This is a genomic window from Taklimakanibacter albus (genome assembly GCF_016595235.1).
In the GTDB taxonomy this organism is placed as follows: Bacteria; Pseudomonadota; Alphaproteobacteria; order Rhizobiales; family Aestuariivirgaceae; genus Taklimakanibacter; species Taklimakanibacter albus.
This window is the reverse complement of sequence record NZ_JAENHL010000008.1, coordinates 2,100,961-2,157,399: the sequence shown is the minus strand read 5'-3', so window position 1 is coordinate 2,157,399 and position 56,439 is coordinate 2,100,961. Positions and strand designations below refer to the sequence as shown.

The following is a 56,439-nucleotide window of genomic DNA, read 5'->3' as shown; positions in this document are numbered from 1 at the left end:
ATCTCGAAAGCTTCTGCTCCTGCTCGCATGGGGCAGGGCGCGTGATGTCGCGGGCCGAGGCCAAGCGTCGTTTCACCGTGGCCGACCACATGGCCGACACGGCCGGCGTCGAATGCCGCAAGGACGAGGACGTCATCGACGAGACGCCCAAGGCCTATAAGGACATCGATGCCGTGATGGCGGCCCAGGCCGATCTGGTCGACATCGTCCACACCCTGCGCCAGGTCGTCTGCGTGAAGGGGTAGCCTTTACCTCACGCTGAGGTGCCCGGCGCAGCCGGGCCTCGAAGCGTCCCTCAGAACTAAAGGACAAGACTATGCTGACCATCGACGGGGCCGAGGGCGAGGGCGGGGGACAGATCCTCCGCTCCGCTCTCACCCTCTCGATGCTGACGGGAACACCCTTCCGCATCGAAAATATCCGTGCCGGACGTTCGAAGCCGGGTCTGCTGCGCCAGCATCTGGCGGCGGTACGCGCCGCCGCGCAGATCTGCGGCGGCGACGTAAAGGGCGCCGAGCTCGGCGCGACGGCGCTCGATTTCGTGCCGGGCACGATCACGCCGGGTGACTATCATTTCGCCATCGGCTCGGCCGGCGCCGCCTGCCTCGTCTTCCAGACCATCTTCCTGCCGCTGGCGCGTCAGGCAACGCCGTCGCGCGTCGTCATCGAAGGCGGCACGCATAATATCTCGGCGCCGTCCTTCGAATATCTTGACCGTGTCTTCCTGCCGGCGGTCCGGCCGACGGGTTTCGAAGCGCGCCTCACTCTGTGCCGGCATGGCTTCCATCCGGCGGGCGGCGGCAAGCTCGAAGCGGTGATCGGTCCGGTGCGCCCCGCCGCCAAGATCATGCTGGAGGATCGCGGCGCCCTGCTGTCGCGACAGGGCGAGGCCGTCTTCGCCAATCTCGCCGTCGATATCGCCCGCCGCGAGGCCGTCAAGCTCACGCGGCTTCTGTCGCTGAGCGAGGACGAGGTGAAAATCCGCGAGGTCGAATCCTCAGGCCCGGGCAACATCCTGTGGATCGAGATCCGCCATGAGCGCGCCGTCGATATCTTCAGCGCCCATGGCGCCTTCGGCGTGACGTCGGAAGAGGTCGCGGTCAAGGTGGCGCGCCAGGTTGAGAAATACATGGCGAGCGAGGCGGCCGTCGGCCCGCATATCGCCGACCAGCTGCTGATGCCCCTGGCGCTCGCCCGCGGCGGTCGTTTCACGACCTTGCGGCCGACGCCGCATACGCGCAGCAATATCGCGGTCATCGAGCAGTTCCTGCCCGTCGAGATCACCATCGGGGATACACGTCAGGGGGATCGGTTGATTGTGGTGGTGGTGTAGCTGCCGATCCTTTCCCTCCTACCCCCTTGCATCCCCGCTCACAGCCATTGGAGATTGCAAAATTGCGGCCACGGAGAAATCCGCTGTTCCGCGGCCTTCCGCGAAATCCCTGTAGATCCCTGCAGATCCGCTGCTAATCCCCTGTAGATTCCGCTGTTCTTTTACAGGGGAAGAACAGCGGATCAGCCGAGTTCGCTGACCTTGTGCTGGGCGCGGTCGAGCCATTGCGGATTGACCTCGACACCCCAGCCGGGCCGGTCGGAGATTTCGACATGGCCGTCGACGACCTTATACGGGTCCTCGACGAAGAGCCCGTCCTGCCAGGGATAATAATCGAGGCCTTCGATCGACAGCTCGAGGTATTTTCCGGGATTGTCGATGGCGGCGAGGAGATGCATCGTGCACAAGGTGACGAGCGAGAGATTGGCGCTGTGCGGCGTGCAGGGCAGCCCCGCTTGTGCGCCGAGGCGCGCGACATGCAGCGTGCGCAGCATGCCGCCCAGATACATGACGTCGGGCTGGATGATGTCGACCGCACCCATCTCGATCATCCGCTCCCAGGCGGTGAACTCGCAATCCTGCTCGCCGCCGGTGACATCGAGGCTCAGCGCGTCGCGCACCTCCTTCGTCTGGGCGAATTCCCAATAGGGGCAGGGCTCCTCGAAATGGCCGATGCCTTCATCTTCGAGAAGGCGTCCGACCTCGATGGCGCGTTTCGGCGAATAACCGGAATTGCCGTCGACCAGCTTGTCGATGCCGTCGCCCAAGGCGCGCGAGACGAGCGGCACGATCTTCTCGGTGCGGCCCGGCCATTCATCGACATCGCGGCCGCATTCGGCGCCGACGCGCCATTTGAAGGCGGTGAAGCCTTTTTCATCGCGCAGTTTGAGGAAGCGCCGCGCCTCGTCCTCCGGCGTGATGTCGCGTTTCATCGAGGAGGCATAGGCACGGATCTTTTTAGGCCTGCCGCCGAGCAGCGACACGACCGGCTTGCCTTCGAGCTTGCCGCGCAGGTCGAGCAGCGCCGTATCGAGCCCGGTCGTGGCGCGCCGCAAATAGGAGCCCGGAAATTTATGCTCCTTTTCATTGATGCGCTCGAGCGTCGGGCCGAAGTCGATGGCATCGGTGCCGAGCGCATGGCGCGCCACCTGGCGGTGGAAGATCTCGGCGGTGATGTCGGCATTATAGGTCGAGAGCTGGCCCCAGCCCTGATCGCCGGTATCGGCGGTCACGCGGACGAAGCCGACGAACTCATTGGCGAATGTCTCGAGTTTTCTGATGATCATGCCGTTGCACTTCCCTGAGGCCCGATCTTGGCATAGGCTCCTGTCATCTAAAACTCAATTCCATCAGCATCATGTGGGACTACATCATCATAGGCGCGGGCTCGGCCGGCTCGGCGGTGGCGGGGCGCTTGAGCGAAAGCGGCCGTCATCGCGTGCTGCTGCTCGAAGCGGGTCCGTCCGACCGCAATGTCTGGATCAGGATGCCCATTGGTTACGGCCGCACCTTCTATGACAGCCGTGTCAATTGGATGTATCAGACGGAGCCGGTGCCGGGCTTCAACAACCGCATCAGCTATTGGCCGCGCGGCAAAGTTCTGGGCGGCTCGAGCTCGATCAACGCCATGGTCTATTCCAGGGGACAGGAGCAGGACTTCGCCGAATGGGAGGCGCTGGGCAATGAAGGCTGGGGCTGGAACGATGTGCTCGCAACCTATCGCAAGCTTGAGGACCATGATCTGGGCGCCGGTCCCCATCACGGCGCCGGCGGGCCGCTCCATGTGACGACGATCGACAAGGAAGCCCATCCGCTGAGCCGCATCTTCATCAAGGCGGCTGAGGAAGTGGGCGTTCCCTACAGCCCCGATCTCAATGGCGCGACCATCGAAGGCGCCGGTCTCTATCAGATCACCACCCGCAAGGGCTTTCGCGAATCATCCGCCTCCGCCTATTTGCGCAAGCGGCCCAATCTCGACATCGTCACCGGGGCGCAGGCGACGAAGATCATCTTCGAGGGCAAACGCGCGGTCGGTGTCACCTATCGGCAAGGCGACATGTTGCGTGAGGCCCGCGCCACAAGGGAGATCATCCTGAGCTCCGGCTCGATCGGCTCGCCGCAGCTGCTGCAGCTCTCCGGTATCGGCCCGGCTGCGGTGCTGAAGGCGCAAGGCATCGATGTGCTCCTCGACAATGCGGCTGTTGGGCGCAATCTGCAGGACCATCTCTGTTATGATTTCACCTACAGAACGTCGGCGCCGAGCCTCAACACGGTGCTTTATCCCTGGCACGGCAAGCTCAGAGTGGGCCTGCAATATATACTGACGCGTAAGGGCCCGTTGTCGCTGAGCCTCAACCAGGCCGGCGGCTATTACCGCTCGAAGCCCGGTCTCGCCGCACCCGACATCCAGCTTTATTTTTCGCCGCTCACTTATGAAAAGGCGCCGCCCAAGACCAGGCCTTTGATGAATCCCGATCCCTTTCCGGGCTTCTACACCAGCATCTCGCCCTGTAAGCCGAAGAGCTCAGGCCACCTCGAGATCCGCTCATCCGATGCGCGCGAGGCGCCGGCGATCTATCCGAATTATCTGTCGGCGCCTGAGGATCTCGCGGTGATGGTGGAAGCGGCGCGTTTCCTGCGCAGACTCGGCGAGGCGCCGAGCTTGGCCGCGGTAATCGAGACCGAGCTCAAGCCCGGTCCTCAGGTCGCAAGCGATGAGGCCTTCGCCGATGACATCCGCAACCGGTCCTATTCCGTCTTCCATCCCGTCGGCACCTGCCGCATGGGGCCTGACCCGCGGAGCAGCGTCGTCGACCCGCAATTGCGTGTCCATGGCGTCAGCGGGCTTCGCGTCATCGACGCCGCGATCTTCCCGACCATCACGTCGGGCAACACCAATGCGCCGTCGATCATGGTGGGTGAGAAGGGCGCCGCCCTGATATTACGCGACACTAACTGACGGGCGTCACGATATCGGTCAGCATGATCGCGGCGAGCACGGCCTGCAGGCTGATCGAGGCGGTGCGTGGCCAGTTGTAGCGGATGAGCTCGCCGATCACCTGGAAGTCCTTGCCGTGTTTCTCGAGCAGCGCATGGCGCGGGATTTCGAGGAACAAGGTCACCGCGAGACCGACGAGGCCCGCCGCGACATTGAGCCAATAGAGCCAGGCCGGAACGGAGCCGGGTCCCCAGAAGATCAAGGCCAGCGGAAACAGGAAGCAGGTGAAGCCCGGCAGGATCACCGGCAGTGGAATGTGACTCGCATAGAAATGGTGATAGGTCACATAGTCCCGCTCACCCACCATCTTGAACAGCGGATAGATGACGATCTGCACGAACCAGATCTGGCCGAAGCAATAGAGGACGAGGGCGGTCCACAGCACGAGAACGATGTTTGCGATATCCATGGGGACACATACGGCCCAGGCTAAGTTCTATTCCTCTTCACCTTAACTCCCCCTTCTCCCGCAGGCGGGAGAAGGGAAGCTTCATACAAACGGAAAATGACAGGCCACACCGCCGCGGCCGTCGCCGAGTGGCGTGAAGGCCGGCTCATCTGTCCGGCACAGATCCTGCGCCTTGGGGCAGCGTGAGGCGAAGGAGCAGCCTGTCGGCACATTGATCGGGCTCGGCGGCTCGCCTTCGACCAGGCATTCGGCCGGGTTGAACGGACCCTTGTCGAGCACCGGCACGGCGGAGAGCAGAGCGCGTGTATAGGGATTGCTGGGCTGATCGAAGATCTGCGCATTACCGGCATTCTCGACGATCTTGCCGAGATACATCACCGCCACCCGGTTGCAGACTTTGCGCACCAGCGCCAGGTCGTGCGAGATCACCAGATAGGTGAGGCCGTGTTTCACCTGCAGACGCTCGAACAGGTCGATGAGTCGGCTCTGCTCGGCGGGGTCGAGCGAGGAAAGCGTTTCATCGAGGATAAGCAATGTCGGCTCGAGCACAAGGGCGCGGGCGATATTGACGCGCTGACGCTGCCCGGCGCTCATGCCGATCGGCAGCCTTTCGGCATCCTCGTCCTTGAGCCCGACTTCGTGCATCACCGCGCGTACTTTGTCGCGCGCTTCCGCACCCTTGACGCCGTGAATGTCGAGCGAAGTGCGGATCGTGCGCGCCACCGACAGATGCGGCGGCAGGCAGTTGTAAGGATCCTGTAGCAGCAGCTGGAAACGCCGGCGCATGGCGAGGCGCTCCTTGCCCCTGAGGCTCGCCATGTCCTTGCCCTGGAATACGATGCGCCCGGCATCGGGCTCCTCGATCCAGCTCAGCAAGCGCGACAGAGTGGACTTGCCGCAGCCCGATTCACCGACGAGCCCGACATTTTCGCCGGGCCGGATCTCCAGCGTCACGCCGCGGACCGCTTTGACGTCGAGCGTGCCGGTGAAGCGGGTGCGGTCGGGCACACGATAGGTCTTGACGACATCCGCGACCAGCAGCAGCGGTTCGCTCTTGGCCTCCTTGGCTGGGGCGGGCCGTGGGACATCGACATTCTGCCCCCAGATGCGCGGCGAGCTGTCGATCAATCGTTTTGTATGGGGCGAGACCGGTTTCGCGATGACGGCGCCGATGCCGCCGCGTTCGATGATGCGCCCCTTTTCGAGAACGAGCAGATCGTCGATCAGCTCCTTGGCGACCGGGATCGAGGCGGTGAAGAACACGATGGCCGTGGCGAGATCGCGTTCGAGGCCGCGCAGCAGGCGCACGATCTGCGCCGCGATGGTCACATCGAGCGGCTGGGTGATGTTGTCGCAAATGAGGATCTTCGGCTTGGCGACGAGCGCGTCGACGATGGCCGCGCGCTGCAGCATGCCGCCCGAGAACTGATAGGGATATTCATCGAAGCGGCGCGCCGCGGAAGGAATGCGCACCTGGTCGAGAAGATCGAGCACCCGCTTCTTTGCCGCATCGCGGCTCGTCCCGGGCACGACGGCGCGCAGCTTCTGGGCGATCTGCACGCCGATAGGAATGGTGGGGTCGAAGGACGTGCCCGGATCGGAGCCGATATAACCGATGGTGCGGCCGCGGATCTGGCGCAGCTCTTCCGGTTTGAGCGTCGTCAGCACGCGCCCGTCGATCGACACCGATCCGGCGGTCTGGCGCAGCGGCTCCGGCACCCAGCCGGTGAGGGCGCGCCCGAGCACCGTCTTGCCGGCTCCACTTTCGCCGACAATGCCGATGAGGCCGCGCTCCGGCACGCTGAAGCTGACCTCGTCCAGAATGACGCGGCTCTCCGTTTCGCGCGCCAGCTCGACCGAAAGGCCTGCGACGTCGAGCACCGGCGTGCGCTCAGATCTGGCCGGAGAAAAGTTTGTTGCGGGCGCGTTCAAGCGAGGCTCCCATGAGGTTGATGGACAGCAGAGCGAGCAGCAGGAAGGCGCCCGGCATGGTGGCGATCCACCAGGCATTGATGAGATATTTGCGGCCGTCGGCGATGATATTGCCGAAGGTCGGTGTCGGCGGTTGGACGCCGATGCTCATGAAGCCGAGGATCGCCTCGAAGATCATCATGCGGGCGAGATCGAGCACGGCGACGAAAGCGATGGGCGGCAGGATATTGGGCGCGATCATGGTGAGGATGATGCGCCAGTGCGAGGCACCGAGAATATGGGCGGCGCGCACATATTCCTTGTTGCGCTCGCTCAAAGTCACGCCACGCGCCACCCGCGCATAGACGGGCCAACCCGAGACCGCCAGTACGAAGATGATGAGCGGCACCGTCGGGCGCGACACGGTGAGGAGCGTAATGGCGAGGATGATGAGCGGGATCGAGAGCTGCGCATCGGTGAGGCGCATCAGCAGCGCATCGACCACCTTGCCGAAATAGCCGGAGATGAGGCCTACCGCCGAGCCGAAGAAGAACATCAGGAGCACGGTGGTGAAGGAGATGCCGAGCGCATATTGCAGCCCGATCAGCGAGCGTACGAAGAGGTCGCGGCCCAGATGATCGGTGCCGAGGATATGCGTCCAGTCGCCGCCCGGCAGGAAGATCGGTGGCAAATATTTGTTCTTGATCTGCATCTTGCCGGGATCGATGCCGGTGAGCAGCGGCACCAGGATCGATGCGGCGACGAGCAGCAGGATGACGATGAGTCCGAAGCGGAACTCGCGCTGCCGCCAGGTCTCGCGCCAGAGCCTGGCGCCGGGACTGGCGCCGCGCGCGGCCGCGCCGGCGGCGGCGAGTGAGGTTGCGGTCGTGTCGGTCACCCTGGTCACAGCTCCACGCGCGGGTCGATCTTGGCGCTCACCAGGTCGACGAGGATATTGGCGATGACGAAGATCGCCGAGGAAATGATCGAGATGCCCTGGATCACCGGATAGTCGCGCTGGCTCACCGCCTGCACGGTGAGAAGGCCGAAGCCCGGATAGTTGAAGATATACTCGACGATGAGCACGCCGCCGAGCAGGGCGCCGATCTGCACCCCGAAGAGATTGAGATTGGGTACCGCGATATTGCGCAGCACATTGCGCAGGAAGATGGTGTGGGACGGGATGCCGCGCACATGGGCAAGGGCGATGAAATTCTGCCGCACCGCCGCCGCGATCGACACCGACAGCGAGCGGATGAACAGCGGCGCCATCTCGATGGCGATCACCGTCGCCGGCAGGATCGTATAGGCGAAGCCCTTGTAGCCGATAGAGGGCAGCCAGCCGAGCTGGGCGGTGAGCAGGAAGGCGAGCACGATGCCGAGCCAGAAATTCGGCAGCGAGACGAAGATGGAGGAGAGATAGACCGCGAGCCGGTCGGGCCAGTGGCCCTGATTGAGGCCGGCGGCGACGCCGATCGGCACCGCGATCAGCATGGCGATGAACAAAGCCACCGCGGCGAGCTGCAGGGTCATCGGCAAGGAGCCGGTCATCAGCCGCATGACGCTGGCGCGCTGGGTCTGGATGTCGTCCTGGGTGGCGCCGAGCGACATGCCGCTTTCGGCGCGGATATAGGAGGTCCCGAGATCGCCGCGGAACACATTGGCGATATAGGCCAGATACTGCACCGGGATCGGATCGTTGAAGCCGAGCTCCTCGGTCTTGCGGTCAATGGAATCCTGGGTCGCCATCGGACCCAGGATCAGCCGTGCGGGTGTGTCTTTCTTGCTGTCGTCCCAGCGCAGGATGGTGAAGATGGCCATCGAGACGAGGAGCATGATCACCACGCCCTGTAAGGCCCGTCTCAGCAGAAACCGGAATACGAATCCCAATGGCCGATCTCCCTTAGGGGTACGACGATATCAGGTCGCGCTGTACTGCGCCTTGGTCACGTCGAGCGGGCCGTTCGGGTAGAAATAGGCGCCGTCGAGGCTCGCCCGCATCGCATGCAGGTTGACCGAGGTGAAGAGCGAGAAGGACGGCAGCTTTTCCATGATCTTCGGCGTCGTCACCGTCTGGATGATCTTCTTGCGCTCTTCGGGATCGGCGGTGCCGCGCTCGAGATCGAGCGCTGCGTCGATTTCCTTGTCGCGGATGCCGTTGACGAGGCCGCCTTGCGGGCCGGCCGAGCCGTGGAACATCGAACGCAGAACGAGATCGGGCTCGGGCGAGCCGGTCGACCAGCCGACATCGACCATGTTGTCATGCGGCACGCCTTCCTTGGCCTGGTAGATCTTCTCGACCCACGCCGCCACTTCGAGCACCGTGAGCTTCACCGGAATGCCCTGCTCCTGCAGCATCGCGGTGATGACCTCGCCATATTCCTTGGTCTTGGGATAGAAGCCGGTGCCGGTCAGATATTCGATCTCGGGCAGGCCCTGGCCTTTGGGATACCCCGCCTGGTTGAGCAGCTCCTGGCATTTCGCCGGGTCGTAGCTCGGATAATCGGGCAGGTCGACATAGCCGAATTTGAGCGGCGAGATGTAGTTGGACGAGGCATGGCCGGCGACGCCCATGACACCCATGATCTGCTCGCGGTCGATGGCATGCGCCACCGCGCGCCGCATCAGCGGATTGTCGAAGGGCGGCTTGTTGCAGCGGAAATGCAGATATTTGTTCTCGGTCGAGATGGTGCGCTGCGTCTTGACCCGATTGTCGGAGACGAGCGTCTCATATTGCTCGGGCTCGAGGCGCTCGATGATGTCGATCTCGCCGCCGAGCAGGCCGAGGACGCGGGTGGTCGCATCGCCGATATAGCTGAAGCGCAGTTCATCGAGCAGCGGCCGGCCGTTCTGGAAGCCGTCATAGGCCTTGAGAACGGTGGAGTTGCCGTCCTGCTTGACGAACTGGAAGGGGCCGGTGCCGTTGGGATGCGCCTGCAGCCGCTTCGGATCCGCCACATCCGCTTTGGACATGATCGGCAGGAAGCCCATGAGGAAATAGAGCGCGCTCGCCGGATAGCCGCCGGCCTTGGTCGAAACACGCGCGGTGAGCCGGTCGACGACCTGCACCTCGACCGGGCCCGGATACCAGGCGGCCGGACGTGTCGCCTGCGAGGCATATTCGAGCGAGGCTTTCACGTCCTCGGCCGAAAAGGCGGCGCCGTCGTGGAATTTGACGCCGTCGCGCAGCGAATATTCGATCGTATAGGGGTCGATGATCTTCTGCCCGGTCGCCAGCTCCCACACGATCTCGTCCGGCTTTTCGGGGCGCATCGGCGTGCGGAACAGCTGGCCGAAGATGAAGCCCTCGAGATTGATCTGGGCGAGCGAGGTGTGGGATGTCGGATCGAAGCTCGCCGTCACCGGCTCGCCCGATCCGAAAATGAGGGTCTTACGGGTGTCGGCATAGGCCCGGCGGATGAAGGGTGTGGCGAGTGTCGAGGCCGCCGCCCCTCCCAGCGCCAATGTGTTGAACGACCGCCGGCTCAGACTCCGTCCCTTGGAAAGGGTCATCGTTTCTCTCCCTATGTGGTTATAAACACACATTTTCCAACATGAGGCCGTGGCGCGAGGCATGCGAACTCAGGCGGAAAACGCGTTTACCCTTTAATTATTGGAGATTTTTATAAGGCAGTTGCACAAGCGGTCAAGAGGGATTATGCCTGTTTCGAAGAAATCTCACATTATCGGGCATTCCGTGAATATCACTCCGACCTCCGGGCCTCACGCCTCGTTCCATGCTTTGCTCAGCGGCTTCTCGCGTTTCGGCGCGACGGCGGCGGGCGGCATCCACCGTCCCGAAGGCACGCCGGCCAATGGCGAGGCGCGCCAGTTCATGGCCGACTGGCTGAAGCAGCGCGGCTACCGGCTGGTGGTCGATCGCATCGGCAACATGTTCGGCATCGTCGATTTCGCCGGGCCCGACGCGCCGATGATCATGACCGGCTCCCATATCGACAGCCAGCCCAATGGTGGCTGCCTCGATGGCACTTATGGTGTCGTCGCCGGCTGCGTCGCCGCCGAAACTATCGCTGCCGATATCCGCGCCGGGCGTCTCGCACCGAAGGCCAATCTCTGCATCGCCGCCTGGACCAATGAGGAGGGCGCCCGCTGGCAGCCTTCGACGCTTGGCTCCGGCACTTATGTCGGCGACTTCAAGCTCGATTACGCATTGGCGCGCCGTGACGGTGACGGTGTCAGTGTACGTGACGCGCTCAGCGAAATCGGCTGGCTCGGCGAAGACGAAGCACCGGCGCTGCCCTCCGCCTATGTCGAGTTGCATGTCGAATGTGGTCCGGTGCTGGAGCGGCGCAATCTGCGCTTCGGCATCTTCAAGCGCTGGTGGGGTTGCCGCAAGATCGAATTGCGCGTCGATGGCGCGCCGTCCCATACCGGTCCGACCTTGATGAGCGAAAGGCGCGACGCGCTCCTTGCGGCGGCGCAGATCATCACCGCGGTCCGGAGTTTCGTCGACCTGGTGCCGAAGGATGTGATGCATTCATCCGTCGGCCGCATCGAGGTCTCGCCGAATTCGCCCAACGTGGTGCCGAGCCGCGTCCGCCTCTTCATCGAATTGCGCTCGGCCGATGAGAAGGTGATCGACGACGCTTATGCGCGCCTCGAAGCGAAGATCGCCGAGACCGCCGCGGCGACCCAGACGCAGATGGAGATCGAACGCGACGAATATCGGCGGCCCGGCCGCTTCTCGGACTCACTTGCCGCGCTTGCCGAGGACGCCGCCCGGGACATGGCGATCGATGTTCTGGCGCTCGATACGATTCCCGCCCATGACGCGGTGCGTCTGGCGCCGTTTACGCCCTCGATCGTCATCGCCGTGCCGAGCATCGGCGGACTGTGTCATACGCCTCTGGAGCGCACCGATCCCGCCGATCTCGCTTTAGGGCTTGATGTTCTCACCAATATGCTCAGGACTCTGGTCACAAAGGGTGGTGTCTAGGATAGATACCGCGCAACAGGGAGGATCGATGTTCACATCGGTTGCGCAAGACAAAGAGAAGCTCGCTGAACGAGCTCGACGATTAGCACAGATCTCTGACCCGTCGCCCGCCTGGCGCGACGGTTGCGCGGCGCATGCCTCGCCGAGCTGGCGCGGCGTCGATGCCACCGGCATCCTTCTTGATGGTGCGCGTCCGGTTTTCGCCAAGGCCTATCATGGCGAGATATCACTCTATGGTCATTGGCCCTCGATCGTCGCTGCCGCGCGGCATGCCGGCGAGATCGGCGTCGGCCCCCGCGTCATTGCCGCCGATATCGAGCATGGGCTTCTGGTCATGGAAGCGCTGGATGATGGCTGGCGCGCCGCGACGCTCGCTGATATGGCGCCCGGCGGTAAATATGGTGTGGCCGCGCTGAAGCTACGCAAGGCGCTGCATGCGGGGCCGAAACTGCCACGCACGCTGACTGTTGGTGCTCATATCGAGGAATTGCATGACGCGCTGGCAGGCGCCGAGGCCTACCGTCCTGCTGATTTCCCTGAGCTGATCGGCAAGGCGCGCCGGATCTCCGCGGGCCTTCGCGCCGCCGGCTATGACCTCTTGCCCTCTCATGGCGACGGCAACGCCTCCAATGTGATGATCCATGAAGATCAGCCGCCGCGCCTCGTCGATTACGATCTCGCCGCCAATCGCGATCCTTATGAGGATCTCGCCTCGCATCTGGTTGAAGCTTTCTGGTTCACGTCCGATATGGCGGCCGTCTTCGAGGAGTTTCATGGCCGCGCCGATGAGAAGCTCTTCGCGCGCGTCCGGCTCTATGGCGTCGCCGATGATCTGCGCTGGGCCATGATCGGGCTTCTGACCTCGCATCTGTCGCCGCGCCGGTCGGTCGAATATCTCAAATTCGCCGAATGGCGGTTGTTGCGCGCCCGCATGGCGATGCGGCATCCCGATTTCGAAACCTGCTTGGGGCGTCTATGAGCGAGAAACTCAAATTTGGCCAGGCGCGGACCGCCGCCGAAAAAGAGGCGGAGGCGATGATCGCCACCATTCCGCTTTTCGCCGGCCGCCCTGTCTCTTATTCGATGGTGAGCGGTGGGCTTTCCAATTCGAACTGGCGTTTCGAGGTCGATGGCGACACGCGTCCTTATTTCCTGAAAATCCCGGGCAAGGGCAGCGAGCTCTTCATCAACCGCAAGGCCTCGAACCAGGCGGCGCGGCTGGCTTTCGAGCGCGGCGTCGGCGCCGAGGTCGTTTATTTCGATCCGGTCTCCGGATTGGAGGTTACTGAATTCCTCGACGGTTACCGCACCTCGACCAATGTCGACTTTCTCGATTCCGAAATCTGGGGAAGGGTGACCGATCTCTATCGCGAGTTTCACGCCTGCCCGCCTTTGATGATCACCCGCACCATCTTCGACATGACTGAGGAGCATATCGAGCAGGCCGCCGAGCTCAAATCGAGCCTGCCGGCCGACTTCGCCGTCCTCAAAGCCAAATATGACGCCGCCAAACGCGCCTTCACCGCCTCGGGCCTCGACATCACGTCCTGCTTCAATGATCCGATGCCGGGCAATTTCCTGCTGTCGCCCGACAATCAGGTGAAGCTCATCGATTTCGAATGGGCCTCGAATAATGAGCGTTATTATGATCTGGGCGTGTGGATCGGCGAGATGTTCTACAGCGAGGCGGTGGTGGAGGAGATCGCCCGGCGCTATTTCCGCTCCTCGTCGCCCCAGCATCCGGCCCGGCTCACCGTGATGCGCGCCGTCGCGGATTTCAAATGGGCGCTCTGGGCCATGGTCCAGGAGCGCATCTCGTCGCTCGATTTCGACTACCATAAATATGGCGCCTGGAAATTCATGCGCGCCCGGCTTTTCATGGATGATCAGCGATGGACGAACTGGCTTCATCTCGTATAATCGAGAAGCGGGGTGAAGGCTGAGATGATCGACCAGGACCTGCCAGCGCTGAGCGTTATCCGGCATCAATCGATCCTGCGTGAGCTGGAGGCGACCGGCCGGGTCAGGGTCAGGTCCCTGGCGCCCGCTTTCGGGGTAAGCGAAGAGACCATCCGCCGCGATCTGAGCGAGCTCGAGGCGAGGGGCCAGCTGCGCCGCGTCCATGGCGGCGCGGTGCGCCACGAGATCGATCGCGAGCAGCCCATTCTCGAACGCTCCCGCGTCAAGGCGCGCGAGAAGATCCATATCGGCCAGATCGCCGCCGGCCTGGTTCAGGACGGCATGTCGGTCTTCATGGATACCGGCTCGACGCCGGTCGCCGTCGCCCAGGCGATGGCCAAGCACAGCTTCGCCAATGTCACGGTGACCACCAATTCGCTCGATATCGGCAAGATCCTCGCCCATGCCGAGGGCTTACGCGTGCGCATGACGCCCGGCATGCTGCGCGAGAACGACAATGCCATCGTCGGCCACGAGACCTGCGATTATGTGCGCCGCTTCGCCTTCGACCTGTCGATCGTCGGCATCGCCGCCTGCGATCTCGAATTCGGCTGGATGGATTACGGCCAGGATGAAAGCGACCTGCGCCGCATCGTGGCGGGCAATGCCCAGCCGGTGGTGATCGTCACTGACGATTCGAAATTCGGCCGCCGCGCCTCGATCACGACCTATGCGCTCGACCATGCGCTTACAGTCGTTACCAACAAGCCGCCGCCGCCCGAATTCGGCGAGCGTTTCGCGGCTTCGGGCGTAAAAGTGATGGTTTGAGCCACGACAAATCAAAGGCTTAGCGTGGAAAGATAGATTGTATAAAATATTCAATAGACAATTTGTGCTCTTTCCGGTAGAAGCAGCGCCATAAACGCCGCTGTATGAGGTTAGCCATGACATCGAGCCGCTGTTCCTGGACGGGCGTGTTCCCGGCCGTCACCACCCAGTTCAAGGATGATGGGCATTTCACCCTCGATCTCGACGCCACCGCCCGCGTCATCGAAGGCCTGATCCGCGACGGCGTGTCGGGCCTCATCATCTGCGGCACGGTCGGCGAGGGCTGCTCGCTCACCGCAGCTGAGAAACGCTCGGTCTATGAGATGGCCAAGTCGGTCGCCAAAAAGCGGGTGCCGGTGATCGGCGGCGTCGCCGAATATACGACGCCGTTCGCCATCGAGACGGCGCGCGCCGCCGAAAAGATCGGCCTCGACGGGGTGATGGTCATGCCGGCGCTCGTCTATTCCGCCAAGCCCTTCGAGACGGTGGCGCATTACCGCGCCGTCGGCCAGGCGGTGAGCCTGCCGATCATGGTCTACAACAACCCGCCGATCTACAAGATCGACGTCACGCCGCAGATGCTCGCCGACCTCGCCGATGTCGAGACCATCGTCTGCTTCAAGGAATCCTCCGGCGACACGCGCCGCTTCATCGACCTGCAGGCGCTCACTGGCGACCGTTTCACCCTGTTCGCCGGCCTCGACGATGTCGTGCTCGAAAGCATCGCGGTCGGCGCGCAAGGCTGGGTGTCAGGCCTGTCGAATGTCTTCCCGCGCGAGGGTGAGACCTTGTTCCGCCTCGCGATGCAGGGACGTTTCGCCGAGGCGATGGCGATCTATCGCTGGTTCATGCCGCTGCTGCATCTCGATGCCCGCCCCGATCTCGTCCAATGCATCAAGCTCTGTGAAGCGATCGCCGGCCGGGGCTCTGCCCTGACGCGTCCGCCGCGCCTGGCGCTGCCTCAGGCCGAAGCGGCCGAGATCCGCGTCATGATGGAAAAGGCGATGGCCACCCGGCCGTCCCTGCCGGAAGTCGGCCTGGCGCGCGCTGCCTGACGCAACTCGCATTTTCTATGCCTCTCCTGTCACGCTGATGGGAGAGGCTTGACATTGGGCGGCCAATTTATCTTATAATATTATATATAATCATGGGAAGGAAGCCTTCATGCCCGACGCGCAGCAGCCGGATTTCAGCCTTGCCGGCAAGACCGTTCTCATCACCGGCGCCTCGCGCGGCATCGGCCGCGCCATTGCCGAGGGCTGCTGGCGCTCGGGCGCCGATCTCCTGCTCGGCGTGCGCGACAAGGAGAGCGTCGCCGACATCGTGCGTGCGGCGCAAGCGGCCGGCCGGCGGGCGCTGGCGCTACGCATGGATGTCTCCAACCTCGGCGAGATCCGCGCCGCCGTCGCCGACGGTCACCAGGCGATGGGCCGCATCGATGTGCTGGTCAACAATGTCGGCATAGGCCCCGAGGCGCCGGCAGAGGATGTCACCGAAGAGGGCTTCGACGAGACCGTCAATGTCAATCTGAAGGGCACCTTCTTCACCACGCAGGCGGTCGGCCGGCTGATGATCGCGCAAGGCGGCGGCCGCATCGTCAATATCAGCTCGCAGGCCGGTACCGTCGCTCTGCGCAACGAAGCGATCTATTGCATGACCAAGGCGGCGATCAATCACCTGACCCGCTGCCTCGCTTTCGAATGGGCAAGCCACAGGATCAATGTGAACAGCGTCGGCCCGACCTTCATCTGGACCGACGGCACGCGGCCCTTTCTGAGCGATGCCAAGTCTCACGACGCGACGCTGAACCACATTCCTCTGGGCCGCATCGGCGAGCCGATCGATGTGGTGGGCGCGGTGATTTTTCTCGCCTCGCCGGCCGCCTCCCTGATCACCGGCGCCAATCTGTTGATCGATGGCGGCTGGTCCTTAGGCTAGCTATTTCGCGCGTCTCCGGCCGTTCTTCAGGTGGCCGGTGATGAATTCGCGCGTCTCGTTCAGGAGTTTTTCCATCGTGCGCCGGGCCGCCTGCGGGTCGCGGGCGCGGATGGCGTCGAGCACCTTGCCATGCTGGGGCAGGAACACCGTGAAGGAGTCACTCGACGTCTGGTGGCTGATATAGAGACCGACGGCGATCAGATGGCCCATCTGGTGGAGGAGGGCATTTTTGCCGGCGGCGAGGATGGCGCGGTGAAAGCGCAGATCGGCGTCGATCGCCGCCGTGCTGTTGGGACTCACCTTCGTCATCTCGGCGAAGGCCTCGGCGATCTCGGCGATGTCGCTGGCGTGAGCGCGTTCGGCGGCGAGCGCCGCCGCCTGCGGCTCGATCATCAGGCGGATCTCGAACAGCTCGCCATAGAACTGCACCGGCGGCATGGCCCCGTAGCGCCAGCTCAGGACTTCGGGGTCGAGCAGATTCCAGTGCGTGGGCGGCATCACCCTGATGCCGGTGCGGGTCTTCGATTCGATGAGGCCGCGCGCCGCCAGCGACTTGACCGCCTCACGGATCACCGACCGGCTGGCGCCGAACTCCCGGCCGAGATCGGCCTCGATCGGGAAGGGATCGTCGGGCGTGAGGTCGCCCTTGATGATGCGGGTGCCGAGGTCCTCGACGACATGCGCGAAGAGGTTGCGCTTCTGTGCCCGCCCCAGCGCGAGCCTTGGCTGCTTGGTCATCGTCTTGCAGTTATGGAGATTCCGCCCTTTTGGCAAGCATGTCTAATTATATGATAATTGGGTAATGTGACTCATGGATTGAATTCCGGTTGCCGCCAGCTCCAAGGACTACAATCATAAATTGGCCCTGGAATTATTACCCAGCGGAGTCTATAAAACACGCCGGGTGCATATTCGGGGATTTCCATGAAGAAGCTGATTAAGCTGTCGGCTACGCCGGCCATCATTGCCGGCATGACGGCTCTCTCGTCCACCGCCTCCCTCGCGGCCGACGCTGACGTTCAATCGTCTTTCGACGATGTGAACTTCTATATCGGCGCCACCGGCGGCTATTTGACGGGCACCGCGAAACACGAGGTCGAATATTCGGGCGGCGGGAGCGATAGCGACACCACCAAAGCTGACTTGGGAATCCTGAGCGCAATTGTCGGTGTCGATGTGCGCAGCAATGGCTGGCTCTTTGGTATCGAAGGTGACATCGGCATACCGCTTGGCGATTTTCCGGACGATAATGATGTCTCCGAGGAAATGCAGTGGTCGGACATGAAGTACAACGCGCATCTTCGTGCCCGCGTTGGTCGCAGTGTCGATAATATCGATCTCTTCATCGCCGGCGGTCTGGCCATCGCCAAGTTCGAGTCGATCGATTGGGACGACGAGAATCGCAATACCACCCTGACCGGCTTCACCATTGGTGGCGGCGTCGATTGGGCTTTCAATGATCTCTTGAAGGCTCGTGTCGAGGTTCTCTATGACGACTACGGTGACGAAGATACGTTTGGTGATAACACTCAGTATTCCGGCGACTGGTCGGACGTGACGGTCCGCGGCGGCCTGCTCTTCACCTTCTGATCAGACACACAGATGCACAGATTTTGCCGGCACAAGGCTCTTGCATGGGCCTTGTGTCTCTTTGCTTTCATCATCGTCGGTGGACGTGCCGCCTCCGCAGCCGAACCTATCGGCATCGGCTCTACGCCGGCCGGCACGCCGTCCTACGCGATGGCACTCGCCGTCGCCAAAGCGGTGAAGGAGGAAGCAGGGCTCGATTTCCTGCCCAAGCCATTCAAGAGCACTGGCCAGGCTCTGCCGCTGGTCGATCGCGGGGAATTGCCCTTCGGCCTCTCCAACGGCGCCGAGCTCGCCGCCGCCTGGAACGGCACTGGTGCGTTCAAGGACCGCAACGCCAAGTCGCTGCGCCTCGTGGCACGACTCTTCCCTTTCCGCCTCGCTCTTGCGGTGCGCAAGGATGATCCGGCCCAAAGCCTCGCCGATCTCCGCGGCCGCACGATCCCGTCGGGCTTCACCGCCACGACGACCGGCGAGCAGCTCATCGCCGCCATGCTGTCGACAGCGGGCCTCACCTATCAGGATGTGAAGTCGGTCAAGATCGCCGACTTCCAGTCGATGCGCGACGCTTTCATCGACGGCCGCACCGATGTGACGATCTTCATCATCGGCTCGGGCGTCGATCAGGAACTGGCGCGCAAGGTCGGCGGTGTCAGATTGCTTGAGCTGCCGGCGGGCGATGAGGTCGATGCGAAGATCAAGGCGGTGCTGCCGGTGGCGCGCACCGAATTGCTCGATCCCAAGGATGGCGGTGAGATCATCGCCAAGCCGACGCGCATCATGTCTTATGATTTCTATCTCTATGCGCATGAGGCGGCACCTGCCGAAGCAGTGACGCCGCTCATTGCCGCTCTGCTCAATCGGCACGACACGCTGGTCGCCGCCTATCCATCCTTCTCTTGGCTTGGACGCGAGACGATTGTCGGCGAGATCGGCATTCCCTATCACCCCGCCGCCGAGCAGTCCTATCGCAGCCTGGGTCTATGGCCGGCGAGCCCGTAACGGGCGGAGCTGTCGCGCGCGCCGACAGGGGGCGTTCGTTTTTCTCGGATGTCCTGGCGGCCTGCCTCATTCTCTGGCCGCCGCTCTGGGTGTTCGATCCTTTCCATCTCATCCAGCCGCACCTCATGGTGGAGCAGTTCGCGGTGCTGGAGCTGGCCTTCTGCCTGGCCTGGGCGGTCTTCATGCGGCTGCCGGCCGGCCGGACCATCGCGGCGCTTGCCGTCATGGCCGTGCTTGTTCTGTGCGGATGGCTCTTCCTTCGTTTTCCCGACCTCACTCTGTCGATCTATGACGGCCGCAGCGAGACGCTCGTTCTTTCCGTTCTGTTGATGTCGGTCTGTTTCATCGCCGGCTGGTTTCTCGCCGGCCGCGGCCTCACGGTGCTGGTAGCTCTCTTCCTTCTCTACGGAATCCTGACCCTGCATTTCCCCAGCACCTTCTCGGCGCTGGGCGGCGGCACCCGCACCTTTCTCACCTACATGACCTTCGGCAGCGATGCGATCATCGGCCAGACATTGATCGTCGTGACGGTGACGGTCTCCTGCTTCGTCTTATTCGGTCGCGCCTTTCTTCTCGCCGGCGGCGCCAAGGCGATCAACGATCTCGCTCTGTGGCTCGGTGGTCGCGATGCCGGCGCACCAGTCAAGACGGCGGTGCTCGCGTCGGGCATGTTCGGCACCATCAGCGGCAATGCCACCTCCAATGTGCTGACCGTCGGCAGCGTCACCATCCCGCTGATGATGCGCTACGGCGTCAGACCCGCCACGGCTGGCGGCATCGAAGCGGTCGCTTCGACCGGCGGCCAGTTGATGCCGCCGGTGATGGGCACCGCCGCCTTCATGATGGCCGAGCTCACCGGTATCCCTTATGCCGAGATCGCGCTTGCAGCCCTTCTCCCGGCGCTGCTGTTCTATTTCGTTCTGCTCGTCGAGGCGCATCGCATCGGCAAAGCCACGGCCAAGCCGGCGGAGGCGGATGCGCCGCATGTCGATCGCGCCGCCGCGCTGCGGTCGCTGGCGATCTTCGCCTTCATCCTCATCGGTGTGAGCGTCCTGTTGTTCTGGTATGGCCGGTCGCCGGAATGGGCGGCGGTCCTCGGCATCCTGCTCTGCGGCCTCGTCGCAATATCGCGTGGCCGTCGCGCGCTTGCCTGGACAGCGGTGCGCCGTGAGCTGCGCGAGGTGGCGGCGATATTGGTGCCGCTGGTGGTGACGGCGGCGATCGTCGGCATCATGCTGGCGGTGATCAACACGACCGGCCTCGGCGTGATGCTGGCCTTTCTCCTCGAGCAGATCGGCGGCAAGGGTCTGTTCCTGTCGCTCCTCGTCGCCGCCGCGGCGAGCTATCTTCTGGGCCTCAGCCTGTCGACGGCGGCGGTCTATGTCATCAGCGCCACCTTGGTGGCGCCGGGTCTGGTGGCGCTGGGCGTACCGGTGATGGCCGCCCATCTCTTCGTGCTGTACATGGCGATGTTATCGATGATCTCGCCGCCCGTTGCCTTCGCCTGCCTCGCGACCTGCGGCCTGACCGGCGCCAGCTTCTCGGCCACCTGCCGCGAAGCCTTGCGGTTTTCGGTTCTGATCTTCTGGATCCCCTTCGTTTTCATCTACAATCCGGGTTTGTTGCTCATCGGTTCGGCCTGGCAGATCTTCGTGGCGTTGGCGACGGCGTCGGCCGCCGCTCTGGCCGCCTCGGCGGCGCTGGCGAGGACGCGCGATCGACTCGTGGAAGCGGTCCTCTATGCAGGACTGGCGATCCTTGTCGTCTGGCCGATGCTGCCGGACTGGTTGCGCCTTGTGGCGGCGGCGCTGGTCGCTCTGTGGTTCAGCCCGATAGCGCGCGGCTTCCGTGATCGGCAACCGTCGCAAAAAGCGCCTTGAGCTTCTGCTTGTCGACTTTTCCCGAAGCGAGCAGCGGGAAGGTCTTGAGGACCAGATAGCGCCGCGGCGTGATCTTGCCGATGCGCCGTGAGAATTTCTCATCGAAAGACGCAAGAACGAAGTCGGGCCCCGTGATGAGCGCCACGCAGACCGTCTCGAAGCCGGCGTCATTGCGCTGGCCGGTGACGGCGGCTTGGACTACGCCGGGTGCCTTGGCGGCGAAATCCTCGAGTGCTGGCCCGGACAGCTTGTTGCCGCCGACATTGATGACATCGGTGGAGCGTCCATCGAGGAACAGGACACCATTCTCGATCCGTCCGAGATCGCCCGGTTCGAACCAACCGTCGGCGTCATAGGGCGATGTCACACCGCTTTGCGCAATCAGCGCATAGGGGCGATGTTTTGCGGCGACGCGGATCTGCACGCGCCCGTTTTCTCCCTCGGGCAGGGCCTCGCCTGTGGGTGACAGGATACGCATCTCGGCCCAGGGCGCGATCCGGCCGATCGCTCCCGCCTGATCGGTAACCAGACCGGCATCGCCGAGCACGGTCGGGCCGGTTTCGGTCGAGCCATAGGCGACCACGATCTCCGGGCACAATGTCAGGCGGGCGCGCTCGAGGAGCGTCGCCGAAACCTGCGACCCGCCGACAATGATCTTCCTGAGAGCCGGCCGCGCCTTTGTCGCCTCGCGGGCATTGACGAGATCGACCAGGAGATTGGGCGTCGTCATGATCTCTTCGATGCCAAGCCGTTCGATCTCCGCCATCGTGTGGACGGCGTTGCGGCCCGGGAAGATGAGAAGTCCGCCGGAACGCAAGGTGCGGAAGCCGTTCTGGAAACCCCAGAGGGCCGCCATGCCGGGCGTGATCAGGCGTCTTGCGTGATCGGCGCCATGCATCTCGTCCTGCAAGGTGAGGCGGGCGATCTGGGTCGCGAAATTGAGGGCGAAAAACTTGCGCTCGCCGGTGCTCCCTGAGGAGGCGCAGATCAGCGCCAGCTCGGCCGGCACGCGGGTAACTTCGTCGTCGAGTTCGATCTCCTCGCCAGGCTGGGCCGCCCAGCTCTGATCGAAGCGGATCGGTTCGGGACCCGAATCGAAATCGAGGCTGTCGCTGATGATGGCGTCGAGCTTGACCCCGGCCTGGATCATATTGCGGGCGCGGTCACCGATGGCGGCGATGGCGCCGATCCGTGACAGGGCCGTCACCATCGAGATGATGGCGGCGGGATGCGTCAGGCTGACGGCGATGCATTGTCCGCGTGTGACACCACGGGCGCGCGCCTCACGCGCGAAGCGCGCAATGGTCTCACCCAGGCGCTGATAGGTGATGTCCTGGCCGTCCGGCGCGACGATGGCGACGGCGTCCGGCTTGGCCTCGATCGCGGGACGCAGGAGGTCGAAGAGATTTCTGGCCGTCATGAAAATCCGGTTGGGCGGGAGGTCTATGCCGCCTGTCCTTCAAGCAAGTCACGGCGTCGCGCAACAGGAATTTTGGGCTTGAGAAGGGCGCGGATCTTGTCGCGGCCGCGTGCGAGCCGCGACATGACCGTGCCGACCGGAATGCCGAGCATGTCGGCGGCCTCCTGATAGCTCAGTTCCTGGAGAGTGACGAGCGTCACGACTTCGCGCTGCTCCTTGGGCAGGAGGGCGACGACGCGAATGGCGCGGTTCAGGTCCGTCACATGTTCCTGCGTCGCCTCGCGTCCCTCGGTGGCGACCTTCATCTGCGCCACGGCATAGGTGGTGCGTACCGCCATCTGGCGGCAATGGCTGACATGAAGATTGTGCATCACGGTGAAAAGCCACGGTCTCAGATTGGCCTCGCTATGGAAGAGATGCCGTCGGCTCAGGGCGCGCGCGACGCAGTCCTGCACCAGATCGTCGGCGAGATGCGCGCTTCTGGTGAGCCGCAATGCATATTTTCTGAGCATCGGCAGTTCCGCGACGATCCTCTGATCGGCATAGCCGCGCGGCAGAGTTTCGGCGTTGGTCCAGTCGGTGCGATAGGCGACATTCATAGGGGGTATCCGTCCATGGCTGACGCAGGAGGGGCCGGAAAGCCGGTTGCCTGTGCGTGGAAGGGGGGAGCAGGGGCCCAGCCGCATGCGGTTCGCCGCGATGCCGGGCTTCGACATATTTCTGTCTGTCAGGACATTTCGACGTGTCTCATGGGACTTTCAGCCGTCTTGCTCACTATGGGGGCTTGGTGCCGGGTTTGCTTGAAGACGACCTTGATTTCTTCTTGAGTTATTCTTGACCTTGGGGCCGAATTCACTGCGCGGCGATCAGTAGAGCCGCGCCGGCCAGAGCCAGGGCGCTGCATTTGTTGAGGATTCTCGTATGCCCGAGCGACCCCAGGCGGCGCCGGGCAATCTCTGCCAGGGCAATGTAGCCGAGGTCGATGGCGGCCAGCACACTGACCAGGACGAGAGTGAGCTCGAGCCAGCTGGCGAATGAGATCTGGCCAAAGTCCACCACCGCCGGCAGCAGCGCAAGATAGAAGGCGATCACCTTGGCATTGGTGAAGGTGACCGCCAGTCCGGCGAGGAAGAGCTTCACGGGTGAGGTGCGTTCGGCCGGCTGTGGTCCCTTCGCGGCCGTCAAATCGAACCACAATCGATAGGCCAGAAAGGCGAGATAGAAGACGCCTGCCCATTTGATGAGTGTCAGCGCCCAGGCGAACTGGCTGAGCAAAGCCGAAAGGCCGAGCACCGCCACCGTGAAGAAGAAAACTTCGCCGATCCACAAGGCCGCGGTGAAGGGCAGACAACTGAAGCCGCCATGACTGATCACCCGCGCAACGAGCGCCACCGCGGTGGGGCCGGGCGAGATGGCGAGAATGAAGATCGCGGCGGCGAATAATCCGAGGGCTGACAATGTCATGGTGACATTTCCGTTGCTGATTGGGCTCGGGCCCTTCACATACGGGTCATCCTGAGGGATATTCCGCCATCGAAGAATCATGTCGCCGTGAAGGAAAAATCCAACAACTATCAAAGCCGGATCAGACTCTCGTCTCTAACCTGCGCCTTGCGTCGTCACTCTTCTCGGGAATTTCCAGAACATGCGGACCTTTTTCAAAGCCTTTGCCTTCGGCTTCGTGCTTCTTTGTCTCCTCGCTCCGGCCGTGATGGCCGAAGAGCGTCCGACATTGCTCTTCTCCTATGAGGTGTTGAATTTCGACATTCACAAGATCGATCCGGCGACAATGCCCTATGAACGGCGCGTCGAGTTGACCGAGGTGGCGCGCAAGAGCGAGCTTCCGGAAATTCTCGGCCTGTTGCAGATCGCTCCGGAGAAGATCTCCACCTTGCTGATGCCGGGCGGCTATAAGCTCGAGACCAATGCCTCGCTGCAATCCGCCATGGACGTGGACAACAAGACGGCCGATCGCTTTGCGGCGTCTTTGGGTTATGTCTTCCGGCAATGGAGTGTATTGATCACCGACTTTGCACCGGAAGGCGCGGGTGATACGGCCTATGGCGTCGTCACTTTCGATCATCCGATCGGCGCCGCCGAGGCGGCCTCCTTCTTCCGTCATGCGGCAAGCGTCAATCCCGCACTCGGCGAAGGCTTCACCGCTTTCGATGAGGAGATGTTTTTCCTCAATGTGACTGATGCGCAGGGCAAGCCTTACAGTGGTGTCAGCGACGAGACTTTCCTCGTCGATCTCAGCAAGGCGGCCGCGAGCTTCAAGGACGCAAAGGTCGAAGTGACCGGCACCGGTCGCGCCGATGCGCGCTTTGTCGAGAACGACTGGAAGGCGTCGCCTGACGGCGACGACTACGCCAAGGTCCTGGGAATGGACCTGGTGAGCCGGCTCGCGCCCCTGCGGGCCCGTTACGACGCAGCCTTGGCCCAGGCGCTCAAATAGCTCACCTCCCAGCGCCGGAATAAAGCACCATTCTGCCGCATATGTGGGTGCCGGGGGCTGTTTCACCGGCATTATTGTCAGGATACAATCCGGTTATCCGGACGCTGGACCGTGATTTGAACCAAGCGCGGTTTTGGACTATCACAACTCCTCGTCTTGGCTGGGAAATTGCTGGGGGCCGTATTGATCTATCGGTTTGGCGAACACCAGATTGATACCGATTTGTTCGAAGTGAAACGCGGCAGCGACGTGGTGAAGGTCGAGCCGCAGGTCTTCGATCTGCTGGTCTATCTCATCAGCCATCGTAACCGCGTGGTGAGCCAGAGCGAGCTTCTCGACGAGATCTGGTCGGGCAAGATCGTTTCGCTCTCGACGGTGGCGAGCCGCATCAATGCAGCGCGCTCGGCGATCGGTGACAGCGGCGCCGAGCAGAAGCTCATCCGCACCATCCAGCGCAAGGGCTTCCGTTTCGTCGGCGAGGTGAGTGAGGCGGCGGTCCCGCTGATGGAGATGCGGCGGCCATTCGAGACGGCCGACGCCCAGGACATTCGTTTCTGCACCACGTCCGACAATGTGCGCATCGCGTATGCGCTCGCCGGCAAAGGGCGGCCCATCCTCAAGGCGGGAAACTGGCTCAACCATCTCGAATATGACTGGAAGAGTCCGATCTGGAGTCATCTGCTCAGATGGATGGCATCCGACAATCAGCTCGTTCGTTATGATGCGCGCGGCAACGGCCTGTCCGACTGGGATGTCGCCGAGATCTCCTTCGCCTCCTATCTGCGCGATCTCGAAAGCGTCGCCGATGCCTCGGGCCTCGAACGCTTCACCTTGTTCGGCATATCGCAAGGCTGTGCCGTCTCCATCGCTTATGCGGCGAAGCACCCCGATCGTGTCGAGAAGCTCGTCCTCTATGGCGGCTTCGCGCGCGGCCGCCGCATCCGCGGCACGATCGAGGAGATCGAGCAGGCGGAAGCGATGCTCACCTTGATGCGCACCGGCTGGGGCCAGGAGAATCCGGCCTTCCGGCAGATGTTCACCTCGCTGCTCCTGCCCGGCGGGACGCCGGAGCAAATGCAATGGTTCAACGATCTCCAGAAGGCAACGGCGTCACCGCAGAATGCGGTCAGGATGCGTTTCGTGTCCGACACGCTCGATGTCAGCGGCCTTCTGGCGCAAGTGAAGGCGCCGACCCTCGTCCTCCACTGCAAGGATGACGCGGTCCAACCCTTCAGCGAAGGCATGTATATCGCGGCCGGCATTCCGGGCGCCCGTTTCGCCGGCCTCGAAGGCCGCAATCATCTCATTCTGGAGGGCGACCCCGGCTGGTCGAAATTCCAGGAAGAGGTCAGCCGCTTCCTGAATGACGGTAATGTTTAGGCAGGTTGGGCCACCGCCGCCGCGATGATGTCGAGTGTTTCGGCGATGCGGTCGGCATGGACGCGGTGCATGACGATGCAGACCCTGATGGTGAAGCGGCCGTCGATTTCGGTGCTCGACAGCAGGATACGCCCGCTCGCATTGATGCGGCCGAGCAAATCCTGGGTGGCCTGGTTTGCGGCACGGATATCATCGGCGCTGCTGCTTCGTGCCTTCATGCGGAAGGCGACGGTGCTGAGCTGCGGCTTCCACGGCACTTCAATCCGGGGGGCCGCGGCGAGCCTTTCATAGACATAGGCCGCGAGATCGAGCTTCTCGTCGAGCGCCGAGCGGAAGGCCGCCACGCCGTGAAGATGGAGCGGCAGCCAGATGCGCATGCCGCGCACGTCGCGGGTGAGCTCCGGCCCCATATGGGCGAAGTCGGGCAGATGCTCACCGCCATAGGTCTGCTTGTGGGACATGTCGCGCAGATAGGCGCCGTCGACCTCATGCGCCGTGGCCAGGAGCTTCGGATCGCGGGCTACGAGGGCCCCGACGCCGAAAGGCTGGAACAGCGTCTTATGCGGATCGAGCGCGATCGTGTCGGCACGCTCGATGCCGGAGAGACGTTCGTGTCCGCGTAGGGTGAGGCGGAAGAAGCCACCATAGGCTGCATCGACATGAAACCAGAGATCTTCGTCGCGGGCGATATCGGCGAGCCTGGGCAAGGGATCGATCGCGCCGGTATTGGTGGTGCCGGCCGACCCGACGATGAGGAAGGGCCGTTTGCCATGTGCCCTGTCGCCGGCGATCATGCGCCTGAGTGCGTCGTCATCCATGGTGAGGTCGCTGCGATGCGGAACGATGCGCAGGGCGGCGGCAGGGAAGCCCGCGAGGCGCGCCGCCTTCGCCACCGAATGATGGGTCTGTGCGCTGATATAGAGCGTGCCGTCGAAGAAATTCTCGCCGAGCCGTGTGTGGCGCGCCGTGATGATGGCGGAGAAATTGGCCAGCGAGCCGCCGCTGGTGAAGACGCCGCCGCTCCCCTCCGGCAGGCCACAGAGTCCGGCGAACCAACGCAGCACGCCGGTCTCGAGCGCCACGAGCGCCGGGGCGACGCGCGCCATGCTGGCAAAACGGTTGGTGATGCGGGCATAAAAGTCCGCCACCGCCGAGACCGAGAGCCCACCACCCGGCACGTAGGCGAGCATGCCGGGGCTGCCCGGCTCATAGGCATATTTCACCGCCTCATCGAGCTGGTCGAGCAAGGGGATGATCTCGCCTTGCGTCTCGGCCGGGGCCGCGAGCATGGCCTGGATGAGCGCGGCGGGCGGCGCCTCGCTCGGCACGGCCGGGCTCGCCGGAAGACTTTCGGTGAAGGCCATGGCGCGGGCCCAGACTTCATGGCCGAGTTCGGCCAGCTGGGCGCGCGTCGGTTCGAGGGGGTGAAAGCTTTGCGGATTGTGGAGCATGGCCCTTTGTGCCGGAAGGGTCGGCCCCGGGTCATGACGGCCATCTGGATTTTTTGTCCAATTTCCGTTGAGGGCGCCACTCAATGTCCTGAAATGCCCCGTCACTCCCAGGGGTCCGCCACGATCCGGCCTTTCTTGCGACCGGGGCTTTGGATAGTTTTGGACCATCTCGGCAGGCATATCGTGACGGCGTTCAAGCACTGGCTGATTTTTATCCTGATCTGTGTCTCGGGCAGCTTCCATGCTTCGGCCGAGGAGGTGAAGCCTTTGCGCGGCGTCGCCCTCATCATCGGCCAGTCGGCCTATGCCCATATCCAGCCTCTGCCCAATGCCGGCCAGGATGCCCGTGCCATCGGCAAGCTTCTGACCGATCTCGGCTTCGAGACCCGTAATGCCCCCGACCGCAATGCCAAGGCGTTGAAGCGTGAGATCGAGCGTTTCATCGAGGACGCCGAAGGGGCCGATGTTGCTTTCGTCTATTACGCCGGACACGGCATCGAGGCGGCGGGTGAGAACTGGCTCGTGCCCGTCGATGCGGATCTGTCTTCGCTCGATGACGCGGCCACGCGCCTGGTGGCGGCCTCGCCGATGGTCGATCGCCTCAAAGAGACCGTGCCGGTGGTGATCTTTCTCCTCGATGCCTGCCGCAACTCGCCTTTTCCGGCGAACGCGCTGCTGAAGCCCGATGCGCAATCGGCGGCCGCCCCTATTGTCCAGACCGGCCTCATGCCGTCGCGGGGCGTGGCGCTCATCGAGGACCAGCCGGCGCCGGTCGAGAATGTCGGCGTAGTGATGGGTTTCGCCGCCGAGCCTGGCAAGGCGGCGCTCGATGGACCCAAGGACGGCAACTCGCCCTATGCGGCGGCCCTGCTGCGCCATCTCTCCGCATCGAATGGCACCGCCTTCGGCGATGTCATGACCATGGTGACCGAAGAGGTCTATCTCGACACCGGAACGCGCCAGCGTCCGTGGATCAATGCCAGCATGCGGCGGCTCCTCTATTTCGGCATGACGCCGGAAGCGGGCGACAAGGATGAGGCGCAAATCACCGGCGAACGGCGCCAGCTGCTCCTGACGATCGCCAGCCTGCCGCAGATGGGCCGCCGCCAGGTCGAGGCGATCGCCAAGTCGGATCAGGTCCCGCTCGATTCGCTTTACGGCATGCTGCGCGCCATGGGCGCCGCGACGCCGAAGGATCCGGCCGAGCTCGACCGCGTTCTGCGCGCCCAGGCGGAAAGGCTCAAGACGATCCTGGCCGAGACAGCCGTGCTGAAACGCGCCGATCCGGAGATCATGCATCTTTCATCACTCGCCGATCGCGCTCTGGCCGAAGGCGCGGTCGCAACGGCCGTCTCATTCCGTGAGCAGGCGAAGCAACGCGCCACGACAGTGAGCGATGCTCTCGCGGATACCGAAGCGTCCTTGAAGGAACGGCGGCTCGAGATTGCCAATGTCTTCGCCAAGAGCGGCGAAACTTATGTGTTGGCCTTCAATTTCGCTGCCGCGGCCACGGATTTCGCCAAGGCCTTCGAGCAGGCTGAACGCTGGGACATCGAACGTGCCGCGCGATACAAGATTCTCGAAGGCGAATCTCTGACCAATCAAGGACTTTACCGAGCGGATTCCGAAGCCCTCAAGGAAGCGATCGAAGCCTATCGGCAGGCTGACCGGATAATTTCGGAGGCGGACGATCCGGCAAACTGGGCGAAAGTCCAGACCGGCCTCGCTTCGGCGATGAAGACGCTCGGCGAACGCGACTCGAATACCGAGACGCTGAAGGAAGCTATCGCCTTCATGGAGACGACGCTTTCCAAGAGGACATTCGAGAATGCCTCTCTTGATCGGGCCGGGCTTCGCAATCAACTGGCGATCGCGCTGTGGAAACTCGGCGAGCGTGAGGCGGGGACGCTGTCGTTGCAGCGCGCCGTCGGCGTTTATGAGTCGGCCTTGACGGATCTTCCCGCCGGCTACGCGCCTCCAGCTCGGGCTCTGATCGAGAACAATCGTGGCGTTGTGTTGATGGCGATTGGTCAGCGTGAGCGTGGAACGCAGAATCTCGAGCAGGCGATTGACGCTTTCGAGCTGGCTCTCACGACATTCAACAAGACCGAGACCCCCTACAACTGGATCATGTCGCAGAATAATCTCGGCCAGGCTCTCCGCTACAAGGGTGAAAGAGAGAGCGGAGTCGAGACGCTGCAAAAGTCCATCACGGCCTTTCGCACCGCCTTGGCCATGCTTCCGCGCCGGGAAATGCCTGTCCAATGGGCGAGCACGACCAGCAATCTCGGCATGGCGCTCTGGCGTCTGGGTGAAAGGGAGGTGGGTAATCAATCGCTCAACGAAGCTGCTGTGGCCTTCTCGGCAGCGCTCGAGGAGCTGGATCGCAAGGAAGTGCCTCTCGACTGGGCCGCGCTTCAGAACAATCGCGGTTTGGTTCTCCTGCGTTTGGGCCAGCGTGAGCTTTTGCCGGCAAGCCTCATGCAGGCCGTATCAGCCTTCGAGCTGGCTTTGCAGGAGCGTCGCCGCGAGGTCGTGCCCCTCCAGTGGGCGGAAAGTCAGAACAATCTCGGCACCACTCTGCTTTCGCTCGGCCAACGTGAGCCGGGAACGGTGTCTCTGCGCCGGGCTGCCCAGGCCTTTGAGGCGGCATTGGCTGAGGCGACGCGGGAGCGCCTGCCGATCGACTGGGCGACGACCTCGACCAATCTTGGGGCCACCCTCGCGGAGATTGGCAAGCGCGATAGAGATACCCTGTCTTTGGATCGCGCGGTCGCCATGTTGCGAGATGCCCTGACCGAGAACACACGTGAGCGCGTGCCGCTCGGCTGGGTTGAGACTCAATATTATCTGGGCAATGCGTTGCTGGAGCGCGGCCGGCTCATTGGCAGCAAACTGGATCTCGAGCAGGCGAGAACAGCAATGATGTCAGTTCTCGACTTCGTGAAGCCAATGGGCGATGCAGCCCAGAATGCACATCTGGAGGCGCGTATCGACGAGATTGATGCCGCTCTAGACGCGCTCCAATAGCTCACGCCGGATTGTGGCAGGCGAAGCGGTGGTCGGCCGACGGCATCTGTTCTTCCGGCATGGCGGTGCGGCAGACTTCGCGTTTGAACAGGCAGCGCGGGTGGAACTCGCAGCCTTTCGGCCGGTTGAGCAGGCTCGGTGTTTCGCCTTCCGCCTCGATGACATAGGAGGCCGCTTCAGGCTCGGCCTTGAGATTGGCGGACAGCAGCGCCGTCGTATAACGGTGGCGTGGCGCCTTGAAGATATCATCGGTCAGGCCTTCCTCAACGATGCGGCCCAGATACATGACCGCCATGCGGTCGGCGACGTGGCGCACCACGTTGAGATTATGGGTGATCATCAGGAAGGTGGTGCCGAATTTGCGCTGCAGATCGCGCATCAGGTTGAGCATCTCACCTTGGATCGAGACATCGAGGCCGGCGGTCGGCTCATCGGCGATGACGAGCTTGGGCCGGAGCGCCAAAGCCCGGGCGATCGAGACGCGCCGCGCCTGGCCGCCCGACAATTGATGCGGATAACGCTGGGCGAAATGAGGTGAGAGGCCCACATCGTCGAGAAGCCGTGCGATCTTGCCGTCGAGATCCGCCGTCTCGCCATGCACCTTGAAGGGCTCGGCGAGGATGGCGCGCACGCTGAGTCGCGGGCTGAGCGACCCGATCGGGTCCTGGAAGATCATTGCGATCTCGCGCCGCACCCCGCGCAAGGCGGCTTCGCTCAGGCCCGAGATCGTCCGGCCGGCGAAATCGACCTGGCCGCCTTCGATCGGCACGAGCCCGGTGATGGCGCGCGCCAGTGTGGTCTTGCCGGAACCTGATTCACCCACCAGCGCATAGGTGCTGCCGGCCTCCAGTGTGAAGGAGACGCCGGCCACCGCCTCGATGGAAGAGGGTTGGCCGGTGAGCCTGGCGGCAATCCGGCTATGTATCGGAAAGCGGATGACGACGTCGCTGACTTCGAGAAGCGGCGTCATGAGGCGACGAGCTCGCGGGCTTTGTGGCAAGCCGCCTGATGGCCAGGCCGAACCGTCACTTCGGGCGGCCGCTCGCCGCATAGCGCGAAACGTTCGGGGCAACGGTCGCGAAAGATGCAGCCCTGTGGCACATGGACGAGATCGGGCAGTTCACCCGGAATGGTCGGCAGGATCTCCTGCCGCTCGGTGATGCGGCCGGGATCGCATTCGAGCAGCTTGCGTGTATAGGGGTGGCGCGGATCGCGAAAGATGTCGCCCGCCGTTCCCTGCTCGACGACTTCGCCCGCATACATGATGGCGACGCGTCCACACAATTCCGCCACCGCGCCCAGATGATGTGAGATGAACAGCACCGAGCATCCGATGTCGCGCTGAAGCTCCCTCAGCAGGTGAATGACCTGCACCTCGAGCGTGGCGTCGAGTGCCGTCGTCGGCTCATCGGCGATGAGCAGATCGGGCTCGGTCAGGAGCGCCATGGCGATGCAGATACGCTGGCGCATGCCGCCGGAAAATTGATGCGGATACTGGTCGAGGCGGCGCGCCGCATCGGGCATGCGCACTTTCTCGAGGAACTCAATGGCGCGCCGCCGCTTTTCGGATGTACTCGCCCGCCGCCGATATTGGATGGCGGTCATTTGCGCGCCGATGGTTAGCACCGGATTGAGCGCCGTCATCGGGTCCTGGAAAATGGTGGTGATACGTTCGCCGCGCAGTTTGCGCATCGCATTTATGGGCAGGCCGACCAGTTCCTGGCCATCGAAGCCGATATGACCCTTCACCGCGCCGGTATTGGCCGGCAGGAGGCCGATGATCGCGTTGATGAGCGTCGACTTCCCGCAGCCCGATTCACCGATGATGCCGACGATCTCGCCGCGTCCCACCTGGAGCGCCACGTCGCGCAGCGCCTTGAGATCGCCGCGCGGCGTGCGGAAGGAGACCGACAGGCCTTTGATGTCGAGGAGCGGGCTCATCCGTCCTGCCTCAGTCGCGGATCGAGATGATCGCGCAAGGTTTCGCCCAGAAAGGTGAAGCCGAGTGTGGCGATGATGATCGGGAGGCCGCCGGCGATGGCGGGCCACGCGCTTTCGCGAATGAAGGCATAGCCGTCATTGAGGATGGCACCCCAGGAGGGTGTCGGCGGCCTCACCCCAAGTCCCAGAAAGCTCATGCCGGCCTCGATGGTGATGACGACCGGAATATCCATCGAGACGAGGATGACCAGGGGGCCGATAAGATTGGGCATGATATGGACGGCGAGGATGCGCCAGGACGGGGCGCCGAGGCTTCTGGCCGACAGCACGAATTCGGTGGTCTTGAGCGACATGGTCTGCGCCCGGACCACCCGCGCATAGCCGGGCAGTGTGGCGAGCACTACCACCAGCACGACGGCGGCGAGGCTCGGGCCGGTCAGCGTGACGAGCGCCAGCGCCAGCATCACGGTCGGGAACGCGCGGAGAGAATCGAAGAGCAACAACAGCAGCGAATCGAGCCAGCGCGGCCCGTAGCCGGCGATCATGCCCAGGATGAGGCCGCCGATGAAGGAGATGCCGGTCGCGACGAAGGCGACGCCGAGCGCGATGCGGGCGCCATGGAGCACGCGGGTGAAGAGATCGCGGCCGAGATGATCGGTGCCGAGGAGATGAGCGAAGCTCGGATCGTGGAAGCGGTCGCGCATCGCGAGCTTCGAGGGACTGTAGCCGGTGAAGCCGGCGAACAGCGCGCCGAGCACGATGAGGAGGACGAGGCCGATGCCGAGCAGTCCCATCGGCTCGCGCAGTATGCGCCCGAGCCGGCTGTCCCGGAAGCTTAACGTATCAAAGGGTTGATCGGACACGGGGATCCAGTCCCGCCGCGACGAGGTCGGCGATCAGGGTGCACAGAACATAGAAGCCGGTGGTGATCATCACCGCGCCCATCACCACCGGATAGTTGCGGGTGCTGATCGCATCGAAGATCAGCTTGCCGACACCTGGTCGCGCAAAGACAATTTCGGCGAAGACGGCGCTCGAGATCATGTTGCCCACCCCCATGCCGAGCAGCACGACGGTCGGGATGATGGCAATCTTCAGCGCATATCGATAGGTGATGGTGCGTTCCTCGAGGCCGAAGGCACGCGCCATGCGCACATGATTCTCGCTCAAGACCTCGAGCATCGAGGCGCGCACCATGCGGGCGAGATAGCCGACCCAGCCGAGCCCGACGGCGAGCGACGGCAGGACCAGATGATAGAGCTGGTCGAGCGGTGCGCCGCGGTCGCCGGCGCCGATGGTCGGGAACCAGCCGAGCTTCACCGAGAAGAGCAGCAGGCCATAGATGGCGATCACAAAGGAGGGAAGCGCGATCGAGCTCACCGACAGGATGCCGACGATGCGGTCGGCGAGCGAGCCGCGATAAAGGGCGGCGAAGCAGCCGAGCGGAATGCCGATGAGCGCCGACCAGGTGATGCTGGCGAAGATCAGCGCCAGCGTGAAGGGCACTTGCTCCATGACCGTGACCAGCACCGAACGGTTGGTCAGCACGTCGGTGCCGAGATCGCCGGTGAGCACGCGGCCGAAGAACCGGGCGATCTGCACCAGCGCCGGCTGGTCGAGCCCCATCTGCTGGCGAAACATCTCGCGCATCTCGGGCGAGGCGAGGGGGCCCAGAAGCACCGCCGCCGGATCGCCCGGAATGAGCTGGATCATGCTGATCAGCAGGATCAGCGCCACCGCCGTGATGATGAGGGCTAAGCCTAAGCGCTTCAGGGCGTAGAGGAGCATTCTGTCGCCGCGCCTTTTACCCTCGCCCCCAACGGGGGAGAGGGAGGGACCCATTGCGCAGCAATGGGAGGGTGAGGGGGAACTGACAGCGACGTCTTCTCAATCTCGCAAATCCCTTCTGCCGGTTCCCCCTCACCCTAACCCTCTCCCCCGCAGGGGGAGAGGGGATTTCTGGTCTAAGCGGTAGCCTTGAACCCATGGAAGATCGGATTGCCATTGGGCATCAGCGCCGGATCGATCTTGTCGCTGTAACAGACACCCACGGCGCCATGGGTGAGGAACACATAGGCGCCCGATTCATCCATCAGGTCCTGCATGCGCACATACATGTCGTTGCGCTTCTGGGTATCGAGCTCGATCTTCGCCTTCTTGTTCAGCTCACCGAATTCCGGGCTGTTCCAGCGTTCCCAGTTCCACACGCCGATCTGCTCGGGCGTGAACCAGTCGGTGGCGAAGGACGGGTCGGGCTGCATCGAGAAGCGGTTGATGATGAGCTGCACCTTCTTCCAGCTGTCGCCGGATTTCTGGTCGCCGAGGCTCCAGAAGGTGCCGGAGTCATATTGCTGGATCGTCACCGTGATGCCGATCTCGGCGAGATTGGCCTGCACCGCCTGCGCCGCGCTGGTGAATTCCGTGGTGTTCAGGATCGACAATGTGCATTCGAAGCCGGATTCCAGGCCGGCCTTCTTCAAAAGTTCGCGCGCTGCATCCAGATCGTAGCTGTAGAGCGTCTTCTCGCGATGGCCGATGAGACCCGGCGCGATGATGCCGGTCGCCGGTTCCGCCGCGCCGAAATAGGCGGCTTCCAGCACGCTCGGCACGTCGATCGCCTTCTGCACGGCCTGGCGCACTTCGAGCTTGTCGAAGGGCGCCGCCTCGACATTCATGCCGAGCCACACATAAGCGAGCGACGGCTTGACGGCGAGCTTGCCGCCTTTGGGCGGCGTCTTCTTGAAGCGCGGGATGGAGCTCGCCTCGACCCAGGTGTAATCGATATCACCCGCTTCGAGCCCGAGCTCGGCGGTTTTCGCATCCTCGATCGGAATGACGTGGATTTCGTCGAAATAGGGCGCCTCGCCCTTCCAGTCGGGATTGCGCGCCAGCACGACGCGCTGCTTCGGCTGCCATTCCTTCAGGAGGTAGCGCCCGCTCTGCGCCGGCGGCTTGGTGTCGAAACGTCCGCCCATGGCCTCGACCGCCTTGCGCGACACGATCTTTCCCGAGCCGAAGACGAGACCGACATTCCACAGGGGCGGGAAGGGTGCCTTGAGCACGATGGTGCCGGACTTGTCGTCCTTCACCTCGACATGGTCGAGAACTTCCCAGTCGCCCTTGTAAGGTGAATCGAGCTTGGGATCGGCCATGCGCTCGAAGGAGAATTTGACGTCGTCGGCCGTCACCGGCCCATGGCCGTCGCTCCAGACGAGCCCGTCCATGAGCGTGAAATCGATATGAGTCGCATCGGTCTGCTCGAGCTTGGTCGCGGCATCGAGGCGCCATTTCCAGGTGTCGCCGGGCGTCATGTCGGCGAGGCCGACGAAGATGTTGCGCATCACATCGTCTTCCGGCGCCCCTTTGCGGAAGGCGGGGTCGAGATTCTGGATATCGGCATAGGATCTGACTTTGAGAACCTTGCCGCCTTGCGCCAAGGCGGCGCTGCGATAGAAGGCCGGCGAGAGACCCGCGGCGGCAAGCGCGGCAAGCATCTGACGGCGTGATAGGCTAATCCCACTCATGGTCCGCTCCCTGTGCTTTTGATTATTAGGCCTACAGGATGCGCTCAGTCGTGCGGGCTTGGCAACCCTGGAGTATGGCTTACGGTTCTGGTTGCGCCATCCGGATGAAGGCTGCGAAACCGGCCATGAAGGTCTTGAGCTGTTCCTCCGTCGCCGGATTGGCGAGCGTGCCGCTTTCGCCGAAGGCGCCCTGCGCTCGGGAGACAAGCAACCTTCCGCCACTCCAGAAATTGACTTTCAGGGTACGGAAGACCGGAAGCCAGGCATTCTGACTCAATATCGTACCGAAGCCGCCAGGCGACGCGCCCGTCAGCGCCACCGGTCTGCCGCCGAACACCCGCTTGATATCGGCATCGGGCCGCGACAGCCAGTCGATGGCATTCTTGAACACGCCCGGGATGGAGTTGTTGTATTCCGGGGTCACGAGCAGAAGCCCGTCCGCCGCCATGATTGCATTCTTGAGCGCCGTCACGCGCTCGGGCAATCCCTCTTGCACTTCAGCATCTGCATCATAGAGCGGAATGCCATGAATTGTCTCGACCGTGACATGTACATCCTCGGGCGCGAGCCGCGCCGCTTCATGCGCCAGCTTCGTATTGAAAGACCCGTGCCGCAGGCTGCCCGAAAGCGCGATCAGCTTCATGTGTCGGCCTCCTCAAAGATGATCGCGCGGGATCCGGTAGGACCATTCACGCGCAAATGCGCTTGTCTCGCCTTCGCGCGCCGTGAGCTTTCCGGTCAGCAAGAGATCGGTTTCGGTCACGCTCATTGTCGTATGCGTCTCGATGGCGATATGGAAGTCGCCGCGCTGATATTCCTTGCGCCAGCTGGTTTCCGCCCTGGCCGAGAGCGGATCGTCCGGGTGAATGCGGTAACGCCGTTCCGCGCGGATCCCATAAGTCCAGTTGAAGTCGTCGATCTGGTTGAGCCCGTCATCCTGCAGCCGATACATCTCGACCTCGCCGGCCTTGAGATCGCGGGTGACGGTGAAAGCGCTGGCGCCCTGGCGCAGCGCCGTCTTGCGCAAGGACGGCGCATTCTCGGCCGGCTCGAAATCACGCAATCGATCGTCTTCCGGGCGTGCCTGGCGCACCGGTAGATCGAGCCGGCTTATCGTCGTGGCGACCGACAGCGTCGTCTTCTCGGGCGACGGCCAGACGATCGGCCAATAAGCGGTCGACAGCGCCAGCCTCAGGCGATTGCCGGCGCCGATGCGTTGGCCCAGATCATTGAGACGTATCGTCACCTGATAACGTGTACCGGGCTCGAGCGGCTTCAAATCCACATGCCCATCACGATGGGTGAGATTGAGCAGGCCATAGGAAAGTCTGGTGGCTGAACCGTCGGGCAAGACTTCCGAAAGTGTCGCGGCGACGAAGGCATTCGCCCGGTCGGCGGCGACATCGAGATGGAGGACCGGCGCGCCCAGGAGATCGAGCGGCTCGGTCATCGGTACGCTGTCGAAGACGAGCGAGCCGCCTGCTTCCTCACGCTGATCGCCCGGCTCATCTGCTTCGAGCCCATAGGGACACCATTTGCCGGCAGCGAGGCCGATGGTCTCGGGCGAAGAAATGGTGAGATGATGCTCGGGCGCCGTCGCTTGCGCGGTGAGCACATGCTCGCCGAGCCGCAAGGTGAGGGGTTGCGCACCGGCGATCGGCCAGGCTTCCTCGGCGACCCAGCGGCCCGGGCGTTCCTTGTAATGCGTTTGGGGCGGTACCGGATCCTGGATCCAGGCGCGCAAAGCGGGCTCGTCCATGATGCCGGTTTCGATGCCCTTCAGCCACTTGTCCCACCAGCGCAAGCTTTCCTGCAGGAAGCCGATGCGCGGGCCGGGCTCGGCGAAGTTCGGGTATTTATGCGCCCACGGGCCGATCAACGCTTTCTTGGGGCAGGTGAGGTGCTCCATCATGCGGAAGATCGGATTGGTGTAGCCGTCCATCCAGCCGCCGACCAGATAGACCGGGCATTCTATGGCGCCATAGTCCTCGCAGACTGAACCGTGCTTGTAGAGATCGTCGCGGCGCTGATGACGGTGCCATTCCTCCAGCCAGAAACCCGATTCATTGAGCCGGCTCATCCACAGATCGCGCCATTTGTCGCCGACGAGCAGCGGATCGGGCGGCGTCGCATTGATGCTGAACATCGTCGAGCCCCAGGCGAATTTGTCGACGAGCAGGCAGCCGCCCATGAAATGCACATCATCGGCATAGCGGTCATCGGTCGAGCACAGCGAGATCACCGCCTTGAGCTCGGGTGGCCGGCGCGCCGCGATCTGCAGGCCGTTGAACCCACCCCAGGAGATGCCGATCATGCCGATCGAGCCGGTGCACCAGGACTGGCCTGCGATCCATTTCAGCACTTCGAGCGCGTCATCCTGCTCCTGCTTGAGATATTCACCCTTGAGCACGCCTTCGGAATCACCAGCGCCGCGCATATCGACACGGATCGCCGCATAGCCGTGGCCGGCGAAATAGGGGTGGTTCAGCGCATCGCGCTCGGTGGTGCCGTCGCGCTTGCGATAGGGGAGATATTCGAGAATGGCCGGAACCGGTTTCTGTTCCGAGTCTCTCGGCAGCCAGATCATCGCCGACAATCTGACCCCGTCGGAAAGCGGAATCTCGGCATGCTCGATGAGATGGATGGCGCTCGGAAACTCGGTTCGTGTCTTCATTCCTCGACGATAGCCTCCGCGTCGATCTCGACATCATAATTGCCGATCAGCGCGCCGATTTCGAGCAGCGTGTTTGCCGGCCTGATATGACCGAAGACGCGGCCATGCGCTTTGGACACTTCCTCGCAGGCGGACTGGTCGCGCAGATAGACGCGGGTGCGTACCACATCCTCGAGCGTGCCGCCCAAGGCTTCGATACTGGCGCGGATCTTGTCGAGAATATAGACGGTCTGGCTCGCCGGGCTGCCGAGCGCGATCACTTCGCCCTGGCCATGTGTCGCGGTGGTGCCGCTCACCAGGATGCGGTCCTTGATGCGCACCGCGCGGCTGTAGCCCGCGAGTGGTTCCCAGATGCTGCCCGTGTCGATGCGCAGGCGCGACGGGCGGTCCGGCATCGGCTGTGCCGCATAGACTTTCGGGAAGCTCGCCAGATGATGGCTGAGATCGCCCGAGGCGGTGAGAAAGGGAGGCTTGCGATATTCATCGCCGCAATCGCCGCCGATCGGTTTTGAATGTGCCAGCGCGGCGTCGAGCAATTGTTGATCTTCGGCATCGAGCGCGAAATCGAAGATCTTCAGATTGTCGGCGCGGTGTTCCCGCTCGCCGAGCCTCGCGCCAATGATGATGCCGGCGACCGCCTTCTGCTCCAGCACCCAGCGTGTCGCCACATTGCCGATCGAGACCTTGTGCTTGCGGGCGATCTTTTCGGCGGCGGCGAGAATGCCTTGCAGGACATCCCAGCCGCCGATCGCCTCGACGAAGCGCAGATATTTCATCAGGCTCCAATTCTGCGTGTCTCTGGGCATTGTCTTGCCGAGCCATTTCTCGGTGAGAAGCCCGCCCGCCAATGTGCCATAGGCGAGAAGCCGGACGCCTGACGTGGCGCAGAAGTCGCTCATCCGTCCCGCCGCGCGGCGGTCGAGCAACGAGAAGCACACCTGGTTGGTGACCAGCGGAATGCCGTGATCATGCAGGAGGCGCAAATGATCGGTGTCGAAATTGGTGGTGCCGAGATGGCCGATGAGCCCTTGGCTCTTCAGATGCGCGAGCTCCTTCATCGCATCGATCCAGCCGGGATGCTGGAACATCCACCAATGGAATTGCAGGAGATCGATCCTGTCGACCTTGAGGCGCTCACGCGCGCGGTCCACCGCGGCCCGCACCACCTCCGGTGTCATGGCGCCAGGCGTCGGGCACCATTTGGTAGCGACCACGCCCGAGCGGTCGAGATCGCGGTAATGGCCGGCAATGACCTCGGCGCTGCCATAGTGATCGGCCATGTCGAATGTATCGAAGCCCGCTTCCGCATAGGCCTTCATCTCGCGCGCCAGCGCCGGATGGTCGAGCACCCTCCCGTCCTTCTCCATATCGGCGATCTGCCACAGGCCGACCAGCAATCGGCTGATCTCGAGATCGGGAGCAAGAGTAAAGCGGTCGGGACGACGGGTCATGCGGAACTCAATTCTGTGTGATTTAAGATTATTACTCCCTCCCCGCTTGCGGGGAGGGTACGCCCGAAGGGCGGGGGTGGGGTGTCAGACGATTAGGCGACCCCCACCCGGTCTACGCTGCGCTCCGACCACCCTCCCCCACGCCGCAAGCGGCGCGTGGGAGGGAGAAGGGGCGCCGCGTGATCGCGCGTGAACGTCATCAATTCCCGATCTTTGCTTTGATCGCGTCGACATCGGCGGTGGTCATCTCGCCGACCGTCGTGACCTCGCCCTTCTGGATGCGCCACAGGCGGAAGGGGCCGGTGATGTCGCCATATTGATCGAAGCTCACCGGGCCGATCACGCCTTCATATTTGATCGGCTTGCCGTCCTTGATGAGCTTGAGCGCCTTGGCGAACTCGTCCTTGCCGGCATGGATGACCTCGCCCTTGGGATCGAGCACCTTGTTGATCGCGTCCTTGATTGCCGCCGAGTCGGCCTTGCCGGCCTGTGCGATGGCGAGACCGACAATCGCGCCCGCGTCATAGGAGCGGTCGGCCGCCGGATTGGACGGCTCGATGCCGGAGAACTCCTTGTAGTTCTTCATGAAGTAGTCGGTCGACGGCGTCGGGTTGGTGCCGGACGAGGTGCCATAGGCGTCGTCCAGATATTTGGCGCCGACATTGGTGATGAATTCCGGGCTGTTCATGCCGTCATTGAGCAGGAACTTGGGCGTGCCGCCCTGCGAGATCCATTGCCGCGCGATGGTGGCGCCGTCGACCGGGTAGGAGATGAGATAGAGTCCGTCGGGGGAGCCCGACATCGCGGCGGTGACTTCCGCCTGATAGCTCGGCTGCTTTTCGTTATAGGGCGTGACCGACACGATCTCGCCACCCAGCGCTTTGTAGGCTTTCGAGAACTCGTTCACCATGTTGACGCCGAAGTCGTTGTTCACATGGATGACGCTGAGCTTCTTGAAGCCCTGGTCGAGCGCATATTTGGCCGCCGCCACACCTTGCAGCGCGTCCGACGTGATGGTGCGGAAGAACACGCCATTGGTCTTGCCTTCGCGCCCGAGCGCCGTCAGCGTCGGCGAGGACGAGGCGGGCGACACTTGCACGACCTTCGCCGGGCCCGTCACCGAAGTGAGGATCGGGATCGATACCGAGGAGATGATGCCGCCGATCAGCGCCGGCACCTTCTTCACCTGCACGAGCTGGGCCGCGACGTCGACCGCCACATTGCCTTGGCTCTGGCTGTCGCGCGTGTCGGTCAGAAGCTTGCAGCCGTCGATCACGCCACCGGCGTCATTGATGTCGCGGAAGGCCATTTCGACCGATTTAGCACCGGCCTGGCCATATTGGCCGGCCGGCCCGGTCAGTTCCATCACCAGCCCGACGGTGATGTCGCAATCGGCGGCCTTGCCGGCGGCCGAGGTGAAAGCCAGACCCGCCAGAGCGGTCATGGCCAGTAGAGCGTATCTCATCTTTTCCTCCCTATAGGGCAGGCCATCCTGCCTCTTGTCAGACTGCAATCCAGGTTTCCTGCAAATAGCGCCAGACGACGCCGCAGGGCGCGTCGGGGGCGGCTTCGAACAGGGCCACCGACACGCGTTTCGACGTCTCGCCGTCACGATACTGTTCCTCGATATAGTGGAGCAAGACGCTGTGTTGGGTCTCGCTGATCGGCCATATGTCGTGGATCGAAATGCGGAAATCGGGCCGAGCCCGGGCTTTCGCCAGGGCGTCCAGGATCTGGAGCCGATTGGCGCGCCGGCCTTCCGGGCTCACCATCACGAGATCCGGTGAAAAGGCCTGCTCGGCGCGGCGGAACTCCCGCTTGCGGCCGGTAAAAGCCTCGACGAAGAAGGCATGGAGCTCGATCACCTCGCGGGCGGCGGCTTCGGCGAGCGGTGTCATGAGGCCTCCCGGTTGAGATTGTATTTCATGATCGAACCATGCCGGCCATGCCGGTCGCGCTCGAGGGTGAAGGTATCGCCGTCCGGTCCTTGCCGTCGCGCGAGCACGCCTGCGATGGCCGCGTGATCTTGCGGCGACAATTTCAGATCGAAGATGGCGCGGTTGGCGGCGAGGTGATGGCGGTTGCGCGCGCCGACGATGACGGCGCCGACTTGCGGGCGCTCCAGCATGGCGCGGCTCGCCACCGTCGCGATGTCGCTCGCATGCGCGTCGGCGATGCGGCGCAGCGTCGCGAGCAATTCCTGGAACAGCGCCCAGCCGCCGAAATCATCGATGATCAGTTTGTATTTTGTAAGCGACCGGTTCTCGAAGGGCGGTGTGGGCTCGGGCTTGCCGAGCCATTGGTCGCTCAGGAAGCCGCCGGCGACCGAGCCGTAGCAGAGAAGATACACGTCATGTTTCTTGCACAGCGCGACGAGGCTGTTCTCCGCCCGCGCATCGAGCAGTGAATATTGCACCTGCATGCTGGCGAGCGGAAAACCCGCCGCGATCAGTTCCGCCGACCGCGGTGTATCGAAATTAGTGCCGCCGAGAAGATCGATTTTACCGTCCCGTTGCAGCTCCTTGAGCCACAAAGCGGTCTCGATATAACCCGGGACTGCGTAGTCCCACCAATGGAACTGCACGAGGTCGAGCCGTTCCATGCGCAAGCGCCGCAGCGATTGGTCGATGATCGTCTGCACATGGGCTTTGCTGATCTTCGGCAAGAGCTCAAGATCGGGCACGCATTTGGTATGGATCTTGACGCGCTTCAGCGCTTCCGCCCCGTGCTTGTCCCTATACTGCGATCTGAATTCGCCGATCAGTTCCTCGACGCCGGTATAGATGTCGGCGCAGTCGAAGGTGGTGATGCCGGCGTCGCAGAAGAGGGCGAGATCGGCCGCCGCTTCTCGGGGCTCGACGGCGCCATGGCCGCCGGCAAGCTGCCAGCCGCCGCGGATGACCCGCGAGATCTGGTAGCCGGGGCGGAGGTCGAAGAATTCAGTCTTGGTCAATCGTCTCAGTCCTTATCGAGCTTGACCGCCGTGGTTTCGGAATGGCGGAAGCGCCGCTTGGGCCCTCTTATGATGCGCAGGCGGCTCGGGCAATTGGGATCGGGGCAGGCGATCTCGGCATCGGTCGACATCCAGTCATTGGGATGCGTCTCGCGCTGCTTGGCGGCGAGCAGCGGCAGCACCGCGGCGAGCGAATAGATGGAGATGCCTTGGCCCGGCGGCAGATAGAGCATCTCGCCTTTGAGCTCGAAATAATCGCCCACCTTGGCGCCGCAATAGATCTTGGCGCCTTCCGGGGCGGTGACCTCGACGCGCAGGTCGTAAAGCTCGAAACTGTCGTCTGCGACAGCGGCCATGGCAAAAAGCTTCCTGTGGGCTGGTGATGGAGCAGGAGGAATGATAACAGCTGAGGGTCTTGTAAAGGAAGGGGTATGCTGGAAGTACGGTCCGTCTCGAAGCATTTCGGCGGTGCTGAGGTGGTGTCGAATGTGTCGCTGGGGGTCGGGCAGGGCGCCATCGCCGGGCTCATCGGGCCTAACGGCGCCGGCAAGACCACGCTCTTCAATCTCATCGCCGGCAGCTTCGCACCTTCGTCCGGCGACATCCTGCTCGAAGGTGCCGCCATCACCCGGGAAGCGGCGCATCGCCGCCTGAAGCGCGGCCTCGGCCGCACCTTCCAGATCCCCAAGCCCTTCGCCGAAATGACGCTCATCGAGAACATGCTGGCGGCGGCACAAGGCCAGCGCGGCGAGAGCCTTTTCGCCAACTGGCTGACGCCGCGCCGCGTGGCGGCGGAGGAACGCGCCAATGCCGAGAAGGCGATGGCGCATCTCGAGTTTCTAGGGCTGGCGCGTCTCGCGCGTGAGCCGGCGCGCGTCCTGTCGGGCGGCCAGCGCAAGCTGCTCGAGCTCGGCCGCGTGTTGATGGCCGATCCGCGCATCATTCTGCTCGACGAGCCGGGAGCGGGCGTCAATCCCGCCCTTCTCGACACGATCATCGACCGCGTCATCGAGATCAACCGGCGCGGCATCACCTTCCTGATCATCGAGCACAATATGGATCTGGTGGCCAGGCTTTGCGGCCATGTCTTCGTGTTGGCGGCGGGTTGCATGTTGTTCGAAGGCACGCCGTCGGAGGTCGTCCGGAATCCGGAGGTCATCGACGCCTATCTGGGCACCGGCAGCACATGACGAAGACGATCCTCGCCATTAGTGATCTCGAAGCCGGTTATGAACCGGGCGCGCCGATCGTGCGCGGCGTGAGCCTCGCCGTCGCCGAAGGCGAGATCGTCACCATTCTCGGGCCCAATGGCGCCGGCAAATCGACCTTCATCAAGGCGATCGCCGGTCTGGTGCCGAAATTTGCCGGCAGCGTGACGCTCGACGGCCGCGACATCACCAAGAGTCCGGTGCATCTCCTGGCGCGCCAGGGCCTGGGCTTCGTGCCGCAGACCGAGAATGTCTTCACGCTGATGTCGATCACCGACAATCTGCGCCTCGCCGCCGATATCCTGCCCAGGCCTGAGCGCGCGGAAAAGATCGACGCGATGCTGACGCTGTTCCCTGATCTGGCGCGCCAGCATCAACTGGCGGCAGGCCGCCTGTCGGGCGGTCAGCGCCAGATGCTCGCCGTGGCGCGTGCCTTGATTTCAGGTCCTCGCATCCTGATGCTCGATGAAGCGTCCGCCGGCCTTTCGCCCAAGCTCGTCGGCCAGGTCTTCGCCAAGCTCGCCGAGATCCGCCATACCGGCATCACCATCGTGATGGTCGAGCAGAATGCCAAGGCGGCGCTGGCGCTCGCCGACCGCGCCATCATCCTGGTCGAAGGGCGCACCGCGCATGCAGGCAAGTCTGCCGACATCGCTTCCGATCCGGTGATCCGCGAGCTTTATCTGGGCGTCGCCCCGGTCAAGGGGGCGGCATGAATCTGCAATTCATCGCCGACGGCCTCATCATGGGCGCGCTCATCGGCCTCGGCGCCATCGGCGTAACGCTGACCTATTCGATATTGCGCTTCGCCAATTTTGCCCATGGTGAGTTCCTCGCCTGGGGCACGTATTTCACTTTGGCGCTGGCCTCGGGCTTCGGCGCCATGTTCGGCGGGTCGGGAACGATCGGCGCCTTGTCCTTCGGATGGCCGGTGCTCCTGGCGGGCCTTCTCGCCGCTGTGCTCACCGGTCTTCTGGCTCTCGTCCTCGATCGCATCCTCTTCGCCAAATTGCGCGAGCGCGGCAATGCCATCGTCATGGTGATGGCGAGCTTCGGCGCCTCGATGGCGCTCCGCAGCCTGCTCGAATTCCTCTTCACCTCCGAACCGGCTTATTTTTCGCGTGACATCCAGATCGCCTCGCCCTTGGGCCTCGGCATCCGGCTGACGCCCGACCAGGTCTTTCTTTTAGGTTTCACTCTGGTGATCGTCATCGTCATGGAGCGCTTCATGGCGCTGAGCCCGACCGGCCGCGCCATGCGCGCCGTGTCGGAGAATCCGGTCTTGGCGCGCGTCTCGGGCGTCGATGTCGACCATGTCATCCGCGCCACCTGGATGATCGGCGGCGCACTCGCTTGTGCCGCGGGCGTCATGCTCGGCATCACCGTGCAGATCCGGCCCTTCATGGGTTTCGACCTGCTGCTGCCGCTTTTCGCCGCGGCGATACTGGGCGGCATCGGCAGCGTGCCGGGCGCCGTGATCGGCGGGCTGATCGTCGGCGTCGCCGAAGCCTCTGCGGTGCAAATCGTCGGCGCCGATTATCGCGCGGCAATCGCCTTTCTCATTCTGATCGCGGTGCTGCTGGTCAAGCCCTCCGGTCTTTTCGGAGGGCGCAGCTGATGCTCGATATCCTTGCCTATGCCGCCTTCTTCCTGGTGACGGCACTCACTTACGGGATCATCTGTCTCGGCCTCAATGTGCAATGGGGCCAGACCGGCCTCTTCAATGTCGGAGTCGCCGGCTTCGTCGCCATTGGCGCTTATGTGTCGGCGCTGCTCACCACACCGGAGACCGCTGGCCGCTTCGGCGGCCTCGGCCTGCCGGTCTGGTTCGGCTGGATTGCCGCCATGGTCGTCTCGGGGGCCGCTGCGGCGCTCATCGGCGCCATCACCTTGCGTTTGCGCGCCGATTATCTCGCCATCACCACCTTCGGCATCGCCATCGCTATCCAGCTCGTCGCGCTCAATGCCGAGACGGTGACCGGCGGGCCCTTCGGCATCGGTTTCATCCCGCGCGCCTTTGGCGGGCTCGAGGACCGGCCGATCATTTTCAATCTCGCCAATCTCGCTTTGGTCGGCGCGGTTACGGCGCTTCTCTATTATGCGTTGGAGCGGCTGGTGCGCAGCCCGTGGGGACGCGTGCTGCGTGCCATCCGCGAGGATGAAGCCGCCGCTTTGTCGCTCGGCAAGAACGCCAATCTCTTCCGCATCCAGGCCTTCGCGCTGGGCAGTGCCATCATGGGGCTGGCGGGAGCGGTGCAGGCGCATTTCATCGGTTTCATCGCGCCCGAGAATTACATCTCGACTCTGACCTTCCAGGTCTGGGCCATGCTGATCATCGGCGGCTCCGGCAATAATCGCGGTGCGCTTCTGGGCGCCGTGCTGGTCTGGGGCCTGTGGAGTGTCACCGGCGCCATGCTCGCCGCCTTCGTGCCCGGAGAATATCAGGCGCGCGCCGCCGCCTTGCAGATCGTGCTCATCGGCGTCGCGCTTGCCGCTCTGTTGGTGCTGAGACCGCGCGGCCTTCTTGGCGAGGAGAAGATGATTTCGCGCTTCCTGAAGGGCTGAGGTGTGGCGCTTGCCGGTCGTCTTCGTTCTTTGTATGGGGAGACACGGATCAGTGGGCAAGCGAGGGTTAATGTTACCGAAGATTGTGGCCGTCCTCGGCCTGGTGCTGTTGGCGGCTTTGGGCATTTCGAGCCCGGTTCGCGCTCAGGCAACCGACGAGATCAGCGCGGCCATCACCGAATATTCCGCGATGTACAATGTGCCGGAAACGCTGGTGCACCGGGTGGTCAAGCGCGAGAGCAAATACAATCCACGCGCCTATCATCGCGGCAATTGGGGCCTCATGCAGATCAAATACGCGACCGCCCGCACCATGGGCTATCGCGGTCCTGCCAAGGGCCTGCTCGATGCCGACACCAATCTGAGATATGGCGTGAAATATCTTGCGGGCGCCTATCTCGTGGCCGGCGGCAACGAGAAAAAGGCGCTGCGCTACTATACGAGCGGCTATTATTACATCGCCAAGCGCAAGGGACTGCTCGTCGAAACCGGGCTGAAGTCGAAGCGCTAAACCAACAAGGGCCCCGCAGGGGCCCTTGCGGCGTTACAGGGGCCGGCCGTTGATCTCATAGGTCCGGTCGACATCGAGTCTCGCCCGATACTGGGGCGGCAGATTCAGGTCGGCCAGATCGTGATTGCTCAGCCTCAGCGAGTCGAGCCGGGGGACGGCGCGGCCCGAGGCGGAACCGGTCTGAACCAGCGAAAACAAGCGGGAAAAGCGGGTCGCGAGTGTCATTTTGGGCCTCGTGGATTGCTGTAAGCCATCGAACTGATGCTGAATATGAGCCGCATTTCCCTTCATTTCCAACGCGAAATCTGGTATGAGGCATCAACTGTATTGATGGCTCGACAATGGCTGAAACCCCTCCCTTACAGGCCGTGAAGGTCTTTGACGCCGTGGCCCGGCACCTGAATTTCACCAAGGCTGCCAATGAATTGAACATGACCCAGTCGGCGGTCAGCTATCAGGTCAAGCTGCTCGAGGATTTCGTCGGCACTGCTCTGTTCCGGCGCGAGGCGCGGGGTGTCGCTTTGAGCGAGCATGGCCGCACCGTGGCGCCCCTGGTGCGCCAGGCGCTGGGTGATCTGAACCAGGCCTTTCGTTCGGCCAGAGCCGAGACCGCCAATCTCCTGGTGATCTCGACGCTCCATACTTTCGCGACCAACTGGCTGGCCCCGCGCCTCGGCTCTTTCCAGATGGAGAACCCGGAGATCGCGGTGCGCCTCGATATCTCGCAGCATCTCGTCAATTTCCATGATGATGGCGTCGATATCGCCATCCGCACCGGCAAGGGGGACTGGCCGGGTCTCGAGAGCCATTGCATCGGCGGCGGCAACTTCACCGTCGTCTGCCATCCGGCCTATTATGAGCGCATCGGCAGACCGAAGATGCCCGCCGATTTGACCGACTGCATATTCATCGGGCCGACCGACGACTGGTGGCCGGTCTGGTTCACCGCCGCCGGCATCGAACCGCCGGCCGCCTTCAAGCGGCCCGGCATCGATGTCGAGACACAGCAAATGGCGGCGGTCCTGGCGAGCGCCGGCCATGGCCTGGCGCTGGTGCATCTGAGCTTCGTCGCCGAGGAGTTCAAGGCCGGCAAATTGATCCAGCCTTTCGACGTCATGGCGAATTCGGGAACGAATTTTTATCTGGTCTATCCCGAGGGAAAGCGCCTGCCCACCAAGACGCAGCTGTTCCGCGACTGGATCCTCAAGGAAGTTGGGCAGAAGCTCTGAGGCCTATTCGCCGGCGACGAGCTTCTTGTCCTGGGGCGCCGCGTCTCCACCGCCGCGCGTCTCGGCGGTCGGCAGGTTCTGCAGCTTCGACCAGGAGACGAGCCGCTCGGCCACCGCCTGTTTGAGCTTCGGGTCGTAGCGCATGAGGTTGAAGCTCTCGGCGAACCACAGACCGTCATTGGCCATGCGGATGATGGTGGCGAAGACCGGGTCGAGCCCATCGGCCTCGATCGCCGCCTGATGGCGCTGGCCCTGCTGGCGCACCGGCTCGACGCGGTCGGGGAAATTCGTCAAGGCCGCGGTGATCGCACCATTGACCTTGTCGAAGGTTTTCCCGGTGATCGCCTCGCCATTGAAGGTCGCCGTCACATAGGCGCGTACCTTGCGCCCGAGTGTTTCCTTGTCCTCATGGATGGCATCGGCCCAGGCGGTGTCGAAGCGGGCGACGAAACGTTCGATCATTGCGGAGGTCAGGGCCTCCTTGCAGTCGAAATGATAGAGCGTCGTGCCTTTGCTGACACCTGCCTCGGCGGCGAGCGCATCGAAGGTGAGTGAGTTCACGCCATCCCGATCGACGATAATCTCGGCCGCATCGAGAATGAGATCGCGAGTATTCCGCTTGGTCTTGCCTTTCCCCATTTTTTTATTGTACTGTCCGGTCAGTTCAAAATCAAGAGCCTTCATTCAAGCGGGAGACCCATGGCCTATAAATCCTCGCCGCGCCCTACTTTCAGCGGCGCCACCCACATTCCCTATGCCGGGGTGACGCGCTTCCTCTGGGGCGATGAGCAGGCGGGGTTCGTCGATGACTGGATCTATGCCTCGACCGACAAGATCCATCAGCTCGTTTTCGGCCTGCCGCCGCGCGGCGCCTTCCGTCATTCGAAGGACCGTCCCACCGTCTTCGGCGCCGATGAGGTTCTTTATGTATTGGAAGGCACTCTGGGGTCAGCCAATCCCGAGACCGGCGAAGTGCATGTGGCGAAAGCGGGCGAGGCGATCTTCTTCCGCAAGAACACCTGGCATCATGGCTTCAGCCTTTCAGATGAGCCTTTGCGGGTGCTCGAATATTTCGCACCACCGCCCTCGACCGGCACATCGGGTCCCTATGCCCGCACGAGGCCTTATGTAGAGCAGTCGAAATACCAGCAGATCGAATTCATCGGCCGCTGGCCGATGGCCGCCGATGAGCGGCGCCAGTCGGGCACCATGCGGGTGATGGGCGATGCTGATCTCCTGTGGGAACTCGACGGCAAGGACCAGGGCATGCTGACGGGTCTCTATGCCGCGACCGAGCATCTGACCGCTGGTCGCAGCAGCGTCGCGCCGGGCCGCGCTTCTTCGCTCCAAGTCCACGATGGTGACGAATGTCTCTATCTGCTCTCCGGTACGCTCAATGTGCTGGTGCCTGAGCAGGACGGCCAGACCTGGTTCGAGATCCATCCCAAGGATGGGTTCTTCATTCCGGCCGGCGTGAAGCATCAATATTGGAATATGGGCAAGGAACCGGCCGAATTCGTTTTCGGCGTCGCTCCCCACTATCAGGTAAAACCATGACACGCGCGATCGGCATCGACATCGGCGGCAGCAAGACGGCGATCGGTCTCATCGACCTCGCCAAGGGCGAGGTGATCGCCGAGGAGATCCTCGATACGCCTGTGCTTGCCGAAACGGGTTCCGCCTATCTGGCGCAGCTGAAAGACAGCGTTGCGAAACTGCGCGCCGGTTTGGAAGTCTCGAAGATCGGTATCGGCATATGCGAGCTTGTGGACAATGATGGGCGGATCGTCAGCGCTCATCGCGTGCATGTATGCGAGAAGGAGCTGCGCCAGGCCTTCAGCGACTTCGAGACGATCGTGATCGAATCCGATGTTCACGCCGCGGCTCTGGCCGAGGCCCGCTTCGGCGCCGGCCGCGATGCGGCGCAATGGGTCTATGTCAATGCCGGCACCGGCATATCGAGCGTCCTGATGAAGGGCGAGGATTGCTATAATGGCGCTCATGGCTGGGCCATCTGTCTCGGCATGAGCCCGGTCGACCTGGCCAATGGCCATGACGGCACCGATGTCATAGAAGACAGCGCCGGCGGCGCCGGTCTTCTACGCCGGGCGCGCGAGTCGGGGCTTGCGGTCGAAACCGCCCGTGACCTGCTGAGCGCCGCCGAGAGAGGTGAGCCGGGTGCCGTCAATCTTCTCCATCGCGGTGGCCATATTCTGGGCAATGCCATTGCGCTTCTGGTGAACATGCTCGATCCGCAGCGTGTGGTCGTCGGTGGCGGGCTGGCGAGCCTCGACGGGCCTTATTGGCGCGCTCTTGGCGAGGCGGCGCGCCTCGGTATCTGGCACCAGCCGGCCAAGGACGTGCAGATCCACCAGTCATTTCTCAAGGGCAGGGCCGGCATGATCGGCGCGGCGCTGGCCAATGGCCGTCTCTAGGTTTATAGCCGGGCGAGCTGAATTGAGAGAGTGGCAAGACGATGAAGGCGCGCGTTCAATGGCTGGAAGGCCGGACTTTCGTAGGTGAATCAGGCAGTGGCCATGCCGTGGTGATGGATGGCGCGCCGGAAGCCGGCGGCCGCAATCTCGGCATCCGGCCGATGGAGATGCTGCTCGTCGGCCTTGCCGGCTGCACCGCCTTCGATGTCGTGCATATTCTGGAGAAGGGCCGCGAGGCGGTGACGAGTTGTGATGTCGAGGCGACCGCCGAGCGCGCGCCGACCGACCCCAAGATCTTCACCGCCATTCATCTCACCTACAAGCTGAAGGGCCGCAACCTCAAGGAAGCCGCGGTGAAGCGCGCAATTGATCTGTCGGCCGAGAAATATTGTTCGGCTTCGATCATGCTCGCCAAAACGGCGACGATCACTCACACTTGGACGGTTGAGGAAGAGGCCTGAACCTCTTCTCCAGTCTCTTCACCCCATATAGACGCCGCCGGTGACATTGATGCCTTGCCCGGTCATGAAGCGGGCGGCATCCGAGCACAGGAAGGTCGCCAATCCCGCGATATCTTCCGGCGTTTCGAGCCGGCCGAGCGGTGTCTGCCCCACATATTCCTTGATCACCTGCTCCGGTGTGATGCCGCGTAGTTGCGCTTCCCAGGCGACCTCACGGTCCTGCATCGAGGTCTTGACGAAGCCCGGGCATACCGCATTGACGCGGATGCCTTGCGGAGCGACCTCGCGGGCGAGCGACTGTGTCCAGCCCAGCACCGCGAATTTGCTCGCCGAATAATGCGCGAGCAGTGGAGCGCCGACCTTGGCGGCGAGCGAGGCGGTGTTGACGATCACGCCCTTGCGCTCGGTCTTGAGGAAATAGCGAACTGCCGCCTGGTTGGTCAGGAAGACGCCTTTGATGTTCACCGCGAAATTGAAATCCCATTCCTCATCGGTGATGTCGATGGCGCGGTTCATCGTCGACACGCCGGCATTGGCGATCAGGATGTCATAATTGCTGACCGTCTTTTCGATGAGCGCGAAGCTCCGCTCCACCTCGGCGCGTTTGCTGACATCGAGGCCGAAGGCGAGGGCGTCGGGGCTGAGCTCCGCTGCCGCCTTCTTGGCCGCGTCCAGATTGAGGTCGGCCAGCACGATCCGCACCCCATGCGCCGCGAGCGAGCCGGCGATCGCCCGGCCGATGCCGGTGGCGCCGCCGGTGACGATGGCGGTCTTGCCTTTGAGATCGGATGCGAGAAGGGCGGTTGGATTTGGCATCTCAGTCTTAATTCCCACAATTTGTTCGGAAATACACATAGCGTGACAGAATTATGGTGTAAACTATGTTCGAATATGTTTGATATCTCTCTCATTTGTGTTATCTCACACGTGAACTCACGCAAACCGGGGGATTCGGATGGTGTCACCATCGGAAACGCCTGACTCCAACGTCACAGAATCGCGAAGCGAGACCGGCCGGCGCCTGCCGGTCGAATTGCGCCAGGCTCATATCATCGAGCAGCTGCGCAAGACCGGCTTCGTTTCCGTCGCTGAAGTTGCGGCGGCGCTCGCTGTTTCGGAAATGACCATCCGCCGCGACCTCATCGATCTCGAGACCGAGGGCCGGCTGGTGCGCACCCATGGTGGCGCCATCGCGCCCGAAGGCACGGCCGCACTCGCTTTCGATCGCGAGGAGCCCGCTTTCGAGCAGCGCCTGCGTCAGAACAATGCCGCCAAGGAAGCGATGGCCACGGTTGCGGTGAGCCTTCTCGGCACCCGCCAGTCGGTGGCGATCGATGTCGGCTCGAGCGCTTTCGTGCTGGCGGCGCGCCTGCGCGCGCTTCCTTCCATCAAGATCTTCACCAATTCGCTGCGCGTCGCGAGCTTGTTGGGGCGCGAAAGACGCGATGTCTATTTGCCGGGCGGCGAGGTGCGCGGCGATGAGATGTCGATGTGCGGACCGACCGCCGTCGCCCAGTTCGAGCAGCTCTGGTTCGATATCGCCTTCATCGGCGCCGCCGGACTGACCGAGGCCGGCTTCTTCGACTACTCGCTGGAAGACAGCGAGCTGAAGCGCGTCTATTTGCGTCGCTCCAGCCGCAAGGTGCTGCTCTGCGACTCTGCGAAATTCAATCGCCTGTCGCTCGTCCAGGTCGCCGGCCTCGACAGCATCGACATGCTGATCACCGATGCCGCGCCCTCGGGCGAGCTTGCCGAGGCGCTTGCCAAGGCCAATGTCGAGATCCGTCTCGCCAATCCCGCCACCATCACATCTTGAACGATCACTACACGACCAGGAGACAGACTATCATGCCGTTCGAATTCTTTGGCGCCAAGAAGAAGCCCGTTATCGCCATGGCTCATATCGGGGCCTTGCCGGGCGCGCCGCTCTATGATGCGGCAGGCGGCGTCGAGAAGCTCATCGCCGATGTACTGAAGGATGTGGAGAAGCTGCAGGCCGGTGGCGTCGACGCCATCATGTTCGGCAATGAGAATGATCGTCCTTATGTTTTTGCCGCACCACATGAAGGCATTGCCGCCATGACGGCGGTCGTGCAGGCGGTGAAGCCGGCGCTCAAAGTGCCTTTCGGCGTCAATTATCTCTGGGATCCCAAGGCCAGCGTCGCGATCGGCGCCGTCACGGGTGCGGCTTTCGTGCGCGAGATCTTCACCGGCGTCTTCGCCTCCGATATGGGCATCTGGGAGCCCGATTGCGCCGGCGCCGCGCGCTTGCGCAAGAATCTCGGCCGCTCGGACATGAAGCTTTTGTTCAACATCAATGCTGAATTCGCCCATTCGCTCGACCAGCGTTCGATCGAGCTGCGCGCCAAGAGTGCCGTCTTCTCCTCGCTCGCCGATGCCATTCTGGTGTCGGGCCCCTTGACCGGCGAGCCCGCGGTGCAGTCCGATCTGCGCAAGGTGAAGGACACGCTGAAGAATGTGCCGGTCTTCGCCAATACCGGCGTCAATATCGACAATGTCACCGACGTGCTGTCGGTCGCCGACGGTGTCATCATCGGCACCCACTTCAAGGTCGACGGCAACACCTGGAACGCCGTCGACGCTGCCCGCGTCAAGCGCTTCATGGACAAGGTCGCGACCCTGCGTTAACGGATCACGCCCCCATGTCTTACGTCATCGGCCTCGATATCGGCACGACCTCGACGATCGGCATCCTGATCGAATTGCCGGACCGCATCGTTCATATCGCTTCGCGGCCGGTGACGCTGACCGCGCCGCATCCGGCCGGGGCCGAGGAAAATCCCGAGCAGTGGTGGGCGAATGTCTGCGAGATCACCCGCGAATTGCTGGAGGTCGGCGGGCTCAAGCCTCAGGACATCAAGGCGATCGGCACCGCCGGCATGCTGCCGGCGGTCGTGCTGCTCGATGCCGAGGGCCACTTGCTGCGCCCCAGCATCCAGCAGAGCGATGCGCGCTGCGCCGCGGAAGTGGCCGAGCTGCGCCAGCAGGTCGACGAGCAGGCCTTCACGCGCAAGACCGGCAATGGCGTCAATCAGCAGCTCGTCATCGCCAAGCTTCTGTGGATCAAGAAGCATGAGCCCGAGATATTCGCCCGCATCGGCACGGTCTTCGGCTCTTATGACTATATCAACTGGCGGCTCACCGGTGAGCGCGCCGTCGAGCAGAACTGGGCGCTGGAAGGCGGCTTCGTCAATCTCGCGACCCATGAGATCGACGACGAGCTGGTGAAGCTGGCCGGCATCCCGCGCCAGGCGCTGCCGCGCAAGACGCTCTCGCATGAGCGGTTGGGGAGCCTCACCGCCAAGGCGGCCAAGGAAACCGGACTTCTCGAAGGAACGCCGGTGACCGCCGGCGCTGCCGATCACATTGCCTCGGCGCTTGCCGCCGGCATTGCGAAATCCGGCGATGTGCTCCTAAAATTCGGCGGCTCGGTCGATGTGCTGATCGCCACCGATCGCGTGGCGCCCGATCCGCGCATGTATCTCGACTATCATCTGGTGCCCGGCCTCTATGTGCCCAATGGCTGCATGGCGACCGGCGGCTCCGGCCTCAACTGGTTCGTCGCCAATTTCGCCGGCGGCGAGCGCGACAGGGCGGAACGCGCCGGCCTCACTTTGCATCAATGGCTCGACCGTCTGGCGGAAACAGTGCCGCCGGGCGCCCAGGGTGTGCAGATATTGCCCTACTTCCTCGGTGAGAAGACACCGGTCCATGATGCCGATGTCCGCGGCGCCGTGGTGGGACTGAGTCTCGCCCATGAGCCGAAACATCTCTGGCGCGCCTTGCTCGAGGCCTATGCCTATGGCATCGCGCATCATATCGAGGTGTTGAACGACATGGGCCATGCCACCGAGATCTATCTCGCCTCCGACGGCGGCTCGAAGAGCACCGTGTGGATGCAGATCGTCGCCGATGTGTTGCAGAAGCCGGTGCAACGCCTCGCCGGCCATCCAGGCTCCTGTCTCGGCGCCGCTTACACGGCGGCGATGGGCATGGGCCTCGCCACCGATTGGTCGGCCATCTCGCGTTTCGTGAGCCATGCCGACCGGCTTGAGCCCGATCCCGCCAAGGCCGGCGCCTATGCGCAAGGCTACGCCTCTTTCCGCAAGCTTTATCCGCCGATCGCGGCGCTCGATATCAAGGAGACCTGATGACTATTCGCGCTGTAGCCTGGGATGTGGACGGTACGCTGGTTGACAGCGAGCCTTTGCATCACGATGCCTTGCTGGCCGCCTGCGCCAACTGGAATGTCGATATTTCCGATATCCAGGGCGATGAGTTCCGCGGTGTGCATATGGGCGATGTGTGGAAGGCGATTGCGGCGCGCATGCCGGCCACGGCCAGCGAGGCCGAGTGGAACCGCGCCAATGACGATTATTATGTGCGCCACCGCAAGGTCCTGAAGCCGATGCCACTGGCGCTCGAGACGGTCAAGGCGCTCGATGAGGCCGGCATCACCCAGATCTGCGTGTCGAATGCCGGCCGCGTGATTCTCGATGCCAATATCGATGCGCTGGGCCTCGCCGATGTGATGCAGTTCACGCTGAGCCTCGATGACGTGGCGAAGGGCAAGCCCGATCCCGAACCCTATATGGCAGGCGCCGCACGTCTCAAGCTGAGGCCCGATCAGGTGGCGGCGGTCGAGGACAGCGCCACCGGTCGCCGTGCCGCGCGCGCCGCCGGTCTCGTGGTGATCGCCTATGATCTGGGATGCACGAAGCTTCCCGATGCGGACTATGTGACAAACGATCTGTCGCGGATATTATCCGTGCTCGCGGCCCACCGGCCGGAAAAGAAGCGCGGAGCAGTCGGGGTCTGACCATGGTGTACAAGATCGATGCGGAACGTGACCGGCAATTCATTGAAGAGTTCCGTTCGCAACCGATCGGCCATCACAGTCCCGGCCTGCAGCGCGTCCTCAACATCCTTCGTCACGACCCGACCGGCTATCAGGTCATCCTGATCTGCAAGGTCCCCTTCGCCGAATG

General features: G+C 63.0%; 54 protein-coding genes and 1 pseudogene (1 of these 55 only partly in view). 29 read left to right on the top strand and 26 right to left on the bottom strand.

Annotated features, from left to right (window positions below):
- Together JHL16_RS33280 and rtcA are read left to right on the top strand one after the other, a co-directional pair.
- A protein-coding gene (locus tag JHL16_RS33280) for an RtcB family protein (protein ID WP_200189128.1) crosses the window boundary here: on the top strand, positions 1-245 show its 3' end. The gene continues 991 nt to the left of window position 1, outside the view; 245 of the gene's 1,236 nt are visible here — the last part of the coding sequence; its start codon lies off the left edge, out of view; its stop codon occupies positions 243-245.
- Between the two features lie 71 nt (positions 246-316).
- The gene (rtcA, locus tag JHL16_RS33275; protein WP_200189127.1) at positions 317-1,333 is read left to right on the top strand and encodes an RNA 3'-terminal phosphate cyclase; all 1,017 of its coding nucleotides are present in this window, start codon (positions 317-319) and stop codon (positions 1,331-1,333) included.
- 182 nt (positions 1,334-1,515) lie between these two features.
- Here the strand turns inward: rtcA and JHL16_RS33270 are convergent, their stop codons facing one another.
- Positions 1,516-2,619 carry a mandelate racemase/muconate lactonizing enzyme family protein gene (locus tag JHL16_RS33270; protein WP_200189126.1) on the bottom strand — a complete coding sequence of 368 codons (1,104 nt, stop codon included), beginning with the start codon at positions 2,617-2,619 and terminating at the stop codon, positions 1,516-1,518.
- A 71-nt stretch (positions 2,620-2,690) separates the two neighbouring features.
- On the opposite strand from JHL16_RS33270, the gene JHL16_RS33265 reads away from it, so the two are divergent.
- A complete protein-coding gene (locus JHL16_RS33265; RefSeq protein WP_200189125.1) occupies positions 2,691-4,292 on the top strand; it encodes a GMC family oxidoreductase in 1,602 nt (533 codons plus the stop codon).
- Here JHL16_RS33265 and JHL16_RS33260 read toward each other — a convergent pair.
- The 5 genes from JHL16_RS33260 to JHL16_RS33240 form a co-directional block, all read right to left on the bottom strand.
- A complete protein-coding gene (locus JHL16_RS33260) occupies positions 4,285-4,740 on the bottom strand; it encodes a hypothetical protein (protein ID WP_200189124.1) in 456 nt (151 codons plus the stop codon). The genes JHL16_RS33265 and JHL16_RS33260 overlap by 8 nt on opposite strands.
- 81 nt (positions 4,741-4,821) lie before the next feature.
- The gene (locus tag JHL16_RS33255; RefSeq protein ID WP_348647315.1) at positions 4,822-6,621 is read right to left on the bottom strand and encodes an ABC transporter ATP-binding protein; all 1,800 of its coding nucleotides are present in this window, start codon (positions 6,619-6,621) and stop codon (positions 4,822-4,824) included.
- 10 nt (positions 6,622-6,631) lie between these two features.
- On the bottom strand, positions 6,632-7,549 hold the full coding sequence (locus JHL16_RS33250) for an ABC transporter permease (RefSeq protein WP_420884581.1): 918 nt from the start codon (positions 7,547-7,549) through the stop codon (positions 6,632-6,634).
- A 5-nt stretch (positions 7,550-7,554) separates the two neighbouring features.
- Positions 7,555-8,541 carry an ABC transporter permease gene (locus JHL16_RS33245; RefSeq protein WP_246771244.1) on the bottom strand — a complete coding sequence of 329 codons (987 nt, stop codon included), beginning with the start codon at positions 8,539-8,541 and terminating at the stop codon, positions 7,555-7,557.
- 30 nt (positions 8,542-8,571) lie between these two features.
- Positions 8,572-10,164, bottom strand: coding sequence for an ABC transporter substrate-binding protein (locus tag JHL16_RS33240; protein ID WP_200189122.1), 1,593 nt, complete (start codon positions 10,162-10,164; stop codon positions 8,572-8,574).
- 184 nt (positions 10,165-10,348) lie between these two features.
- Here JHL16_RS33240 and JHL16_RS33235 point away from each other — a divergent pair, with 184 nt between their 5' ends.
- The 6 genes from JHL16_RS33235 (at position 10,349) to JHL16_RS33210 (ending at position 16,273) form a co-directional block, all read left to right on the top strand.
- Positions 10,349-11,608 (top strand): allantoate amidohydrolase, encoded by a 1,260-nt coding sequence (locus JHL16_RS33235; protein WP_200189121.1) that lies wholly within the window; start codon positions 10,349-10,351, stop codon positions 11,606-11,608.
- 28 nt (positions 11,609-11,636) lie between these two features.
- A complete protein-coding gene (locus tag JHL16_RS33230) occupies positions 11,637-12,587 on the top strand; it encodes a phosphotransferase (protein ID WP_200189120.1) in 951 nt (316 codons plus the stop codon).
- Positions 12,584-13,528, top strand: coding sequence for a choline/ethanolamine kinase family protein (locus JHL16_RS33225; protein ID WP_200189119.1), 945 nt, complete (start codon positions 12,584-12,586; stop codon positions 13,526-13,528). Before JHL16_RS33230 ends, JHL16_RS33225 begins: the two co-directional genes overlap by 4 nt.
- A gap of 24 nt (positions 13,529-13,552) precedes the next feature.
- A complete protein-coding gene (locus tag JHL16_RS33220; protein ID WP_200189118.1) occupies positions 13,553-14,335 on the top strand; it encodes a DeoR/GlpR family DNA-binding transcription regulator in 783 nt (260 codons plus the stop codon).
- A 116-nt stretch (positions 14,336-14,451) separates the two neighbouring features.
- Positions 14,452-15,390, top strand: a complete 939-nt coding sequence (locus JHL16_RS33215) for a dihydrodipicolinate synthase family protein (protein ID WP_200189117.1) — start codon at positions 14,452-14,454, stop codon at positions 15,388-15,390.
- 109 nt (positions 15,391-15,499) lie between these two features.
- Positions 15,500-16,273: an SDR family NAD(P)-dependent oxidoreductase gene (locus JHL16_RS33210; protein WP_200189116.1), complete on the top strand. Its 774-nt coding sequence runs from the start codon at positions 15,500-15,502 to the stop codon at positions 16,271-16,273.
- On the opposite strand, the gene JHL16_RS33205 is transcribed toward JHL16_RS33210, so the two are convergent.
- Entirely contained in the window at positions 16,274-17,011 is a 738-nt protein-coding gene (locus tag JHL16_RS33205; RefSeq protein ID WP_200189115.1) for a FadR/GntR family transcriptional regulator, read from the bottom strand.
- A gap of 186 nt (positions 17,012-17,197) precedes the next feature.
- Here JHL16_RS33205 and JHL16_RS33200 point away from each other — a divergent pair, with 186 nt between their 5' ends.
- Genes JHL16_RS33200 through JHL16_RS33190 form a run of 3 tightly spaced genes read left to right on the top strand, consistent with a single transcriptional unit; the run spans position 17,198 to position 20,742 of the window.
- Positions 17,198-17,863, top strand: a complete 666-nt coding sequence (locus JHL16_RS33200) for an outer membrane protein (RefSeq protein WP_200189114.1) — start codon at positions 17,198-17,200, stop codon at positions 17,861-17,863.
- A 12-nt stretch (positions 17,864-17,875) separates the two neighbouring features.
- Positions 17,876-18,862 carry a TAXI family TRAP transporter solute-binding subunit gene (locus JHL16_RS33195; protein WP_281436067.1) on the top strand — a complete coding sequence of 329 codons (987 nt, stop codon included), beginning with the start codon at positions 17,876-17,878 and terminating at the stop codon, positions 18,860-18,862.
- Complete coding sequence (locus JHL16_RS33190) at positions 18,844-20,742, top strand: TRAP transporter permease (protein WP_200189112.1); 1,899 nt, start codon at positions 18,844-18,846, stop codon at positions 20,740-20,742. The genes JHL16_RS33195 and JHL16_RS33190 overlap by 19 nt, the downstream gene beginning before the upstream one ends.
- On the opposite strand, the gene JHL16_RS33185 is transcribed toward JHL16_RS33190, so the two are convergent.
- From JHL16_RS33185 to JHL16_RS33175, 3 genes are all read right to left on the bottom strand, one after another.
- Positions 20,687-22,162: a class I adenylate-forming enzyme family protein gene (locus JHL16_RS33185; RefSeq protein ID WP_200189111.1), complete on the bottom strand. Its 1,476-nt coding sequence runs from the start codon at positions 22,160-22,162 to the stop codon at positions 20,687-20,689. The genes JHL16_RS33190 and JHL16_RS33185 overlap by 56 nt on opposite strands.
- Before the next feature lie 23 nt (positions 22,163-22,185).
- On the bottom strand, positions 22,186-22,761 hold the full coding sequence (locus JHL16_RS33180; protein ID WP_200189110.1) for a sigma-70 family RNA polymerase sigma factor: 576 nt from the start codon (positions 22,759-22,761) through the stop codon (positions 22,186-22,188).
- A 253-nt stretch (positions 22,762-23,014) separates the two neighbouring features.
- Complete coding sequence (locus tag JHL16_RS33175) at positions 23,015-23,626, bottom strand: LysE family translocator (RefSeq protein ID WP_200189109.1); 612 nt, start codon at positions 23,624-23,626, stop codon at positions 23,015-23,017.
- A 181-nt stretch (positions 23,627-23,807) separates the two neighbouring features.
- On the opposite strand from JHL16_RS33175, the gene JHL16_RS33170 reads away from it, so the two are divergent.
- Both JHL16_RS33170 and JHL16_RS33165 read left to right on the top strand, forming a co-directional pair.
- The gene (locus JHL16_RS33170; protein WP_200189108.1) at positions 23,808-24,617 is read left to right on the top strand and encodes a hypothetical protein; all 810 of its coding nucleotides are present in this window, start codon (positions 23,808-23,810) and stop codon (positions 24,615-24,617) included.
- A gap of 231 nt (positions 24,618-24,848) precedes the next feature.
- Positions 24,849-25,997: an alpha/beta hydrolase gene (locus JHL16_RS33165; protein WP_348647330.1), complete on the top strand. Its 1,149-nt coding sequence runs from the start codon at positions 24,849-24,851 to the stop codon at positions 25,995-25,997.
- On the opposite strand, the gene JHL16_RS33160 is transcribed toward JHL16_RS33165, so the two are convergent.
- The gene (locus tag JHL16_RS33160) at positions 25,994-27,448 is read right to left on the bottom strand and encodes a pyridoxal phosphate-dependent decarboxylase family protein (protein WP_200189106.1); all 1,455 of its coding nucleotides are present in this window, start codon (positions 27,446-27,448) and stop codon (positions 25,994-25,996) included. The two genes, JHL16_RS33165 and JHL16_RS33160, sit on opposite strands and share 4 nt — an antisense overlap.
- Positions 27,449-27,631: 183 nt before the next feature.
- Between JHL16_RS33160 and JHL16_RS33155 the strand changes: the two genes are divergently transcribed.
- Complete coding sequence (locus JHL16_RS33155; protein ID WP_200189105.1) at positions 27,632-30,478, top strand: caspase family protein; 2,847 nt, start codon at positions 27,632-27,634, stop codon at positions 30,476-30,478.
- 1 nt (position 30,479) lies between these two features.
- On the opposite strand, the gene JHL16_RS33150 is transcribed toward JHL16_RS33155, so the two are convergent.
- The 12 genes from JHL16_RS33150 to JHL16_RS33095 all read right to left on the bottom strand — a co-directional run bounded on the left by JHL16_RS33150 (position 30,480) and on the right by JHL16_RS33095 (position 43,377).
- Positions 30,480-31,448, bottom strand: coding sequence for an ABC transporter ATP-binding protein (locus JHL16_RS33150; RefSeq protein WP_246771240.1), 969 nt, complete (start codon positions 31,446-31,448; stop codon positions 30,480-30,482).
- Positions 31,445-32,419 carry an ABC transporter ATP-binding protein gene (locus JHL16_RS33145; protein WP_200189103.1) on the bottom strand — a complete coding sequence of 325 codons (975 nt, stop codon included), beginning with the start codon at positions 32,417-32,419 and terminating at the stop codon, positions 31,445-31,447. The genes JHL16_RS33150 and JHL16_RS33145 overlap by 4 nt, the downstream gene beginning before the upstream one ends.
- Complete coding sequence (locus tag JHL16_RS33140) at positions 32,416-33,282, bottom strand: ABC transporter permease (protein WP_348647313.1); 867 nt, start codon at positions 33,280-33,282, stop codon at positions 32,416-32,418. The genes JHL16_RS33145 and JHL16_RS33140 overlap by 4 nt, the downstream gene beginning before the upstream one ends.
- Positions 33,263-34,207: an ABC transporter permease gene (locus JHL16_RS33135; RefSeq protein WP_200189102.1), complete on the bottom strand. Its 945-nt coding sequence runs from the start codon at positions 34,205-34,207 to the stop codon at positions 33,263-33,265. Before JHL16_RS33135 ends, JHL16_RS33140 begins: the two co-directional genes overlap by 20 nt.
- A gap of 176 nt (positions 34,208-34,383) precedes the next feature.
- Complete coding sequence (locus JHL16_RS33130; protein ID WP_200189101.1) at positions 34,384-35,943, bottom strand: ABC transporter substrate-binding protein; 1,560 nt, start codon at positions 35,941-35,943, stop codon at positions 34,384-34,386.
- Positions 35,944-36,022: 79 nt separating this feature from the next.
- Positions 36,023-36,586, bottom strand: a complete 564-nt coding sequence (locus JHL16_RS33125; protein WP_200189100.1) for an NADPH-dependent FMN reductase — start codon at positions 36,584-36,586, stop codon at positions 36,023-36,025.
- 12 nt (positions 36,587-36,598) lie between these two features.
- A complete protein-coding gene (locus tag JHL16_RS33120) occupies positions 36,599-38,617 on the bottom strand; it encodes a CocE/NonD family hydrolase (protein WP_200189099.1) in 2,019 nt (672 codons plus the stop codon).
- A complete protein-coding gene (locus tag JHL16_RS33115) occupies positions 38,614-40,068 on the bottom strand; it encodes an aldo/keto reductase (RefSeq protein WP_200189098.1) in 1,455 nt (484 codons plus the stop codon). The genes JHL16_RS33120 and JHL16_RS33115 overlap by 4 nt, the downstream gene beginning before the upstream one ends.
- Before the next feature lie 199 nt (positions 40,069-40,267).
- Positions 40,268-41,533 carry an ABC transporter substrate-binding protein gene (locus JHL16_RS33110; protein WP_200189097.1) on the bottom strand — a complete coding sequence of 422 codons (1,266 nt, stop codon included), beginning with the start codon at positions 41,531-41,533 and terminating at the stop codon, positions 40,268-40,270.
- A 37-nt stretch (positions 41,534-41,570) separates the two neighbouring features.
- Positions 41,571-41,966: a hypothetical protein gene (locus JHL16_RS33105; protein ID WP_200189096.1), complete on the bottom strand. Its 396-nt coding sequence runs from the start codon at positions 41,964-41,966 to the stop codon at positions 41,571-41,573.
- Positions 41,963-43,021: an aldo/keto reductase gene (locus tag JHL16_RS33100; RefSeq protein ID WP_200189095.1), complete on the bottom strand. Its 1,059-nt coding sequence runs from the start codon at positions 43,019-43,021 to the stop codon at positions 41,963-41,965. The genes JHL16_RS33105 and JHL16_RS33100 overlap by 4 nt, the downstream gene beginning before the upstream one ends.
- A gap of 5 nt (positions 43,022-43,026) precedes the next feature.
- Positions 43,027-43,377, bottom strand: coding sequence for a TIGR04076 family protein (locus JHL16_RS33095; RefSeq protein WP_200189094.1), 351 nt, complete (start codon positions 43,375-43,377; stop codon positions 43,027-43,029).
- A gap of 75 nt (positions 43,378-43,452) precedes the next feature.
- Between JHL16_RS33095 and JHL16_RS33090 the strand changes: the two genes are divergently transcribed.
- The 5 genes and pseudogenes from JHL16_RS33090 to JHL16_RS33070 all read left to right on the top strand — a co-directional run.
- Positions 43,453-44,211, top strand: coding sequence for an ABC transporter ATP-binding protein (locus tag JHL16_RS33090; protein ID WP_200189093.1), 759 nt, complete (start codon positions 43,453-43,455; stop codon positions 44,209-44,211).
- Positions 44,208-44,945: an ABC transporter ATP-binding protein gene (locus tag JHL16_RS33085; RefSeq protein WP_200189092.1), complete on the top strand. Its 738-nt coding sequence runs from the start codon at positions 44,208-44,210 to the stop codon at positions 44,943-44,945. The genes JHL16_RS33090 and JHL16_RS33085 overlap by 4 nt, the downstream gene beginning before the upstream one ends.
- Positions 44,942-45,847 carry a branched-chain amino acid ABC transporter permease gene (locus JHL16_RS33080; protein WP_200189091.1) on the top strand — a complete coding sequence of 302 codons (906 nt, stop codon included), beginning with the start codon at positions 44,942-44,944 and terminating at the stop codon, positions 45,845-45,847. The genes JHL16_RS33085 and JHL16_RS33080 overlap by 4 nt, the downstream gene beginning before the upstream one ends.
- Positions 45,847-46,794 carry a branched-chain amino acid ABC transporter permease gene (locus JHL16_RS33075; protein WP_200189090.1) on the top strand — a complete coding sequence of 316 codons (948 nt, stop codon included), beginning with the start codon at positions 45,847-45,849 and terminating at the stop codon, positions 46,792-46,794. Before JHL16_RS33080 ends, JHL16_RS33075 begins: the two co-directional genes overlap by 1 nt.
- A 148-nt stretch (positions 46,795-46,942) precedes the next feature.
- Positions 46,943-47,305 (top strand): annotated as a pseudogene (locus JHL16_RS33070) (transglycosylase SLT domain-containing protein); the annotation flags it as partial.
- A gap of 33 nt (positions 47,306-47,338) precedes the next feature.
- Here the strand turns inward: JHL16_RS33070 and JHL16_RS33065 are convergent.
- Complete coding sequence (locus JHL16_RS33065) at positions 47,339-47,530, bottom strand: hypothetical protein (RefSeq protein ID WP_200189089.1); 192 nt, start codon at positions 47,528-47,530, stop codon at positions 47,339-47,341.
- A 116-nt stretch (positions 47,531-47,646) separates the two neighbouring features.
- Here JHL16_RS33065 and JHL16_RS33060 point away from each other — a divergent pair, with 116 nt between their 5' ends.
- Complete coding sequence (locus JHL16_RS33060; RefSeq protein WP_200189088.1) at positions 47,647-48,534, top strand: LysR substrate-binding domain-containing protein; 888 nt, start codon at positions 47,647-47,649, stop codon at positions 48,532-48,534.
- A gap of 3 nt (positions 48,535-48,537) precedes the next feature.
- On the opposite strand, the gene JHL16_RS33055 is transcribed toward JHL16_RS33060, so the two are convergent.
- Positions 48,538-49,173: a TetR/AcrR family transcriptional regulator gene (locus tag JHL16_RS33055; protein ID WP_200189087.1), complete on the bottom strand. Its 636-nt coding sequence runs from the start codon at positions 49,171-49,173 to the stop codon at positions 48,538-48,540.
- A gap of 60 nt (positions 49,174-49,233) precedes the next feature.
- On the opposite strand from JHL16_RS33055, the gene JHL16_RS33050 reads away from it, so the two are divergent.
- The 3 genes from JHL16_RS33050 to JHL16_RS33040 are packed head-to-tail and all read left to right on the top strand — an operon-like array spanning position 49,234 to position 51,430.
- Entirely contained in the window at positions 49,234-50,091 is an 858-nt protein-coding gene (locus JHL16_RS33050) for a cupin domain-containing protein (RefSeq protein WP_200189086.1), read from the top strand.
- Complete coding sequence (locus tag JHL16_RS33045) at positions 50,088-50,969, top strand: ROK family protein (RefSeq protein ID WP_200189085.1); 882 nt, start codon at positions 50,088-50,090, stop codon at positions 50,967-50,969. Before JHL16_RS33050 ends, JHL16_RS33045 begins: the two co-directional genes overlap by 4 nt.
- Before the next feature lie 41 nt (positions 50,970-51,010).
- Positions 51,011-51,430 (top strand): OsmC family protein, encoded by a 420-nt coding sequence (locus tag JHL16_RS33040; protein WP_200189084.1) that lies wholly within the window; start codon positions 51,011-51,013, stop codon positions 51,428-51,430.
- 18 nt (positions 51,431-51,448) lie between these two features.
- On the opposite strand, the gene JHL16_RS33035 is transcribed toward JHL16_RS33040, so the two are convergent.
- Positions 51,449-52,246, bottom strand: coding sequence for an SDR family NAD(P)-dependent oxidoreductase (locus tag JHL16_RS33035; RefSeq protein ID WP_200189083.1), 798 nt, complete (start codon positions 52,244-52,246; stop codon positions 51,449-51,451).
- Between the two features lie 139 nt (positions 52,247-52,385).
- Here JHL16_RS33035 and JHL16_RS33030 point away from each other — a divergent pair, with 139 nt between their 5' ends.
- The 5 genes from JHL16_RS33030 to JHL16_RS35565 all read left to right on the top strand — a co-directional run.
- The gene (locus tag JHL16_RS33030; RefSeq protein WP_200189082.1) at positions 52,386-53,246 is read left to right on the top strand and encodes a DeoR/GlpR family DNA-binding transcription regulator; all 861 of its coding nucleotides are present in this window, start codon (positions 52,386-52,388) and stop codon (positions 53,244-53,246) included.
- Positions 53,247-53,278: 32 nt separating this feature from the next.
- On the top strand, positions 53,279-54,079 hold the full coding sequence (locus JHL16_RS33025) for a BtpA family protein (RefSeq protein ID WP_200189081.1): 801 nt from the start codon (positions 53,279-53,281) through the stop codon (positions 54,077-54,079).
- A 14-nt stretch (positions 54,080-54,093) separates the two neighbouring features.
- Complete coding sequence (locus JHL16_RS33020; RefSeq protein ID WP_200189080.1) at positions 54,094-55,602, top strand: FGGY-family carbohydrate kinase; 1,509 nt, start codon at positions 54,094-54,096, stop codon at positions 55,600-55,602.
- Positions 55,602-56,270 carry an HAD family hydrolase gene (locus JHL16_RS33015; protein WP_200189079.1) on the top strand — a complete coding sequence of 223 codons (669 nt, stop codon included), beginning with the start codon at positions 55,602-55,604 and terminating at the stop codon, positions 56,268-56,270. The genes JHL16_RS33020 and JHL16_RS33015 overlap by 1 nt, the downstream gene beginning before the upstream one ends.
- A partial coding sequence (locus tag JHL16_RS35565) for a N,N-dimethylformamidase alpha subunit family protein (protein ID WP_478142442.1) occupies positions 56,162-56,439 on the top strand: 278 nt, incomplete at its 3' end. The genes JHL16_RS33015 and JHL16_RS35565, both read left to right, overlap by 109 nt.

Coding starts and splice junctions, on each gene's coding strand:
- JHL16_RS33105 (WP_200189096.1), bottom strand. CDS start 41,966: ATGACACCGCTCGCCGAAGCCGCCGCCCGCGAGGTGATCGAGCTCCAT.
- JHL16_RS33240 (WP_200189122.1), bottom strand. CDS start 10,164: ATGACCCTTTCCAAGGGACGGAGTCTGAGCCGGCGGTCGTTCAACACA.
- JHL16_RS33060 (WP_200189088.1), top strand. CDS start 47,647: ATGGCTGAAACCCCTCCCTTACAGGCCGTGAAGGTCTTTGACGCCGTG.
- JHL16_RS33145 (WP_200189103.1), bottom strand. CDS start 32,419: ATGAGCCCGCTCCTCGACATCAAAGGCCTGTCGGTCTCCTTCCGCACG.
- JHL16_RS33020 (WP_200189080.1), top strand. CDS start 54,094: ATGTCTTACGTCATCGGCCTCGATATCGGCACGACCTCGACGATCGGC.
- JHL16_RS33035 (WP_200189083.1), bottom strand. CDS start 52,246: ATGCCAAATCCAACCGCCCTTCTCGCATCCGATCTCAAAGGCAAGACC.
- JHL16_RS33160 (WP_200189106.1), bottom strand. CDS start 27,448: ATGCTCCACAATCCGCAAAGCTTTCACCCCCTCGAACCGACGCGCGCC.
- JHL16_RS33065 (WP_200189089.1), bottom strand. CDS start 47,530: ATGACACTCGCGACCCGCTTTTCCCGCTTGTTTTCGCTGGTTCAGACC.
- JHL16_RS33090 (WP_200189093.1), top strand. CDS start 43,453: ATGCTGGAAGTACGGTCCGTCTCGAAGCATTTCGGCGGTGCTGAGGTG.
- JHL16_RS33220 (WP_200189118.1), top strand. CDS start 13,553: ATGATCGACCAGGACCTGCCAGCGCTGAGCGTTATCCGGCATCAATCG.
- JHL16_RS33190 (WP_200189112.1), top strand. CDS start 18,844: ATGGCCGGCGAGCCCGTAACGGGCGGAGCTGTCGCGCGCGCCGACAGG.
- JHL16_RS33050 (WP_200189086.1), top strand. CDS start 49,234: ATGGCCTATAAATCCTCGCCGCGCCCTACTTTCAGCGGCGCCACCCAC.
- JHL16_RS33045 (WP_200189085.1), top strand. CDS start 50,088: ATGACACGCGCGATCGGCATCGACATCGGCGGCAGCAAGACGGCGATC.
- JHL16_RS33015 (WP_200189079.1), top strand. CDS start 55,602: ATGACTATTCGCGCTGTAGCCTGGGATGTGGACGGTACGCTGGTTGAC.
- JHL16_RS33125 (WP_200189100.1), bottom strand. CDS start 36,586: ATGAAGCTGATCGCGCTTTCGGGCAGCCTGCGGCACGGGTCTTTCAAT.
- JHL16_RS33040 (WP_200189084.1), top strand. CDS start 51,011: ATGAAGGCGCGCGTTCAATGGCTGGAAGGCCGGACTTTCGTAGGTGAA.
- JHL16_RS33175 (WP_200189109.1), bottom strand. CDS start 23,626: ATGACATTGTCAGCCCTCGGATTATTCGCCGCCGCGATCTTCATTCTC.
- JHL16_RS33075 (WP_200189090.1), top strand. CDS start 45,847: ATGCTCGATATCCTTGCCTATGCCGCCTTCTTCCTGGTGACGGCACTC.
- JHL16_RS33150 (WP_246771240.1), bottom strand. CDS start 31,448: ATGACGCCGCTTCTCGAAGTCAGCGACGTCGTCATCCGCTTTCCGATA.
- JHL16_RS33085 (WP_200189092.1), top strand. CDS start 44,208: ATGACGAAGACGATCCTCGCCATTAGTGATCTCGAAGCCGGTTATGAA.
- JHL16_RS33205 (WP_200189115.1), bottom strand. CDS start 17,011: ATGACCAAGCAGCCAAGGCTCGCGCTGGGGCGGGCACAGAAGCGCAAC.
- JHL16_RS33030 (WP_200189082.1), top strand. CDS start 52,386: ATGGTGTCACCATCGGAAACGCCTGACTCCAACGTCACAGAATCGCGA.
- JHL16_RS33135 (WP_200189102.1), bottom strand. CDS start 34,207: ATGCTCCTCTACGCCCTGAAGCGCTTAGGCTTAGCCCTCATCATCACG.
- JHL16_RS33180 (WP_200189110.1), bottom strand. CDS start 22,761: ATGAATGTCGCCTATCGCACCGACTGGACCAACGCCGAAACTCTGCCG.
- JHL16_RS33130 (WP_200189101.1), bottom strand. CDS start 35,943: ATGAGTGGGATTAGCCTATCACGCCGTCAGATGCTTGCCGCGCTTGCC.
- JHL16_RS33170 (WP_200189108.1), top strand. CDS start 23,808: ATGCGGACCTTTTTCAAAGCCTTTGCCTTCGGCTTCGTGCTTCTTTGT.
- JHL16_RS33080 (WP_200189091.1), top strand. CDS start 44,942: ATGAATCTGCAATTCATCGCCGACGGCCTCATCATGGGCGCGCTCATC.
- JHL16_RS33225 (WP_200189119.1), top strand. CDS start 12,584: ATGAGCGAGAAACTCAAATTTGGCCAGGCGCGGACCGCCGCCGAAAAA.
- JHL16_RS33215 (WP_200189117.1), top strand. CDS start 14,452: ATGACATCGAGCCGCTGTTCCTGGACGGGCGTGTTCCCGGCCGTCACC.
- JHL16_RS33120 (WP_200189099.1), bottom strand. CDS start 38,617: ATGAAGACACGAACCGAGTTTCCGAGCGCCATCCATCTCATCGAGCAT.
- JHL16_RS33230 (WP_200189120.1), top strand. CDS start 11,637: ATGTTCACATCGGTTGCGCAAGACAAAGAGAAGCTCGCTGAACGAGCT.
- JHL16_RS33110 (WP_200189097.1), bottom strand. CDS start 41,533: ATGAGATACGCTCTACTGGCCATGACCGCTCTGGCGGGTCTGGCTTTC.
- JHL16_RS33025 (WP_200189081.1), top strand. CDS start 53,279: ATGCCGTTCGAATTCTTTGGCGCCAAGAAGAAGCCCGTTATCGCCATG.
- JHL16_RS33270 (WP_200189126.1), bottom strand. CDS start 2,619: ATGATCATCAGAAAACTCGAGACATTCGCCAATGAGTTCGTCGGCTTC.
- JHL16_RS33055 (WP_200189087.1), bottom strand. CDS start 49,173: ATGGGGAAAGGCAAGACCAAGCGGAATACTCGCGATCTCATTCTCGAT.
- JHL16_RS33260 (WP_200189124.1), bottom strand. CDS start 4,740: ATGGATATCGCAAACATCGTTCTCGTGCTGTGGACCGCCCTCGTCCTC.
- JHL16_RS33265 (WP_200189125.1), top strand. CDS start 2,691: ATGTGGGACTACATCATCATAGGCGCGGGCTCGGCCGGCTCGGCGGTG.
- JHL16_RS33185 (WP_200189111.1), bottom strand. CDS start 22,162: ATGACGGCCAGAAATCTCTTCGACCTCCTGCGTCCCGCGATCGAGGCC.
- JHL16_RS33200 (WP_200189114.1), top strand. CDS start 17,198: ATGAAGAAGCTGATTAAGCTGTCGGCTACGCCGGCCATCATTGCCGGC.
- JHL16_RS33095 (WP_200189094.1), bottom strand. CDS start 43,377: ATGGCCGCTGTCGCAGACGACAGTTTCGAGCTTTACGACCTGCGCGTC.
- JHL16_RS33195 (WP_281436067.1), top strand. CDS start 17,876: ATGCACAGATTTTGCCGGCACAAGGCTCTTGCATGGGCCTTGTGTCTC.
- JHL16_RS33210 (WP_200189116.1), top strand. CDS start 15,500: ATGCCCGACGCGCAGCAGCCGGATTTCAGCCTTGCCGGCAAGACCGTT.
- JHL16_RS33115 (WP_200189098.1), bottom strand. CDS start 40,068: ATGACCCGTCGTCCCGACCGCTTTACTCTTGCTCCCGATCTCGAGATC.
- rtcA (WP_200189127.1), top strand. CDS start 317: ATGCTGACCATCGACGGGGCCGAGGGCGAGGGCGGGGGACAGATCCTC.